Here is a 52,628-nt window from a genome sequence, read left to right as displayed (position 1 = left end):
TCAACCTCATGTTCATCTTTTGGCTGATAAGTTGCGCTCTTTTTTAGCTCAGGCTCATCAATCATAAAAATCCCTCAGGTTGAAGTATGAAGTGATTAATAACGATGTTTAATCACTTCGTACTTTACCTCAAGGCGATCGCATGATGGCGAATATGGTCTTCGATAAAACTGGCAATGAAATAATAACTGTGGTCATAGCCTTCTTGGTAACGCAAGTTTAGGGGCTGCTTCACTTGCGTACAAGCCTGCTCAAACAGTTCTGACAATAATTGTTCAGCTAAAAATTTATCATCAGTCCCTTGATCAATGAAAATGGGGCTGTGATATCCTACTTGCTTAACTAATTCACTAGCGTCATAGCTACGCCAAGTTTCTCGATTGGCTCCTAAATAACGACTGAATGCTTTTTCACCCCAAGGACAGCGTGTAGGTGCAGTAATTGGTGCAAAGGCTGAGACAGATTTAAATAGTTTAGGGTTGCGCATCGCGCACACTAAGGCCCCATGTCCCCCCATTGAATGACCAAAAATACCTTGTTTTTCAGCTTGGACAGAAAAGTTGGCGGTAATTACAGCAGGTAATTCTTGGACGATATAACTATACATTTGGTAGTGCGATCGCCACGGTTGTGTCGTAGCATCTACATAAAAGCCCGCACCTGTACCAAAATCCCAATCATCATCTTCACCAGGAATACCAGTATTGCGAGGGCTAGTATCTGGTGCAACTAGCATCAAACCGTACTCAGCCGCATAGCGTTGCGCCCCCGCTTTGACCATAAAATTCTCTTCAGTACAGGTCAACCCAGAGAGAAAATAAAGAATCGGTACAGGTTCTTGAGTAGCTTGTGGTGGTTGATAGACAGCAAAACGCATTTCTCCGTTACAGGTTGAAGAGAAATGGGAGTAAAAGCCGAGTTTGCCACCAAAGCATTTATATTCTGATATGAGTTTGAGATTAGTCATTTAGACAATACAAATGTAGCAGGCGTACGATTTAGCGTAGCGCACCAAGCTACCAGAGATAGATATCAGTCTGGGTTACAAAATTTTACTTTATCTACTAGCTAACAACTATGTTGATGAAACTCCGATATGGGAATACTAGATCCGAAAGTCTTAAGGATTCAGTAATATGGTTAGTACCCAAGTTAGTATCCCCGGATATTCCATCAACGAAGAACTTTACAACGGTTCTCGCACCTTGGTTTATCGTGGATATCGAGAAACTGACCAACAGCCTGTAGCGATCAAGCTGCTGAAGAATCCTTATCCTAGTTTCAGCGAATTGGTGCAGTTTCGCAACCAGTACACGATCGCCAACAATCTCAACTCTCCTCTAATCATCCAAACTCACAGCCTGGAACCCTACCAAAATGGCTATGCGTTAGTGATGGAAGACTTTGGTGGTGTTTCCCTCAACAAATGGCTGGCTAAAACAGGAAATGGAAGGATGGGAGAAACTCCACAAGCTTTGATGAAATTTTTGCAGATAGCGATCGCTCTGTGCAATACCTTAAATATTCTCTATCGTCATCACATTATTCATAAAGATATTAAACCCGCCAATATTTTAATTAATCCCCAAACCCACGAAATTAGATTAATTGACTTTAGTATTGCATCTTTACTGCCACGAGAAACTCAAACACTAATGAGTCCCAATGTCCTAGAAGGGACACTTGCTTATTTGTCTCCAGAACAAACCGGGAGAATGAATCGGGGGATTGATTACCGTAGTGATTTTTATTCTTTAGGTGTCACTTTTTACGAATTATTAACAGGAGAATTACCCTTCCAATCAAACGATCCAATGGAGTTGCTGCATTGTCATATTGCTAAAAAACCACCATTATTAGAAGGCAGAAGCGATAAAATTCCGCGAGTAATTTCAGAGATAGTGATGAAACTGATGGCGAAAAATGCGGAAGACCGCTATCAGAGTGCATTAGGCTTGAAATATGATTTAGAAAATTGCTTAGAACAAATACAAACAAAGGGAAAAATTGAAAACTTTCCCATTGCACGCAGGGATGTGTGCGATCGCTTTCTCATCCCTGATAAACTTTATGGACGAGAAACAGAAGTAGAGAAGCTTCTAAGTGCGTTTGAACGGGTTAGCACAGGCAAGAATGAAATGGTGCTAGTAGCAGGGTTTTCTGGAGTTGGCAAAACTGCTGTTGTCAACGAAGTTCATAAGCCGATTGTGCAAAAGCGGGGATACTTCATTAAAGGCAAATTTGACCAATTTCAGCGCAATATTCCCTTCTCTGCTTTTGTGCAAGCTTTGCGCGATTTAATGGTGCAATTGCTCTCTGAAAACGATCGGCAACTGCAACAATGGAAAACTCAAATATTATCAGCATTAGGTGAGAATGCACAGGTAATTGTAGAAGTAATTCCTGAACTTGAACAGATTATAGGTTCACAACCTTCTGTACCTGAATTAGGAAATAATGCTGCCCACAATCGCTTTAATTTATTATTTCAAAGATTTATTGCTACCTTTACAACACACGAACATCCCCTTGTCATTTTTCTCGATGATCTGCAATGGGCAGATAGCGCTTCGTTAAAATTGCTGGAATTGTTGATGAGTGCAACAGAGAGGGGTTATCTGTTAGTGATTGGAGCCTATCGAGATAACGAAGTTTTTCCTGCTCATCCTTTAATGTTTACTTTAAATGAGATTGGCAAAACTGGGACAATTTTTAACACTATTACCTTAGCTTCTCTGAAGATATCACAGATTAATCAACTGATAGCCGATACCCTCAGTTGTTCGCCAGAATTGGCTTTATCTTTAACTAAGTTAGTCTATCAAAAAACTCAAGGAAATCCTTTTTTCAACAATCAATTCCTGAAAGCTTTGTACGAGGAAGGGCTAATTACATTCAATGTTGAGATGGGGTATTGGCAATGTGATCTTGCTAAAATTAATGCCTTAGCGCTGACGGATGATGTAGTTGAGTTTATGGCAATGCAGTTGCAGAAATTGCCAATAGTCACTCAAAATCTTTTGCAATTAGCAGCTTGTATCGGGAATTCTTTTGACTTAAATACTCTTGCTACTGTCCATCAAAAATCCCCAGATGAAACGGCAGCTAACTTGTGGAAGGCTTTGGAATTAGGTTTAATTTTACCTACTAGTGAAGTTTATAAATTCTTTCAAGAAACTAAAAATAAGCCTCAATCAAACCTCAGCAAAAATCCGAAATTTCCAGATCCTACTTTTAGGTTTTTACATGATCGCGTGCAGCAAGCTGCCTATTCTCTGATTCCCGAAGCTCAGAAACAGTTTACTCATCTCAAAATTGGTCAATTACTCTTGCAGAATACGCCTAAATCTCAGCAAGAAGAACGGATTTTTGAGATTGTCAGTCAGTTGAATTGTGGAATAGCGATAATCACCCAAGCAAGCGATCGTCAACAATTAGCTCAGTTAAATCTCAATGCTGGTCGCAAAGCGAAAGAAGCAACTGCATATGGTGCAGCCATTTATTATTTGAATCATGGTATACAGTTACTAACAACTAATAGTTGGGAAATTGCCTACGATTTAACTCGCAGTTTATACGAAGAAGCCGCAGAAGCTAGCTTTCTCAACAAAGAATTTGAGCAAATGGAATCTCTAATCCAAGTTGTACTCGAACAAACAACCAGCTTATTGGATAGAGTTAAGGTTTATGAAGTCAAACTCCAAGCTTATCAAGTACAAGGTCAACCATTCCAAGCGATCGCAACTGGACGCGATATTCTTCAGCAACTAGGGGTAACAATACCAGAGATACCAACACCTTCAGATATTCAGCAATCTATAGAAAACACGCTTTTGTTATTGGCAAACAGAAATATTGAGAGCTTAGCACAACTACCTTTGATGAAGGATACCAAAGCCTTGGTTGCTTTGCGGATTATGGCTAGTATCGCTCCCTCGATTCACCAAGCTGCTCCCTATCTATTGCCAATTCTTGCCTGCGAAGAAGTAAATTTATCTCTCAAATATGGCAATGCACCACTTTCAGCACCAGGATACGCAGATTTTGGCATTGTACTTCATACGTTGAACAAACTAGAAGAAGGTTACGAATTTGGGCAGTTAGCTTTAAAAATTGTAGATATCTTGCAAGCAAAATCTGTGCAAAGCATGACTGCATTTAAGGTTGCTGCATTCAATCAATGCAATAAGCAACATATTAGTAGCAGCATTAATTTATTCCAAGAAGCTTATACCAGTGGCTTAGAAACAGGTGATTTCTTTCATGTGCTAGCATCAATGATTTTCAAATTCTTTTACACTTATCTTAGTGGTGCAAAACCTTTAGAAACTTTGTTAGAAGATATAAAATCATACGAATCTAATTTTGCCAAAAATCAGCGCTTATTAAATTGGTCTAATCTCATCTGCCAAAACATTAGCAATTTGACCAGATCTAGAGAGAATCCAGAGTCACTTATTGGTGAATACTCTCATGAAGAACAACTCTTGCCAGTTCTCCTCAACCAAAACGACGAGTTGACACTTCATATATTTTTCTTAAATAAGTTAATGCTTGCTTATCTATTTGATCATATGCCTGAGGCAATTAAGAATGCAGATCAAATAGAGCAATATCTCAAAGGTGGTGTGGGAATGCTGTCCGTGCCAGTTTTCTACTACTACGATTCTTTGTGCCGACTTGCTGTGTATCAAATGGCTGAACCGTTAAGCCAAGCTCAACTATTGTTGCAGGTTAACGAAAACCAAGAGAAATTGAAGTATCGCGCCAAATGCGCACCGATGAATTTCCAACACAAATACGATTTGGTAGAAGCAGAAAAACATCGAGTGTTGGGACAGAAAACAGAAGCGATGGAATATTACGATCGCGCTATTAACCTAGCTAAAGAACATGAGTACATCCAAGAAGTAGCACTAGCTAACGAACTCGCAGCCAAATTCTATCTAGAATGGGGCAAACCAAAGGTGGCTCAAGCATATATGCAAGAAGCTTACTATTGTTATGCCCGTTGGGGTGCAAAAGCCAAAACTAATGACCTAGAAAAACGCTATCCAGAACTGCTAGCTCCCATCTTACAAGCACAACAACATCGCTTTCACCTCAGCGACACCTATATTTCCACTGTCGATTCATCCTCATTTCTGCATCAAACCATCCAAACAAGTAACTCTAGTAGTGGCAGTATTTCTAAAAGCCTCGATTTCAGCACTATCCTCAAAGCCTTACAAGCCCTCTCCAGTGAAATTCATTTAGAGCAATTGCTCAATACCTTGATGGAAGTGTTGATGGCAAATGCAGGAGCTAAAAAGGTGGCCCTGTTGGTACTCAAAGATGAAAATTGGGTAGTTGAGACAATTTCCACCATCAATGAAGGTACAAGTCAGCTATCTGTATCATCTGACACCAGCCAAATCGTTCCGATGACGCTGATTAACTACGTCAAACGTAGTGGTAAAACCCTGGTGTTGGATGATGCGACTTCCCAAACCAATTTTATCGCTGATCCCTATATGATGCAGCAACAACCCAAAAGTGTGATGTGTACACCGATTTGGCATCAGGGTAAACTGATTGGGCTGTTGTATCTGGAAAATAAATTGACGATTGGTGCATTTACCCGCGATCGCACTGAAGTCATTCAACTATTATGCGCCCAAGCTGCCATCTCTCTGGAAAATGCTCGTCTCTACCAACAATCTCAGGATTATGCCCAACAATTAGAGCAGATGCTACAGGAACTCAAAGTTGCACAATTACAAATGGTGCAAAATGAGAAAATGGCTACCTTGGGTAACTTAGTAGCGGGGGTAGCACACGAAATCAACAACCCTGTGGGATTTCTCAAAGGCAGCCTCAATAATACTGAAGAGTATATCCAAGACTTACTTGCCCATGTGCAATTATTTCAACAGCATCATCCCCACCTTGCCGCCCCAGTCATCGAGCATGGCGAAGAAATTGACCTAGAATTTATCAGTGAAGATTTACCCAAGTTAGTAACTTCGATGAAGGTGGCTTCCGAACGCATTAAAGAAATTAGTAACAGCTTGCGCACCTTCTCACGGGCGGACACGACAGAAAAAGTCGCTTGTAACCTGCATGAAGGAATTGAAAGTACGCTGTTGATTTTAAAGTATCGCCTCAAAGCATCGGAAAAACGCCCTGCCATTGAAGTAATCAAAGATTATGGTAAATTACCGCTAGTTAAGTGCTTTTTAGGACAGTTAAATCAAGTATTTATGAACATCCTCGCTAATGCAATTGATGTATTGGATACATCAACTGAGGGACGTTCTTTTGGCGAATTGCAAGCCAATTCTCAGCGAATTACAATTTCAACAGCAGTCTCCACTGATGGGCGTACAGTTGCAATTCGCATCCAAGATAACGGGCCGGGGATGTCAGAGGCAATTCAAGCTAAGGTCTTTGACCATCTGTTTACCACTAAAGAAGTTGGTCAAGGCACAGGATTAGGGCTGGCGATCGCGCGTCAAATCGTTGAAGAAACCCACAATGGTAAGTTGAGTTGTAATTCTGTTGTTGGTGAAGGTACAGACTTTCTCATTGAGATTCCGGTGTAAGCAGAATCCAGAATTTAGGATTCAGAATTCAGAAAAACTTTAAGGGGCGATCGCATTAATTACTGCTGAATTTGTTCTCGCAGCGTTGTACGGAAAGCACGTTTACTTTGGGTTTCTCCCTGAGTTTTACATTGTAGTAAAAAGTCGTATACCATTGATTTAGTTAATATCGGAAATGTTGCGCTAGTCGCTGATTCTTGATAATCACCTTGCTGCAACAGATAAATAATTAATTTTGTACCGTTGTAGCGCCAAAATTCTGGAACTTTCATTTCCTGATACATTTGTTTTTTATTAATATCTGTATGAGTTATATCTACTTCTAATATCAAATCTGGAGGTGGATCTACTGCTAAGTTTACTGTTTTACCTCTCACAGTAGGCTCATTTTGAATGTAGTAACATTTATCAGGTTCTGCACCAATTTTTGACTTTGGTATTTTTAGCGTCGTAGAAGCCATGCTTTTGATATTGAGATTGAACTCCTCGGTTAAAATTTGAATCAACATCCCAATATTTTCACTACCAGTTTCATGTTCTTCTAAGGGAGTCATAATCTCCAACATACCGTTGTAATATGTGAGTAGGGCTGCTCGGTTATCACCCAAAGCATCAAGAATTTGCTCATAAGCACCCCAACTAATGTTATTAAGAGTAACGCGCTTTTCTGCAAGTGGTTTTTCTGTAGGAGTGCTGTTTATCGCTTCACTAGTAGTAACCATTTAACTCTCCTAAGTTTGTTGAATTCGTAATTCATAATTATGAAAATCGAACATAATCTATTATTTTGTAGGGTGTGTTGTCGCGCAGCGCAACGCACCGCAAACAATCCAAGGTGCGTTAGCCTAAGGCATAACACACCCTAAGGATCTCGTTACTCGTTACTCGGTACTCAGCACTGTTTTTGTGAGCTATGCCCACCTTAATCAAAATCTAACAACTAAAACGTCACAATGCTGCGAATTGATTCACCTTTGTGCATCAATTCAAAGGCATCATTAATCTGTTCAATCGGCATGACATGGGTAATCAAATCATCAATATTTATTTTCCCATCCATATACCAATCAACAATTTTTGGCACATCTGTACGTCCCCTTGCACCACCGAATGCCGAACCTTTCCAGACACGTCCAGTTACTAATTGAAATGGGCGAGTACTAATTTCTTGTCCCGCACCTGCAACACCAATAATCACACTCACGCCCCAACCTTTGTGGCAGCATTCCAAGGCTTGGCGCATCACTTTGACATTGCCAATACATTCAAAGCTGTAATCAGCACCGCCTTTAGTTAAATCAACTAAGTAGGGTACTAAATCACCTTCTACTTCCTTGGGGTTAACAAAGTGCGTCATGCCAAACTTTTCTGCTAAGGCGCGTTTGCTGGGATTAATATCTACCCCGACAATCATATCGGCTCCTACTAGCCGCGCTCCTTGAATGACATTTAAGCCAATACCACCTAAGCCAAAAACTATTACCTTTGCGCCTGGTTCCACCTTGGCTGTATAAACAACTGCGCCAATACCTGTTGTGACGCCGCAGCCAATGTAACAAACTTTATCAAATGGGGCATCTTCCCGAATCTTGGCGACGGCGATTTCGGGCAACACTGTATAGTTGGCAAAGGTGGATGTGCCCATATAATGATGAATCATCTGCCCATCAATGCTAAAGCGACTTGTGCCATCTGGCATCACACCGCGTCCTTGGGTAGGGCGAATTGCTTGGCAGAGATTAGTTTTGAGGCTGAGACAATATTCACACTGGCGACATTCTGGAGTGTACAGGGGAATGACGCGATCGCCTGGCTTTACACTGGTAACACCAGCACCTACCTCCACCACCACACCAGCGCCTTCATGTCCTAAGATGGCGGGAAACAAACCTTCAGGATCGTCACCAGAAAGAGTGAAAGCATCGGTATGGCAAACACCACTGGCTTTTATTTCAACTAACACTTCCCCAGCTTGTGGTCCTGATAATTGAACGGTTTCTATAGTTAACGGCTTACCTGCGCCGTAAGCTACTGCGGCTTTAACTTCCACGCGTCAGCCCTCCTGTCTAGAGTTTTCTCAAATAGCTATTTGAGTTTATATCGGGGAGTGGGCGAAGAAATTTTTTGTAACTTTTCTGCAATCTTTTTCATACCTGTGACAGAGAAATAGACAATCAATTTCCTCCTAACGAGCACGTATTGATTGGTAGAAGTTGCGCGATCAACTTTGGAATCAATTCATCTTAGCTTTTGCACAGAAGAAACTTTATAAAAATATTTTGACTTTGTTAAAATGTCATTCTCTAGTTAGATTAATAAAAGGTGGAAATAACTGTTTGAGCAACGACGTCAACTTTGTGCTAACAGCATCCCCCCGATAAGAATTTGTCAATACTGTAATAAATTTATTTTCGTCACAGCCTATGAATCCTGCCCTTACTAAAATTGGCGCTCAAATGTCCAACCTGACCGGCGTTCGCGCAATTATGAAAGATATTGTCGAAACGTTACAATCTGGCGCGGGGCAGGAATTGATTAATTTGAGTGCAGGTAATCCGTTGATTTTGCCCGCAGTAGAACGATTGTGGCGCGATTGTACAGCAGATTTACTCGCAAGCTCCGAATATGGTGAGGTGGTTTGCCGTTACGGTTCTAGTCAAGGTTATGCACCATTTATTGAAGCGATCGCTAATGATTTTAATCGCCGCTATGGGTTAAATTTAACTTCTCGCAATATTTTGGTTACTCCTGGTAGTCAAACTCTCTATTTTTACGCTGCTAATGCTTTTGGTGGTTACACTCGCACTGGTGAACTTAAGCAAATTGTCTTACCTTTAAGTCCTGACTACACCGGTTATGGTGGGATCTGCTTAGTTCCAGAAGCATTAATCGCTTATAAACCAGCTCTAGATATTGATGCACCTGCGCACAGGTTTAAATACCGTCCCGACTTCAGCCAACTGTCAATTACAGAAAGTACAGGTTGTGTAATCGTTTCTCGTCCTTGTAACCCCACAGGTAATGTGCTTACCGATGAAGAGGTAAGAAAAATTGCTGCTTTGGCTGCACCTTACGATGTGCCAGTATTAATTGACTCAGCTTACGCCCCTCCTTTCCCCGCGCTGAATTTTACGGATATGTCGTTGATATTTGGCGAAAATATCGTTCATTGCACTAGCTTATCCAAAGCTGGGCTACCAGGGGAAAGGATTGGGATTGCCATTGGGAATGAAAAAATTATTCAAGTTCTAGAGTGCTTTCAAACCAACGCTAGCCTGCATTCTTCGCGTTATGGACAAGCGATCGCAGCTCGTGCTATTAACTCTGGAGCGTTGGCTGAAATTGCCGAACAAGTCATCCGCCCATTCTACCAAAACAAGTTCAGCGTATTAGAAAATACATTAGATGCCGCCATGCCCAAGGATTTACCTTGGTTCCTGCATCGCGGTGAAGGAGCTATCTTTGCTTGGTTGTGGTTAGAAGATCTACCCATTACAGATTGGGAATTTTACCAAGAACTCAAGCAAGTAGGTGTAATTGTTGTACCTGGTAGTACCTTCTTCCCTGGTTTAAAAGAAGATTGGCCGCACAAGCAGCAATGCTTACGTATCAGCCTTACCGGAAGCGACGAGGAACTGGTAACTGGTATGCGACGTTTGGCTAAGGTAGTTGAACAAGTTTATGAGCGTGCGGCTGTGAGTGCTTAGTATCTTAGAAGAAGTGGTAGACCGTCATAAAACTTCCCTCCTCGCTTGCGGGGAGGGGTTAGGGGTGGGGTAAAAGCTTACTGCATCCAAACAAAGAACGCTGTAATTAAATAGTGGGAATGAACCGCGAAGACACGAAGAACGCGAAGAAAGGAAGGAAAAAAGTTACCAATCCAAAATCTCAAGTTCAAAATCCAAAATTGGATGATTGGCTAGATATTGGTAAGATTGTTGCAGCTCAAGGGCTGTCTGGGGAGTTGCGGGTTTATCCAAATACCGATTTCCCCGAACGATTTGAGGTAGCAGGAAAACGCTGGTTGTTGCGTCCGGGTGAGACAGAACCGCAACCTATAGAATTACTGGAAGGGCGCTACATTGAAAACAAAAATTTGTATGTAATTAAATTAGCTGGTATAGAAAATCGCAACCAAGCAGAGGATTTGCGTGATTCTAAGTTATTGGTGCCAATAAGCGATCGCCCTCATTTGGCAGAAGATGAATATTATGTCCCCGATTTAATTGGCTTGGAAGTCTTTTTGCAAGCATCGGGTGAACTTGTGGGTACAGTGGTAGATATAATTCCCACTGGTCATGATTTATTAGAAGTAGAATTGCATCCTGATTTTGCACCTGAGAAAAAACACAAGAAAGTTTTAATTCCGTTTGTGGAAGCGATCGCACCTGTAGTAGACATACAAGCACGTCGAATTGAAATTACACCACCACCTGGGTTATTAGAAATTAATGAGTAAAAGGCAAAGTGTTCGCTCCTGCAATAAACTTTTGCGACTCGTAAACTAAGTTTCTGACTCATATTTTAATTTTGCGACTCGCAAACTAAGTTTCTGACTCGTATTTTAACTTCACAACTGATAAACCTGTGTATATAAACTTATTTAAGCAAAGATAGGCAAATTTATCCAGTTTGCTAATACTTATGCCTCTAAACTTCTGTAGCTTCACTGTGGCTAGTACATTTGGTTGTTGGCTATTTTAGCCCCATCTATTTACCTTTGCATCAAATAACATCAATATTGCGATCGCTGCTTTCAATTGATTTATACTAAATTCAACTTTAGATTACACCCTTTCCTGTAATCAACCTCTGTCAAAAGAAATAGCTTCACAGCTATAGCATTACGTCTTTTCAGTAACTACTAAAACAATGATGATTAAATCATCAATCTCATAAATATTAGTTTTATTCTTAAAAATAATCTTAAAAATTAACTAGTCTAATATTGTATCTGCTAGCCTTTCAGTGAGGTCATCATCTGTATTGCTTCAGATGAATTTTAGATTTGAGTAAATAACTGAATGTATTGAATGGCTCAGACTGTCAAATTTTCCAGGTGAATACTGGAAAGTTTTGTCGTGGGTATGATGACGCTCATACCATAGACAACTAAACTTGCATACTGAATGAATTAGTCAAAATCTATTGTTGTAATGGAGTTTTGATATGACTGTAGCAACTCCGACTCAATCAAAGCCTTTATCAGATGAAGAATTGCAGAAAATAAACGCCTACTGGCGTGCAGCTAACTATCTTTCTGTAGGACAAATATATCTCCTCGACAATCCACTGCTAAAAGAACCGCTGAAGCTAGAACATGTTAAACCCAGGCTTTTAGGTCACTGGGGAACAACACCAGGACTGAACTTTATCTACGTGCATTTAAATCGGGTCATCAAAAAGTATGACCTCAACACAATCTACATTGCAGGCCCTGGTCATGGCGGCCCTGGATTGGTTGCCAATACCTACTTGGAAGGCACTTACAGCAAGTATTACCCCAACATCTCCCAAGATGCTGTGGGTATGAAGCAACTCTTCAAACAATTTTCCTTTCCTGGTGGGATTCCTAGCCATGCGGCCCCAGAAACTCCTGGTTCTATTCATGAAGGTGGTGAACTAGGTTATGCACTCGTCCACGCCTATGGTGCTGCTTTCGACAATCCTGACTTAATTGTTGCCGCTGTTGTGGGTGATGGTGAAGCTGAAACTGGAGCTTTAGCAACTAGCTGGCATTCCAACAAGTTTATCAATCCTGTGCATGATGGAGCTGTACTGCCAATTCTGCACCTCAACGGGTATAAAATTGCCAATCCAACTGTACTAGCACGGTTGAGTCATGAAGAGTTAGAGAGCTTGTTTATCGGCTATGGTTACAAACCTTACTTTGTGGAAGGCACTGATCCCGCAGATGTCCATCAACAGATGGCAGCAACTTTGGATACAGTAGTTACAGAAATTCAAAGTATCCAAAGGGAAGCGAGGATACATGGTTTTACCGAACGCCCGCAGTGGCCGATGATCGTTCTCAGAACCCCGAAAGGTTGGACAGGCCCCAAAGATGTCGATGGGAAAAAGACTGAGGGTTTTTGGCGATCGCATCAAGTTCCCTTTGGGGAAATCGCTAAAAAGCCTGAACACCTAAAATTATTGGAAGATTGGTTAAGAAGTTACAAAGCAGAAGAACTGTTCGATGCTAACGGCAAGCTGATTCCAGAATTAGCAGAATTGGCTCCTAAAGGGCATCGGCGCATGGGTGATAATCCTCATACAAATGGCGGTATCCTACTGCGTGACCTGAAGATGCCTGAATTCCAACACTATGCAGTAGATGTTCCCCAACCAGGTAAAGTTGAAGCCGAAGCTACCAAGGTAACAGCGAAATTCCTACGGGATATCATGCGGCTTAACTTAGACAGCCGCAACTTCCGTATTTTCGGACCCGACGAAACCCAATCGAATCGTCTGGATGCTGTATTTGAAGTCACAGACCGGACTTGGACTTCTCAAATCCTCCCAGAAGACGAACACCTATCCCCCAATGGACGGGTGATGGAAATTCTCAGCGAAACTAGCTGCCAAGGTTGGTTAGAAGGTTACCTACTCACAGGCCGTCATGGGTTCTTTTCCTGCTATGAGGCATTCATCCACATAGTAGACTCAATGTTTAACCAACACGCCAAATGGCTAAAAAGCACTAATGACATTCCCTGGCGTCGACCAATTGCATCCCTCAACTACCTGCTTACCTCCCACGTTTGGCGACAAGACCACAACGGTTTCTCTCACCAAGATCCTGGTTTTATTGACCTTGTAGCTAACAAAAAATCAGAAATTGTTCGCGTGTATTTACCTCCTGATGCCAATACTTTACTGTCAGTAACTGACCATTGCCTCAGAAGTCGGCATTATGTCAACGTCATCGTTGCTGGGAAGCAGCCAGCGTTGCAGTACCTAGACATGGACGCTGCAATCAAGCACTGTACTAAAGGTCTCGGCATTTGGGAATGGGCAAGCAATGATAAAGGTAGTGAACCAGATGTAGTGATGGCTTGCGCTGGGGATATACCCACCTTAGAAACCTTGGCGGCTGTGGACATTCTACGCCAGCACTTCCCAGAGTTAAAAGTGCGGGTAGTCAACATAGTCGATTTGATGACGCTACAACCAAAAAGCGAGCATCCTCACGGTTTAAGCAACAAAGACTTTGACACCATTTTCACCAGCGACAAACCCATCATCTTTGCTTTTCATGGCTATCCTTGGTTAATCCATCGCTTAACCTATCGCCACACTAACCATCACAACCTGCATGTGCGCGGATTCAAGGAAGAAGGAACTACCACCACTCCTTTTGATATGGTCGTCCTCAACGATCTTGATCGCTTCCACCTCGTTATGGACGTGATCGATCGCGTACCCAAACTAGGATCTAAAGCGGCTTATGTCAAGCAAATGTTGCAAGATAAGTTGATCGAACACAAGCAATACATTGAGCAGCGCGGCGAAGATATGCCAGAAATTCGCGACTGGAAGTGGCCTTACTAAAAAAAGATACGCTAGGGGATACGGTGAGGTGTAGCAAAACATTTTCGCTGTATCCCCTTAATTTTGGCGATCGCCTTCCGTAAGTTGTAACTTTTCCACTTGTTCCAGCGTTAAACCCGTTACTTTTGCCACAACTTCAGGTGACATTCCCTCTGCTAACAAGTTGATGGCAATTTGTTGTGCTTTTTCTTGAATACCTTCTTCTCGACCTTCAGCGCGACCTTCGACGCGACCTTCCTCTAAAGCTTCATTTATAATCGATTGATAAATCACTGACTCGCGCATCATCTCCCTCCTGAGTAAACGTTGTATCGCTCTTTCTTCCAATACTAGCCCAGCTAAAATTGCTGTTGATGCTGTGAGATTATTTTGCATTCTGCGGTCAGCAATTTTGTCAATTTGAGCCGCTACTTCTTGCAAAGTGCCCGTTTTGTTATCCGTGTCACTCAAAACTGCAAATGGCAGTAATCCTGGAGTTCTCAAAAATATCTCCGTCGGTTCTTCCCACAAACGAATTACTGTAAAGTCATGCCGCAAATTTTCTAGTCTAAAACTAGTTTGATAGACGAGTTCGGATGTGGTTTCAGTTAAATAAATCACTACTTGACGCATTCGTTTCTGAGGAAAACGTCGATACACACGCAGGCGATAATCTGCCATGCGAAAAGGAATATTCGCATCTGGTTGAGTTTGGAATTCCAGGTGTAATACCACTTCATCTGATTGCAATAAGATTAATGCATCAGCACGGATAGGTTCCAAAGACAATTCTTTCGGACTTAACTCGGTGAAGGTAATCGGTTCTCCTAGCAGCCAAGCAGCGAAATCTGTAGAAAATGTTTCAGCGATGAACTTGCAGATATTGTCGAACATGAAGCAATTTTATCAGCCGATGAGCGATCGCTTTTTTGGCAACAATCAATCATACCAATTTGGATTTTTGGTTGAAAATCGCTCTGCTAAATGTAACTGAATGTAACAAAAATTGTAGCGTTGGTTATGACAGGCGTGATCTTACTAAATATCATATAGCTCACCAAAACCCGAATATAGTGCAATACAGTTCAGTTAAGAAAATTCATTGACAACAAATTTCACAAATAATTACTAAAAAAAAACGAACAATTATTTTGGAGGGGGCTTGGGGGATTCTCCCCCAATCGGGGGTTTGGGGGATTCTCCCCCAAATCTTGGTTTTTGTTCGACAGATGAGAACTCTGATCACCTTAACTGAACCGTATTGCGTTATATCTAAAAACTGCTATTAAAAAAATGCTCAATCACAATATTCGCTTAAGCCAAACTGTGATTGATTTTGCAATCAAGGAAGCGGGGGAATAATCAGCAAATATCATGAATTTAAACTACTTGCTTTACCTTTGATTTTGCTAGTTCGCCAGGAGCGAATGCACCATTTTCTGTGATGATGGCTGTAATCAAATCTGCTGGGGTGACATCAAAAGCCGGATTATAAAATTCAACACCTTCAGGCGTAAGAATAGTATCACCTACTTGATAAATTTCTGTAGGATTACGTTCTTCAATGGGAATTTGGCTGCCATCGGATAATTCAAAATCAACGGTAGAGAGGGGAGCAGCGACAAAGAAAGGAATATTATGGGCTTTAGCTGCGATCGCTACGCTATAGGTGCCAATTTTATTAGCTGTATCGCCATTAGCAGCAATTCGATCGGCACCAACAACAACCGCATGAATTAATCCTTGCTTCATGCAATGAGCAGCCATATTATCTGTGATGACTGTAACAGGAATGCCTTCTTGAACACATTCCCAAGCAGTGAGTTTTGCACCTTGTAAGCGGGGACGGGTTTCGTCGGCAAACACACGCACTAAACGCCCTTCTCGCCAAGCAGAACGCACCACACCCAAGGCTGTGCCGTAACCAGCAGTAGCTAACGCCCCAGCGTTGCAATGAGTCAGAATTGTCAGCTTGGCAGGGTTTTTAGGCAATACTGCCAAGCCATTGTCACCGATCGCCTGACAAGTTTGCAAATCTTCAGCATTGATTGCTTGAGCAGTTTGTAGCAGAGTTTGTTTGAGTTCTGCTACTGTTCCCAAGGTTTCATAGGCAGTTTTCATCATGCGGCTAATGGCCCAAAATAAATTTACCGCTGTCGGACGTGTGGAACGCAACAATTGGGCAACTTGCTCTAAGTGTTGTAAAAATTCATTACGGTTACTAGTTTCAATCTCTCTCGCCCCAAGATAGATTCCATAAGCTGCTGCTACACCAATTGCTGGCGCACCTCGGACAATCATCGTTTTAATTGCCCTTGCCATATCTTCACTGCGGTGAATCTCCACAAAAGCATACTCGTTGGGTAAGCGAGTTTGATCGATAAGTGATACCGAGTCGTTGTGCCAAATAACGGGATAAACCTGGTTTAAGGAATATGTCATAGAAGCTGAGAAATATTGCAAGTAGGCATCAACTACTTATACTATTTCACTTTATGAACAGTGTGGCTGATGGTCGCGATCGCCAAAACAGCAGGGGGGTGTTACACTCTGAAGCGATATGAGGATATCTCAATTAGACTGCTGAATACTAAATAAAATTACAAATCATCACCTCAGTCCACTGTGAGCAGTTTAATGAACTAGGAATACTGAGATGTATTAAAAACCTGATTGATTATCTCAAAGCCCACAGTATTTTCATCCTAGAAATTGGTTTCTGAGGGCTAAATCAAGAAAATATCAATTTGACGGCAAAGATACATCAGGTTTCTTCGTCTCTATTAGGTAGCTCAGAGATACTCTTACAATAATTTATGCGCTTATTTAAAATGTCTTGGAAACGCATCAGCAAGAGGTATTATTATCCTTTGCTATCTCTGGCGCTGGTGTGCTTCTTACTATTCACTTCTATAGCTGTGGGTGAAGTACAGAAAAATGTTAGCACTACTGAGCCAACTAATCTCAACTCTACTCAGATAGATAGTACAACTTATCTTGCACAGAGTAATAATGAAGCGCTAAGTGCACCTGATGTAACTTCGATCAGGAGCATCAGCCCGAAGGAATTGTATGTCAGCATTCCTCAGTCACTTGTACCAGAAAATATTAGAGGTTACGCCCAAGAAAGACTCAATTTAGTAGTCACAGGAGACAACTTTCCTCAACCAGATAATTCGCTCAAAAATAAAATCGCAGTCACAATTGGTAATCCTCCTGATGCTGCTACTAGTACTAATATCAGAGTTGCGGAGGATAGAAAGGCAATTTTTGCCACCTTTAGTAGCGATCAGCTGAAGAGATTGAGCCGGGGTACACATCCTGTAAGTGTGGAAGTGGGAGGAAATGCAACTAGTATTGACCCCCAAACCACTGAGGAGCAACTTCAAGTCAAGGTAATGCGCCCTGTAAGCGGTTTGACAACGTTGATTGTGTTTGCGATCGCCGCATTTGTGACACTTATCCTGATAGGACTCATCTACGCCTTAGCGAGAGAGTCGAAAAAAGCCAACTTGGCATCGAATTCACTCACAAAGAGCAATCAAAAAAACCTCAATTCATTAGAGTGGCTGCTTCTCGATCGGCAGACAAACACCTTTAGTCTGGCACGTACGCAGTTTGTCTGGTGGCTGACCATCATTGTTTTTGGCTATTTATTTCTGTTCATCGGCCGCGGAGTCATCCAAGGCATTTGGGAGTTCATAGGCTTATCAGGATTCGCCTATACTTTTTTGATTAGTTTGGTAACACTGGTAACAGCACAGGCAACTTCTACAATTCGTGGTAGTAAAGGATCTGGAGATGTTAATCCTGCTTGGTCAGATCTAGTGGTTCATGGTGGCGTAGTAGCCTTGGAACGCGTACAGCAGGTAGTTTGGAACCTAATTATTGGTATTGCTTTTATCGTCATTCTCTTAGTCACCTATACAACTGCATCTTCTTTACCATCCATCCCCTCGGAAATTTTGGTACTCATGGGTATTAGTGCTGGTGGCTACATTGGTGGTAAAGCTGTCCGCAAAGCTGGCCCCAATATTAGCCAAGTAGTGTTGTTGGGTGAACCGGAAGACTACAATTCAGATCCGCAACTTAGCCTTGCGGGAGAGCATTTTTCGCAAGCAGGGGGGGTAATAGTTCAAATGGTCTACTTAGACGAAAACAAGAATGAAAAACCGGATACGCGGATAGAAGTCAAACAAGACAATGTTTGTACACTGGAGCCTGACCCAGATAATCCTGGTGAGTTTTGCAAAAAATTGCAAATTAGTTTCAATGGACTAAATGCACTTCCAGAAGACCAATGGTTAGTATGGCTACACGATTTTGCTGATAATTTCACAGCAACAAGAGTAAAAATCACTCTCATTAATGCCGATGGACAGCGGGCTGTTTGGGACGGTACTAACCCCGTACCTGAAAGAAGAAAGGCTCCCGCATTACAATCACCATATTAGAAAGAAATGTAATAGACCTGTTAAATAAGTCAATGTTTTTGAAATCAAATCACAGATAAACACAAATAAACAGAGGTGTTTATCTGTGATTTGTTTGAATCTGAATCGAGATTTTGGGCACAAGTTTAGTCCAAAAACCCTCACAGTACACGCAGTAAGCTAGGAATGCTATCTATAGCTTCCAAGTTCCGAATTTCTGTCAAAGCTTGCCGAAAGTTACCTTCTTTAACGTCATGGGTAACAACCACAATCTCTGCGAGTTCTTCTTGAAAACCAGTTTGGACAACTGACTCTAAGCTAACGCCGTAATTGCCAAAGCAAGTACCTAATTTGCCGATTACTCCTGGTTGATCTTTAGTTAGGAACCGGGTATAAAACCGAGTTACTAATTCTGCTATGGGGGCAATTTGACAATAGTCTTGATGTCCACAAGCTAATAGAGGATTGGGTTTAGTAGGGCTGGCTTTTTCTGTTTTTAGGGTTGCCGCTAGATTTAAGATATCTGATGATACGGCACTGGCTGTGGCACCAGCACCAGCACCAGGACCAAAAAACATTACCTGTCCTATCGGTTCTCCTTCCACGAGAATGGCGTTATATACACCGTTGATGCTAGCCAAGGGGTGTGCGTGGGGCACTAAGGTTGGATGGACTCTCACAGATAGCTTTGAGGTATCGCTAGCATGAAGTTTAGCGATCGCTAGCAATTTAATCACAAATCCCAATTTTTCAGCATAGGCAATATCTGTTTTGCTGACTTGCCGAATGCCCTCACAATAGACATCTTGCAGGTGAATGCGTCCGCCAAAAGCTAATGAGGCTAGGATGGCAATTTTATCTCCTGCGTCTAAGCCATCCACATCAGCAGTGGGGTCGGCTTCAGCGTAGCCCAATCTTTGAGCATCAGCCAAAACATCCTGAAAATTGCTGCCTTCTTTCTGCATCCTTGTCAGGATGTAGTTGGTAGTACCGTTGACTATGCCTGTGACAGTGTGAATGCGGTTCACACTTAAAGATTGCTTTAAGGGTTGAATCACAGGGATACCACCACCTACTGCGGCTTCTAGCAAGACATATACTCCAGCTTGATTGGCAGTTGTAAAGATTTCATCTCCAAAGCGGGCGATCGCAGCTTTATTAGCGGTGACAACGTGTTTACCGTTTTGTAGTGCTTTGAGAATCAGCGATCGCGCTGGTTCCAATCCACCCATAACTTCAACAACTATATCTACCTCTGGATCGCTTACTACAGATTCTAAGTCTGTAGTTATCACTCCTGCTGGCAGTTTTACCTCACGGGGTTTATCAAGCGATCGCACTCCCACTCGATATATTTCTATTTCCTGCAATAACGGGTGACGCCCAGTGGTCTGTTGTAACAACTGTACAGTACCCGTCCCTACAGTGCCTAATCCCAGTATTCCTAGCTTCACACCCACAACTTTTGCACCAAATTCAGTTTTGAGTCCTGAGCCTTGAGTGCTGAGTACTGAGTAATAGTGTTTTACTCAGTATTTAGAACTCGTTTCTCAGCTATTCATATAAAACAATTGTAGGGTGGGCAATGCCCACCCTACACACTCAAAACTTAAAACTCAGCACTTAGAACTTAGTAGGTTTCTACGTGCCAGCGGCCAGCTTTCTTGAGATCCTTCTGGTAAGTACTCCAAGTTACGCCTTCCTTAGCAGCAGCAGCAGTTAAGGCAGCATCGATCCCATCTTCCATACCCCGCAAACCGCAGATGTAGGTGTGGGTTTTTTCATCTTTAATCAACTGCCACAGTTCATCTGCATGTTCTGCAACTCGGTCTTGGATGTACATTCTGCCACCTTGGGGATTCTTTTGTTCCCGGCTGATAGCGTAGGTGAGGCGGAAGTTATCAGGATATTTCTCCTGCATTTCTTCCAATTCTTCTTTGTACAGGATGTTGGGAGTTGTGGGCACACCAAAGATTAACCAAGAAAATCCCTTGAACTGATACTCTGGATTAGCTGCTCTTTCTGCATCCTTAAACTGACGCCACAGGTAAGCGCGCATTGGCGCAATCCCAGTTCCGGTTGCCATCATGATGACGTTAGCATCGGGGTCGCTGGGTAGTAACATTTCCTTACCCACGGGACCTGTAATTTTTACATCTGCCCCTGGTTCCAAGAAACACAGGTGGGTTGAGCAAACACCGTAGACTGTCTCGCCGCTTTCTGGGTGCTTGTACTCTAACTGACGCACACACAGCGATACTGTTTTGTCATCGACATCATCGCCATGACGAGTTGAGGCGATGGAATAAAGTCTGAGTTTTTCCGGCTTACCGTTCTTGTCTAATCCAGGTGGGACAATACCAATACTTTGACCTTCTATATATTTCAAATTACTACCAGAAAGGTCAAACTTGATGTGCTGAACAATACCAATCCCACCTTCTTTTACTAAAGGCTCATTAGATATACATTTGCCAATAAAAGGTGCATTGGGACGATAAGTGTTTACAGGGACATCAGCATGGGCGTCTTTTTTGGCTTTTGCTTGAGTCATGGTGTTGCCTTTTTGATCCTTCTTCTTAAGCTGTTCTTCAGCTGGTGATTTAGCAAAGCCTTTGGCTTCACTTTTCGCATTCACAGGTGTGGCTTGACCATTCCCCTCACTGTTAGCAGTCTTCCCAGAGGTAGCTGTATCGTTCACTTCACTGTTAGCAATCTCCAATGAGGCTGTTCCATTGAATTGCTGTAGAGCACTTGCAGGTTGAATACTAACAATTTTGCCGCCTAGGCGAGTGATACGTCGCATTTCTTGATTCATGCGGTTGTAAGGCACTCTGATGAACACACTGCCACTGTTACGAATTTGGTAGTTCGTTTGATCAGTTGCTTCGTTCTGACGCAGACCCACCACTTCGTAAACGAAGACGCGGCTACCTGATTCTGTGTTGGCAGCACCCTCAACAGCACCTTGCTTGTACATTCGTTCTATCACTCCGATGTTTACTTAACCGTTTTTCAAAAAAAACTTTTCCTATCAAAAGCCAGCTTTAGTTTACCGGATTTTCGCTTCATAAAACTGGCGCTCTAGGAAAGTGGCATTATTAACTAATGCCTTGCTAAGTACACTCACCAAAGACATGCAGGCAGCGCAAAAACACACCTGTTCACCTTCTAAGTTAGAGGATAAGTCTTCTGGAGAATGTTAATAATGAGTCAATTTAATCTTTTTTTCGTGAATTAACTTACCCCCATTAGGGATATAGCCATTTACTACCCAAAGAACAGTTCGTCACAGCAGACCTAGAAGTAAAGCTGTTTTGATTGGTAGAAGCTACCACTCAATTGTTGCTACTAAAAGTTTTTACTGAGCTTGCCTGCTTTAGGCAGATACACTAGGTAACATCAATCGCGGAAGCTTTCTTCCGATTGGTGTTTTTTCCCTGATTACACCCTTGTCCCTCATCCGACAGAAAACTTTTTTGCGACATGCATCCAAAATATTTTGAGCTGCAACTATCGCCCAACTATAAATAGTCCCATGACTAGGGTAAGTTAATCTGTAAATATCGAATGATACAGGGACAGAGTATATAAGCAATTATAATAAGTTTTACTTGATGTGATACATCTGTCAACCTCTAACAACACTCTTTCAGACATTCTCTAGTTGTAATTGAGTATCTCAGAAACCTACCACTAAGATTTTTTTCTCTAACTTGCGAACTCATTCTTTAGATAGATCTTGGCTCATGAATTTGTGAACTATTACTTAATCGCAAATTAAAATTCCAAAATCGCAAAAAATTTGCGGCAGCCCAAAACTATACATTATAAACTTGAATAATAAAGTCACAAACACCTAGCAGTCGTTACCAGACAGTTTGCTGGGTGTGAAGAGATGTCTTTTCAAATTACTAACTAAATCATCAAAATGATTGATGAACCACTAGATTCTTCCTGACAGTAAACTTGTATAGAATAACCCCTTCTGTTAAAATCAAATATACCACTAGGATTAAATACTTACCAGCAACAAACTCAGGCTAGGCAGGCGAGTAACAACTATTACTTTGTTGTATACCCGTCTGAATTTCTTTATGGCGCTGTGGGTAATAAGAACGCCGGAAAAACCAATCGGTAAACTCTTGGCTTCAAAATCTGCTGTGTGAAAAACTTTTGATTGACACATCTTTTAGTATCTAGAGGAGATTTATGACGAGTAAGCCGGAACGCGTGGTACTAATTGGAGTAGCTGGAGACTCTGGGTGCGGTAAATCTACATTTTTGCGTCGTTTGATCGATTTGTTTGGTGAAGATTTAATGACGGTCATCTGTTTGGATGACTATCATTCCCTAGATCGCAAACAGCGCAAAGAAACCGGGATCACAGCACTTGATCCTAGGGCAAACAATTTTGACCTCATGTATGAGCAAATTAAAGCGCTCAAAAATGGTCAAGCAGTTGATAAACCGATTTACAACCACGAAACCGGCATGATCGATCCGCCAGAACGGATAGAGCCGAATCATATCATAGTGGTTGAAGGACTGCATCCTTTATATGATGAGCGGGTGCGATCGCTAATTGACTTCAGCGTTTATTTCGATATCAGCGACGAAGTCAAAATTGCCTGGAAAATTCAGCGCGACATGGCTGAAAGGGGACATCGCTATGAAGATGTCTTAGCTCAAATCAATTCCCGTAAGCCTGATTTTGAAAAGTTTATCGAACCACAAAGAGAATTTGCTGATGTGGTTCTGCAAGTATTACCCACTAACTTAATTAAAAACGACACAGAGCGCAAAGTCCTGCGGGTACGGATGCTCCAACGGGAAGGTAAAGAAGGCTTTGAGCCAACCTACCTCTTTGATGAAGGGTCAACAATTAACTGGACACCTTGCGGACGTAAGCTGACTTGTTCTTACCCTGGTATGCAACTGTACTATGGTTCAGATGTTTACTACGGTCGTTACGTCTCGGTGTTAGAGGTAGATGGTCAATTTGACAACCTAGAAGAAATCATTTACATCGAAACCCATCTGAGTAATACATCCACTAAATACCAAGGTGAGATGACTCATTTGTTACTCCAGCACCGCGAGTATCCAGGTTCCAACAATGGAACTGGCTTGTTCCAAGTACTAACAGGGTTGAAAATGCGCGACGCTTACGAGCGTTTAACAGCAAAGGAAGCCAAATTAGCAGTTCAGGTTTAAAACAGCAGTATTTGTGTCAAAGCTTTGGGGGGTGCTTGAGGGTATCCCCCTTTTTTTTGTGTTACAAAAAACATTTTTATTTAAAAAATATTTTTTCTTTTACAAAATATTTAATACCAGTAGTACTTTTTGAGAAGTTGAGAACACACTAACCTATTTAATGTGTAAATATTGTTATGATTTCAGAAATTAGAGTAACTGAACTAAATAATCACATTTAGTCCGGTGAAACACTCTTAGAAGGAGGAATGCCTTTGTCTCGTCGATATCTATTTACCTCCGAGTCAGTTACCGAAGGTCATCCAGATAAAATATGCGATCAGATTTCTGATACAATTCTGGATGCCTTACTGACACAAGACCCGACTAGCCGAGTTGCGGCTGAGGTAGTTGTTAATACTGGCTTGGTACTAATAACAGGTGAAATTACCACTAACGCCAATGTCAACTATGTCAATCTCGCCCGCAAGAAAATTGCCGAAATTGGCTATACCAATGCTGATAACGGCTTTTCATCTAACAGTACCAGTGTATTAGTTGCTTTAGATGAACAATCACCTGATATTGCCCAAGGTGTTAACACTGCTCAAGAAACCCGCGAGGAAGATAGTGATGAACTATTCGACACCATCGGCGCGGGCGACCAAGGGATTATGTTCGGTTTTGCTAGCAACGAAACACCAGAATTGATACCCTTGCCAATTAGTCTTGCTCACCGCATTGCTCGTCGGCTAGCAGCAGTTCGCAAAACAGGCGATTTGCCGTATCTGCGCCCCGATGGTAAAACACAAGTTACCGTTATCTATGAAAATGGGCGTCCGGTAGGCATTGATACAATTCTGATTTCTACCCAACATACAGCTAGTATCGGGGGAATCACAGATGAAGCCGCAGTTCAAGCCAAAATCAAAGAAGACCTTTGGACAGCAGTAGTTCAACCTGTATTTGGCGACATTGACATTAAGCCAGATGAACAGACGCGTTTTTTAGTCAATCCTACTGGTAAATTTGTCATTGGTGGTCCTCAAGGCGACTCTGGTCTAACAGGACGGAAAATCATTGTTGACACCTACGGTGGTTATTCACGTCATGGTGGCGGTGCCTTTTCTGGCAAAGACCCCACAAAAGTAGACCGTTCTGCGGCTTATGCAGCGCGCTATGTGGCTAAAAATATTGTCGCCGCTGGGTTAGCAGATAAATGTGAAGTGCAGCTAAGTTATGCAATTGGTGTAGCACGTCCTGTGAGCATTTTGCTGGATACCTTTGGAACTGGCAAAGTTGATGATGAAATCTTGCTGGAATTAGTCAAAAAGCATTTTGAACTGCGACCAGCAGGAATTATCCATGCCTTTAATTTACGTAACTTACCAAATGAACGAGGCGGACGTTTTTATCAGGACGTCGCGGCTTACGGTCATTTTGGGCGGAATGATCTAGATTTGCCGTGGGAACGTATCGATAAGGCCGACTTGTTAAAGCAAGCAGTAAACGAGTCACTTTCAGCAGCGATCGCTCAAGCACTCAAGTAAACTGCTGTATATATTCTGAATCTCACTGGATATAGGGGTATGGGTAATTCTTATGCAGTTACCCATACCCCATTTTCTACAATTTTGGCTTTAAGTTTTTAGATTAAAATTCCTCAATATTCAGGCTTCTCCAGCATCCCAATTAACATTAAGTACCTAAACAAAATTAATTACACATTCTCTATGCTGTTCCCTGTTCCCTGTTCCCTTGCCTTTACTTAGATAAAGCTCATATAGCTCATACAGATTAAAAAAATGATTGCTACATATTTATTTTGGGTAGAACTTAGGTACTCGTAGACGCTAAGATTTAGTGCGGAATCAATTAGTGGCAGGACTGAATCCCTCACTAATTGATTCTGTATTCTTCTCGATCAATTGATTGAGCTTTGATTTGTTGCTCTTGGTGAAATTTCCATGTCGCAAGGCACTCAGAATTCACAACCTCCCCAAAAACCCAACCAGAGAGATCAGCCAATTTGGAAGTCTACTATTATCCAATTTCTGAGAGGGACAATTAGGATTTTAGAGACTGCGGTGGTGAAACTGGAAACAGCACCTTCACCGGGAACTGAAGAAACTCCTGGTTTTTGGGGAGGATTGCTAGCTAAAATCCGTGCTTTTTTACCAGCAAATTTGTCTGCAAAGTTGTCAGATACAGCTTTGACAGGGATTATTGCTAGCATTGCTGTAATTGTAGTTTGGACAACTACGAGCGTTTTTACGAATAAACCTGTTGAGGTAGCAACGCTTCCTCCAGTTGAGGAAGTTCCTGCACCAACACCCACGCCAACGATAACTACTCCACCAGAGTTAGCAACGCCAGAACCTCAACCACAAGAAGAAATTACGCCGTCGCCATCAGCAGAAGTTCCACCACCGGAACCGGAACCAGAACCAACGCCAACACCGGAACCCACACCAATACCAACGCCAATTGTGCAATTGACACCAGAACAAATTTTAATTGCAGGAATCGAAAATCAAGTAGCGGAAATAAGCGATCGCATTGCCTCTGGTCTTATAAAATCAATTCAAGCCAATTTTCGTACTAGTAACCTTACTGTCAAAATTAGTGATGATTGGTATACTCTCACCCAATCCCAACAAGATAAGTTGGCAGCGGATATTTTACAACGCTCTCAAGAACTGGATTTTAGTCATCTAGAAGTTGTGGATTCTCAAGATAGGCTAGTAGCGCGGAATCCAGTTGTGGGGAATGAGATGATTATTTTTCAACGACGGGTGAAGCTGGCGAGCACAAATCAAGAATAAAAAACCCGATTTCTCAAAACCGGGTTTCTGATGGAAATATGTAGAAACTGAAGTGCTAACTAAATGGCGAGAAATTCTAAGCTACAGGACTGGTTGCTTTAGTTTCTAGAGTAGCCAATCTGTTTGCTAGCAGTTTTTCCAGGTCTTCCAGCGCCTTGGTGAAACCTTGAATACCTTCTGCTAGTTTGTCAGATGCCATACGGTCAGCGCTGTGCATCTTGTCAAAGGTTGCTTTATCAATAGAAATTTTCTCAATTTCCAAGCTGGCTGCATTAGCGGGGTCGAGTTTGCGTGGTAGTTCGCCAATAGTGGCTTGCAATTCAGCTAACAATGAAGGAGAAATGGTGAGCAAATCACTACCTGCCAATTCAGTGATTTCGCCAATGTTACGGAAGCTAGCTCCCATAACTTCGGTTTTATAGCCGAATTTCTTGTAATAGTTGTAAATCTTAGTAACAGACAATACTCCTGGATCTTCCGCAGCAGGGTAGCTGTCCCGTCCGGTATCTTTCTTGTACCAGTCAAGAATGCGACCGACGAAGGGAGAGATTAGGGTAATGCCAGCTTCTGCACAGGCGATCGCTTGGTGGAGTCCAAACAATAGAGTCAAGTTACAATGAATACCTTCTTTCTCTAGGATTTCCGCAGCGCGAATACCTTCCCAGGTGGAGGCGATTTTAATCAAAACGCGATCGCGAGAAACTCCCGCAGCTTTGTATTGGGCAATTAATTCTCTAGCCTTAGCAACAGTGGCATCAGTATCGTAAGACAAGCGGGCATCTACTTCTGTAGAAACACGACCGGGGATGATTTGTAAAATCTTCAGCCCGAAAGCTACCGCCAAACGGTCAAAAGCGATGGTAACAATTTGGGCTTGGCTTGCACCTGTGCCTGCATCTTTTTGAGCTTGGAGTAAAGTCTGATCGACAATTTCCTGATATTCAGGCATCTGCGCCGCGGCGGTAATCAACGAGGGATTGGTGGTGGCGTCTTGGGGTGTGAACTTTTCAATCGCTTGGATATCTCCTGTATCCGCGACTACAACAGTCATTGTGCGCAATTGTTCAAGTAGATTTTTAGACATAAAACTCCGTGATGGTTGTTTGTTTAGGATTTACTGCGCTTCCCTGCGGGACGCTATGCGAACGCGTGTCCTTTGTCGTTTGTCCTCTCTTACAAAGTTCAGATCGCCAGAAGCCGACGCTCCGACGCCACGTGCTACAACGGGGAGGCAGTCCGTTGGGCGGCTTTGCCGACTTGAAGGAACTGCCGTGGGAACCCCCGCAACGCAGTGGCTCGACTTTGCGCTTTGTCATTTGTCAATAGATTTCTTTGCTACTGACCATTCACCACTGACAAAATCAACATTCTCCTTGTAGGCGGGAAATTTTACTTATTCCCCTGTTGTTTACACTCTTTGCTGCTGCTTCAATTCTGATTCTGGCAACTTTTCTTAATTTTGCCCAAGTTTGCTTAGTGTCTTGAGCCTCGGCCTTATTCTAGGTGCCTTATGCCAAAATCGGCTGTCCAATAGAATGCACTTTAATTAAACTCGTTGTACCTGATTTACCAATTGGAACGCCGGAGGTAATCACTACTTTATCGCCGTCCTTTGCTAAACCCATGTCTACAACTGTGTTTACCACATTCATAAACATCTCTTCCGCATTGTGGACGGGTGGAATTAGCAAGGGTACTACACCCCAAGAAAGTGCTAACTGGCGGTAAACGGTTTCATCAGGGGTAAGGGCAATAATCGGCGTTGATGGTCGGTATTTAGAAACCATTTGCGCTGTACTTCCCGAAGAAGTGTTACAGAGAATTGCCCTTGCGCCTGTTTCATAGGCAATCCGACATACTGCTTCTGCCACAGATTCGGTGACGCTTAAACTACCTGCCTCATGACACCAGGAATGGCTACTACCTTCTTGCAAAGACTGTTCTGTACGCACGGCGATGTTATGCATAATCTGAACAGCAGCGACGGGATATTGACCCACAGCAGTTTCACCAGAAAGCATGACAGCATCCGTACCATCCCAGATGGAGTTAGCAACATCTGTTGCCTCCGCCCGGGTAGGATCGGGGGCGCTAATCATCGATTCCAGCATTTGAGTGGCAGTAATTACTGGCTTACCTGCCCGATTGCAACGGCGAATAATATCTTTTTGAATCAGGGGAACTTCGTGAATCGGCATTTCCACGCCTAAATCGCCACGGGCAATCATAATCCCGTCGGCAGCTGCAAGAATGCTGTCAAACTGCTTGATTGCCTCTGGGCGTTCAATTTTGGCGATTACCCGAATCTTTGCTCCCGCCGCTTCAATCATTCTTTGGGCAGGTTCTAAGTCTTGGGGTGATTGCACAAAGGAAACTGCCACCCAATCCACACCTAACTGAATGCCAAACCGCAAATCCAGCAAATCTTTTTCGGTAATGGAACTGACAGGTAGACGCGTTTCTGGCAGGTTTACCCCCTTGTGCGTGGAAATTAATCCGCCAATTTTCACATGGGCACGAATGCGATCGGCATCGCGATCGCTTACAACTAGCTTAACGCGACCGTCATTAATCGAAATCGGTTCACCTGGTCGCACCATTGCAAACAAAGTCGGTAACGGCAAAGGTAGTTCATCAATACTCTCACCCTTATCCTGTAAAACAAAGGTGACTTCGCTACCAGCTTCCACCATTAGCCCTTCTGGTGGTAAAGTTCCCAAGCGAATCTTAGGACCACACAGATCTTGCATAATTGCGATCGGCTTTCGCTGCTCGCTACTAATCTGCTTTAGATAACGAGCAGTTTGGGCGTGGAATTCATAGGCTCCGTGAGAAAAATTCAGCCGTGCCATATTCATCCCAGCTTCTACCAACGCTTCCAGCCTTTCAGGAGCAGATGTAGCAGGTCCAACAGTACAAATAATTTTGGTTCGACGCATAGGGATTGGGGATTTAGGAATAGCCTGGTAGGTGTTCTCCAAAACCTGCAACATGAACGCCTAACGCGTCCAAATTCACAAGTGCTTCATATCACTTTGCTGCTCAGTAAAATCACTTTTTTATCCAGTTTTCCTATCGAGGTATACGCCGTTTGACCAATCCCAAAAGTCAAGAGTCAGTGGTCAAAAGTCAATAGTATTTAAGCTCATAACTAATGACCAATGACCAATGACTAATGACTAATCAAGCCAAAGCAACTGCTGGGGCGAGTTTTTCTTTTTGTGCCATTGACAACATCAAATCAACTACACGATTCGAGTAGCCCCACTCGTTGTCATACCAAGCAACCACTTTGAAGAAGTTTGAATTCAGTTCAATCCCAGCACCTGCGTCAAAGATACTAGAGTGAGTATCACCCTGAAAATCTGTAGAAACTACTTCTTCGTTAGTGTAGCCAAGTATGCCTTTTAGGTCGCCTTCAGCGGCTGCTTTCATCGCCGCGCATATTTCTTTGTAACTAGTAGCTTTGGCTGTCTTAAAAGTTAAGTCAACCACAGAAACATCGGGAGTAGGAACTCGCAACGCCATACCAGTTAACTTGCCCTTCAATTCTGGTAAAACCAGTGCTACAGCTTTCGCTGCGCCTGTAGAAGAAGGAATGATATTCTGGGCTGCACCCCGACCACCTCGCCAGTCCTTCTTGCTGGGACCGTCTACTGTTGGTTGGGTGGCAGTCATGGCATGAACTGTGGTCATCAACCCTTCGGTCAAGCCGAAGTTGTCATTGATCACCTTAGCTACAGGAGCCAGGCAGTTTGTCGTACAGCTGGCATTGGAAACAATAGTGTGCTTGCTGGGATCAAATAGGTGATGATTGACACCCATCAGTAAAGTAGGAACTAGTTCTGGATCTTTGGTAGGAGCAGAAATTACTACACGCTTTGCACCAGCCTTAAGGTGATTTGTCGAGCCTTCTTGACCTGTGAAAAGTCCTGTAGATTCCACTACATAATCTACACCCAATTGACCCCAAGGCAACTCTGCTGGGTTGCGAATCGATACGCAAGGGATAAAATGTCCATCAATAACGAAGCCATCTTCCCTAGCTTCAACTTTACCTTTAAACTTACCGTGGGTTGAGTCATATTTGAACAGATAAGCAAGATTATCTGGTGGTACTAGGTCGTTAATCCCTACAAACTCGATATTGGGATTATTAATGCCAGCGCGAAGCACAAGCCGCCCGATACGACCAAATCCATTAATGCCAACTTTCAACTTCGTCACAATTAACCTCCTGTTCTTATAACCCGAACTCAGGGCTATTACCCTATCTTCAACGCTGCATTCAGCTAGTAGGATAGTTTTGGTCTGACTTAGCTGATCGTTACAGTCAACAGACGCTTAAAGCCTATTTTCTTGGCATATTTTAAGGTTTTGGGAATGGGCATTGAGCATGGGGCATTGAGCATTGTCCACTATATTCCAATACGGTTCAGTTAAGGTGATAAGAGTTCTCATCTGTCGGACAAAAACCAAGATTTGGGGGAGAATCCCCCAAACCCCCGATTGGGGGACGGTTGCGTCCCCCAAGCCCCCTCCAAAATAATTGTTCGGTTTTTTGTTTAGTAATTATTTATGAGCTTTGTTGTCAATGAATTTTCTTAACTGAACTGCATTGAGATATAACGGATATCCTTCCCGTTTAGCACGTAGCAAAATCCCTATTGAGCCTGTGACCAAAAGACCGCTTAATCTAGCAATTCCTCGCCCAACTGCCTCATCAATACAAACTGTAGGTATGTTTTTATTTAATGCTAGTTGAATTACTGATGCTTCACCTAAATCTAGGGAGTTGAGTAACAAGGGAGAAATTAATAAAGCAGAAGTTTGTATTTGTAACCAAGATGCAGCTTAAAACTCAGTTACAGCAAATCCTGTTTTTACCCCTAAGATGATTTCTTGGGAGACTTCAAAGGGAACAAGAACTTCCTGATAAAGAAACGGTAAAATCCTTAAGTCTCCTAAAGCTGCAACAAGAGCGATTAAGGGAGAAGTATTAATAACAATTTGACTAGTTTTAGGCATTTGTTAGATCTGATCATAATTCCTCCTCAATCAAGTCAATCAAAGGAACACTATAATCATTTAACTTTAGGATAAAAGTAACGCGATCTACTCCGATTAATGCAGCAGCCATGCCAGAAGAGAGGCGTTTGATTTCATAAAGCTTAACTGCCATTGCCCATTTTGCTTCTTGTTCAAATTGTTCCCTGGTTTTGCCAATAGCATCTGGAAAAGTTGCAGGGTAGGTAATTGTGAGTTGTAAAGACATATGTTTCTGATACTCTTGACAACAAAGAATATAGTCAGTTCTCAGGCCAGATTCTGTCACCATTATTTGAATTAAACACAAATAACTGACTTAAATCTAGTTGTAGAGAAAGGCGATCGCCTGGACGCAAACGCACACCACCACCAATTTGCACATTCAGCAACGCTGATGAATCGGGTAAACTGACGCGAATCAAAGTTTCCCTTCCCAAAGGTTCCACCACCTTCACCTCAACGGATAACAATCCTAACTCTTCTTCTTGGGGACGGACACTTTCTGCAACGGGGGGAACCCCCGCATAGAAGTTTCCTCCTCTTGGTGGTTCGTTAATATAAATATGCTCTGGACGAATCCCCAAATCCACAGTTTGTCTTTGACGCAGTTGTAAATTCTCCTGTAAATTTGCCGGAATTTCTAATAACTGTCCGCTGACATCAAAACCTTCATTCTGATAAATTGCAGGCAGAATATTCATAGGTGGATTGCCTAAAAAAGACGCCACCATTTGATTAGCAGGAAGCTCATAAATAGTTTGAGGATCGCCAATTTGTTGAATCCTACCGCGATTCAGCACCACAATTCGATCAGCCAAAGTCATCGCTTCTACTTGATCGTGGGTAACGTAGATAGTTGTAATGCCTAATTCTTGATGTAGCTGTTTCAACTCTGCCCTAGTATCATCGCGTAGTTGAGCATCCAAATTAGACAAAGGTTCATCTAGTAAAAAAACTTGTGGCTGACGAGCGATCGCTCTTCCTAATGCTACCCTTTGTTGCTGTCCCCCAGAAAGTTGTTTGGGTTTGCGATCTAGCAGCTTGTCTAGGGAAAGCGATCGCGCTACATTCAACACTCTATCTTGAATTACCTTCGAGTCAACTTTCCGCATCTGCAACCCAAAAGCGATGTTCTGTGCCACCGTCATATGCGGATAGAGAGCATAGTTTTGGAACACCATCGCCACATCCCGCTGTCTAGCTGGGATATTATTTACCAAGCGATCGCCAATAAAGAGTTTGCCAGATGTGGCTGTCTCCAAACCTGCGATCGTTCGTAAAATTGTAGATTTACCACAACCCGATGGCCCCACCAAAACCCAAAACTCACCATCGGGAATTTCAAAAGAAATATCCTCGATAGCAGTAACGTTATTGAATCTTCGCTTAATGTCTTCTAGCCTAACGTTTGCCATTATCTAATTTGAAATTTTAATTTTTGAATCTGTGGTAAAATCCCTATTTTCTCATTTCAGCAATGCTATAAACTCGTCTGTTGTAAGTTCAGCATCGCGTAGTATTTTACGTAGTAAGTAGAACGGTGTGGAAAAACAAAACTATGTTAAGAAAAATCAAATAGGCTTAAACCTTCTTTCCTTCTGCCTCCTGACTCATCCCAACGATAAATATTCACGCCGACCTACTTAATTTTCTGCCAATTGTTTTTCCAGCATAAACAGGAATAGTTACAAAACACCCATCTTCATGTTCCATTTGCACATGATTACCTTTTTGCGGCACTGCGTTAAATCCTATTTTTGTAAGGATATTAATCACTATTTTTCCTGTTACGCTTGGTAGTTTTGGCATTAAATTACTACCTTTTGAATACCAATAAATTCTGGTATTGGTTCATCAATTTTCGCTTCTAGGCATAGTTCAATAACTTCTTTAATATTTGCCATCAGATCATCAATTGTTTCTCCTTGACTGTAACAAGCTTTTAACTGAGGGACTTCTCCCACATAGTAGCCATCTTCATCGCATTCGATGATGACGTAAAATTCTCGTTGAGTGGCATTTGTCATAATTTTTAATTACCTATACTCACGATCATTGTTCTAGCTTATTCAACCAAGTAGGATGAGCAAATAAAGAAGCAATTACTCGCACTCCGCGCAGTTGATTAGACAAAGGTAAATGACCTCTAGGAGCACTCAAATCCCAGGTAAACTCATGGGGATATCGCGTCCAATTATTACCATTTTTCCAACCAATTTTTGACCAAAAATTATCCCAATTTTTTCCCAAACCTAACCAAATTTCTCGCTGTACTGAAAAGCCAAACTTGCCTTCAGAGTGGACTAACCAAAGATGGTTAATGGTTTGCAAGTCAACAGAGGGGAAGTTATCTACTTCAGTAAAATACAACCATTTGCGTTGTAATGCCGTAGGGCCTGCTAATTCACACATTTTTTGAATGGTTAGGCGATCGGCTGCTTGGAAGTCTTGGATAGCAAGTAGCTGTTGCAAAGGATTGTAATTAATCCCGCACTCTGATTTTAGAGGTACAATTCCCTCAGGAAAATTAGTTTGTAGAAATTCTTTGGCTTTAGGTGCATCAGAGTTGTAGAGTACTTGGTAAGCTTTGCCATCAAGCCAAGTTGCTGGGGTGTCAGAACGTTTCAGTAAAAATTCCATCAACACATCTAGTCCCTCATTACCCAAGTCAGCTAACTGTGGGATGATCTTTTGTTGGACTTGAAGAGACCCAGCGATTAACTGGAGGCGGAGGGAGTCGATGTCACTAGCAGGGCCTGATACAATCATTGGGTCTGTCATGCCATTACTCGTTTTAGCGGGAGTGTGAAACTGCGATCGCTATGGGGTGTTATCAAAGGTGAAACACTGATAGCGAAAAGTAGTTTACTATTTTTGATCGTACAAAATAGCGATCGTTTCACTCAATCCCATCCTCAAGTCCCAAATAAGGTACAAGGTGAATAAGGGGAAAATCTGCGCCTCAAAGGACTGGAAGGGACTGGGGATTAAGGAACAAGCTTTTTAAGCCTTATCCCTGCGTCTATCTTTATTCCCTGCTTCTTAATCCTTAATCTCAAAGCAAATACACAGTAAAATTTGCAAGCCTCCCATAGAAAAATTTTCTGAATTTGACTGGCCGCCAATCGATCAGGAGTGTGCGATTTATGTATGAAAAGATTACCCCCCCGACAACTGGAGCAAAAATCACCTTCAAAAATGGTGAACCAGTTGTGCCTGATAACCCTATTATCCCCTTTATTCGGGGCGATGGAACGGGTATAGATATCTGGCCTGCTGCCCAAAAAGTACTTGATGCTGCGGTAGCAAAGGCATATAACGGTAAGCGTCAAATTAGTTGGTTCAAGGTTTACGCTGGAGATGAAGCCTGCGATTTATACGGCTTATACCAGTATTTACCTCAGGATACGCTAACAGCAATTGCAGAATATGGTGTTGCTATTAAAGGACCGCTGACTACTCCTGTTGGGGGCGGTATTCGTTCCTTAAATGTGGCACTAAGACAAATTTTTGACTTGTATGCCTGCGTGCGTCCTTGCCGCTACTATGCAGGTACACCCTCACCTCACAAAAACCCCGAAAAACTTGATGTAATTGTTTATCGGGAAAACACAGAAGATATTTATTTGGGGATTGAGTGGCGACAAGGCAGCGAAATAGGCGATCGCCTCATTAAAATTCTCAACGAGGATCTCATTCCTGCCACCCCAGAACACGGCAAAAAGCAAATTCCCCTGGATTCTGGCATTGGCATCAAACCCATCAGTAAAAAGGGTTCTCAGCGCTTGGTACGGCGTGCGATCAAACACGCCTTGCTATTGCCCAAACACAAGCAACAGGTGACTTTGGTGCATAAAGGCAACATCATGAAGTACACCGAAGGCGCTTTCCGCGATTGGGGTTACGAACTCGCAACTAGCGAATTTCGCGCCGAGTGCGTTACCGAACGGGAATCTTGGATTTTGAGCAACAAGGAGAAAAATCCGAATCTTTCCTTGGAAGAAAACGCCCGTCAGGTTGATCCTGGATTTGATAGTCTCACCCCAGAGAAAAAAGCGCAAATTGTCAAGGAAGTTGAAACCGTTCTTAACTCAATTTGGGATAGCCACGGCAACGGCAAGTGGAAAGACAAGATCATGGTCAATGACCGGATTGCTGACAGTATTTTTCAACAAATCCAAACCAGACCCGATGAATATTCGATTCTGGCGACGATGAACTTGAATGGCGATTACCTATCTGATGCTGCTGCTGCCATTGTTGGCGGTTTAGGAATGGGACCAGGGGCGAATATTGGCGATGCCTGCGCCATCTTTGAAGCTACCCACGGTACTGCACCCAAACACGCCGGCTTAGATCGGATTAATCCCGGTTCAGTGATTTTGTCTGGTGTGATGATGCTTGAGTATCTGGGTTGGCAAGAAGCCGCAGACCTAATAAAAAAAGGTTTAGGAGATGCGATCGCCAACAGTCAAGTCACCTATGACTTAGCACGTTTACTAGAACCACAAGTAGAACCCTTAAAGTGTTCTGAATTTGCCGACGCAATTATTCAGCATTTTGGCTAATTAGGGGTTAGGGGCTAGGGCTAGGAATAAGCAGGGGAGCAGGGAGCAGAGGAGAAATAACTATTGCTTATTCCCTTCTTGCCCCATGCCCAATGCCCCATTCCCCATTTCTTAGTTTTTTGCAACCTGAATCGAAGAAAATAAAATTTATCAAGATATTCAATTGATTCGCTGCAAAAATTTTTATGAGTATTAATCGACGCCATTTCTTGTTTTTACTAGCAGCAGGTACGGGTAGCTTTGCATTAGAAGGTTGTGCTTCAGCAGAGCAATCTCCTAGTGGAACTCAAACAAGTCCTGAACCAAAAGCAGCTACCACTAAAGGGGCTATTCAATTACCAGCTTTGCCTTATGCCTATGAAGCGCTGGAACCGCACATTGATGCCAAAACGATGCAGTTTCATCATGATAAGCATCATGCAACTTATGTGAAAAATCTGAACGCAGCCTTAGAGAAACATCCACAACTTAAAAGCAAAACTGTTGAAGAACTGTTACGTAAACTTGATACTGTGCCCGCAGATGTTCGTAAAACAGTACGTAACAATGGCGGTGGGCACGTCAACCACTCGATGTTTTGGCAAATTATGAAACCCCAAGGTGGTGGCGAACCCACAGGCGCGATCGCATCCGCAATCAATCAAAATTTTGGTAATTTTGCTGCCTTCAAAAAACAATTTAACGAAGCTGGTGCAGCTCAGTTTGGTAGTGGTTGGGTTTGGCTTGTCCGCAACAACAATGGCAAGCTGGAAGTAACTACAACAGCTAACCAAGACAGTCCCATAAGTGCAGGTAAGTATCCTATTTTAGGTAATGATGTTTGGGAACACGCATATTATCTCAACTACCAAAACCGCCGCGCCGATTATTTAGAAGCTTGGTGGAATGTGGTTAACTGGGATGAGATTAACAAGCGATTTGCCGCCGCGAGTAAGTTTGCTTAGATAGAGATAATCGGGAGAAACGAGAATTAGCTCTTAAAGAAAGCCCCACCCTAAGGGTAAGCTGTGCCTATGGGCAGGGCTGGAGAAGTTAGGGCTTAGTATATGTTTGCGCAACCACAACTCCCATGTGTTGTGCGCTGTAGTGAATGCTGTCATCTTGAAGCGGGATTTGCTGCTCTGGAGTAGTAACTAATGCAACTTGTACGGATACAATTTGAGGCGCATTGCAATGTGTGAGTATTGCCAGTGTTGATTATTTGAGCGTTCGCGGAGTGGGACCACGAGTAATATCTAGTCTTGATACAGGGGGTAGTGTAATCGTCTGATGAGTCTGGGCTGCCTTGTAAATCAGTGCCATCAGCTTTTGGTCTTGCAAACCCTCTTCTCCTGGTGTGTGAGGGATGCGATCGTGAATCACACAATCTGCCATGTGATCCATTTCTAAGGCAAATTGATTTTTTTCTGGCATCCGCACTTGTGTTATGTTCTCTGCCATGCTGTTGCTGGAGGATTTACGCCCGATCGTCATTTGCAAACCGTTGTAGGTAAATGCTGGATCTAGTTGTCCCCAAGCATCAGAGCCAAAAACTCGAAAGCGGCTAGCTCGATGGTAGCCATAGCTAGTAGAACAGATGGCCAAGACTCCGCTGGGATACTGGAGTTGGAAAGTCACATTCTCTTCAACTTCCCGAAAGCGGGGATCGTTGGGAGTGCTAAAGAGATTGGCGCTGATGGCGATTGGTTCTTCTCCAGTTAAGTAGCGCGTAGCATTGAGGCAATAAATTCCAACGTCTGGTAATGAACCGCCTCCGGCTAATGATTTCTTGAGCCGCCATTGATTCAAGTCACCGCCTTGGTTCTGTCCGTTGTCTGCCTGAATCAGCTTGATCGTACCAAATTCCTTACTGCGAACCATTTGGATCGCGGCACGGTGGTGGGGTTCGTATTGACAGCGATAGGCAATCATCAGCTTACGATTTGCCTGTTTGCAAGCGTCAATCATCTGCTGGCATTCTTCGACTGTATTTGCCATCGGCTTTTCGCAGAGAATGTGTTTTCCAGCGCGCGCGCCCCGCACTGTGTATTCGGCGTGCATACTGTTGGGTAGCACAATGTAAATGACATCAACTTCAGGATTGTTGCGGAGAAGATCGTAATTTTGATAGTTGTAAATGTTTTGAGGTTTGATGCTGTACTGTTGAGCCACCTGTTCGGCTTTTGCCCGATCGCCACTCACTAGAGCCACAGGTTTCGCCAGTTTGCACTCACCAAACGCAGGCATGATTTCTTCCAATGATAATCTGCCAAGACCAACGATCGCAAATCCTAATCGCCGTTCGCGTGGCAAGGCAGTAGGAGGGCCGCCTGTCTCTTGTTCAGTCGGAGCTTGAATAGGTGGAAACTGAATCTGAGGTGGCAGTTCTCCACCACGTGGTATGGATTGAGGTAATGCTTCTGATTGCTGGGCAGTGGCAGTGTCTGATAAATTGGCGATCGCTGTTGCTGAAACCATTCCTAATCCTGCACTAGCCAAAAACTGACGGCGTGACACATCTCCTTGAAATAGATTTGACATAGAGTTCTAAATACTCAGATTTAAGGTCTGCCTTACATTGGAGAGATCTTCACCATGTATTTCCTCAATCTAAAGAGATATAGTACTCTGTTAATTTTGAATTGATGGGTAATACCTTTTCTCTAAAATCTGGCTACAAATGAATCTTCCTGTCTCCCCGTCTCCGCGTCCCCGCGTCATTCATCATCTGTTGTCTACTTTTAGAGAATTGTTATAATGCTTGGCTGTAGGCAACGATCGCCACTTTATTTAAAGAGTATGGTCAAAGTGGCTTTTGTGTGGGTACACCAACAGCACGAGGAAAATTAGCTGGCGTGGTTGCTATTTTACGCAAGTACAAGCAATGACGAACGCTTTTACTTAAAGGAGTGGTAAATTGTGCGATCGCTTCAATGACACCGCCCAACTGGCTAACTGCATTTTCTAAAGCTGTAGTTTCTTCCTCAGTCCAATTACCACGGTAAATCACCGCTAAACCACCTTGTTTGAGCAATGGTAGAGCATATTCTGCACAGGCGGAGGCTGTCCCAACAGCACGAATTAGGGTAACATCATAACTTTGCCGATGGTGGTGTTGCTGACCAATTTCTTCAACTCTGCCAACGAGAGTTTTGGTATTGTCTAAAGCAAGTTCGGTCAGAATTTTTTCGAGAAAAGTAATTTTTTTGCGCGTTGAATCTAAAAGCGTAATTGTGCAATTAGGTACAGCGATCGCCACTGGAATACCAGGAAAACCCGCACCTGTGCCAATATCAATCACAGATGCACCCTCTTGAAGCGAAGAAATAAATTGCTGCTGTGGTGCAATTCCCCGTAGAGAATCCCACAGATGTTTTTCCCAAAACTCTTGCGGTTCAGTAATGCGAGTTAAATTTAACTGGCGGTTCCCTTCAAGAATTAATTCGTAAAGCTGCTGGAATTGTAATTGCTGCTGGGCTGTAGGTTGCCAATTGAGAGTTTCCTGCCAGATTTCTGCCATTTCAGGCAATGAATTAGTCATTTGTCAAGAGTCAAGAGTCATTTGTTATTGGGATTGTGGGAATGCTGGAAAGCTTTTTTATCATCTCTCCCCACACTCCCTGACCTCGCCCATCACGCCGCTGGTTGGGGTTCTTGAACTTTAGCTTTCAGGATTGCGGGGTCAACTGATTTTAGTTCACCGTGGTTGAGTGTCCAACAACTGTCTGCGATCGCTAACATATCCCCGGCATCATGTGTTACTACTAACAATGTCCAATCTTGTTTGAGCTTTGCTAATAAATTTACCAACTGCCGACGCATTGACCAATCCAAGCCGGCTGTAGGTTCATCTAACAACAGTAGATTTGGCTGGCGAATTAACTGCACCGCCAAAGCTAAACGCCTCTGTTGTCCACCACTCAACGCATGGGGTTGTGCTGACAGCGATAAATGCTCTAATCCTACTTCACTGAGTGCCTGCCTAACTCGCTCTGAGCCAAGTTCTGGATGCCCTAAGCGCAATTCTTCTAAAATCGTACCGCCACAAAAATGCCGCTCTGGAAACTGAAATACCAACCCAGCTAATTGTTGTAGTTGTTCAGCTAGCAGTTCTTGTTCGCGCCAGAACACTCCACCAGAAGTAGGTTCGGCTAGTCCAGATAAAATTTCTAGTAAGGTACTTTTACCAGAACCACTCGGACCAATAATCAAACCTAGCTTTTGGGGTGCTAATTCCAAGTTGATTGCTTTGAGAATCGCTGTTGGGCAGGCTGTCGGATGATAAATCAGATTTCTGAGATAGAGCATTTGTTAAGATTACCAAAAAGTTGGCGAATAACTGATCAACTACGCTTAACTACACGAAGAGCAATTAGAAAATTCCGAAAACATTCATAGCCTCTAACCTGCCTTCAAACCCTAATCTAACAGCAAGAATCACCTATAGTAGTCCGATTTGATTCCTAAGCTTATTTGTAAAGACAGGAAACAGGAAACAAGGAAGTTAGAGGAGTAGGTCATTTTTTGTAAAATCAAATAATAGTCTTAATAGATTCTCGAAGTTACCAGTTTGTCTTTGCAAAGTTTGGCATTAAAAACAAAAGCCAATCTAACCTTGCGAGAAGACACTGCGCATCCAGATACTTTGTTCCATTGTGGCAGACTTACCCTCGAGCAATAGCTACAACTAACATGGGAACCTGTAACAATTACGAAAGTCGATCTCTGTAGACAATTCTGGCTAAAACAGACACAAGTTCGGATTAATCATTTTTTTGCATTCTAAGTAACATAAACAACTATTTCAACCGCAATTATTCTGAGGGTCACAATGAATAAATGGTTTTCGGCTTCTCAGGCAAGTGTGTTTGCTAGAATCACAAGCCTTGCTCAAGTAACTTTTACCGCAGCGATCGCATTCAATCTATCGATAAATTCTGCGTTTGCTGGCGATCCATTTCGGACTAGCAACCCTCATAACATTGGTGACAAAACAGAAGCGGTTTTTAAGGCAGTTTTTCAAAATGGTAACTACCGAGAGGCTGAAAGCTACCTCCAACAAGCTTTATCTAGTGAGCCAAATGAACCTTTAGTGTATGCTATGAGGGCATCCTTAGCATATGCGAATAAAGATTTAACCACACTAGACACATACAGTAAAAAAACCCTAGAAACCGGACAAAAGTTGATTGCTAGCGATCCATTACGTGGTAATTTATACACCGCAGTCGGTAATTTTTTAGAGGGAGCATTAATAATCACTCGTGAAGGTACAGGCGGTGCAGCACAAGCTTTAGGTAAGCTGCGGCAAGTCTATCAATATTTAGATAAAGCAGAAGCAATTTCTGCTAACGATCCAGAACTGAACCTGATTAAAGGTTATATGGATTTACTTCTAGCTGTGAACCTGCCTTTTACTAACCCAGATGAGGCAATTCAACGTTTAGAAAAAAGTGCTGCGCCTCAATACCTAGTAGATCGGGGTATTGCGATTGCCTACCGTGATTTAAAAAATTACTCCCAAGCCCTGGATTATGCCAACCGTGCTTTAAAAGCTACATCAGATAACCCAGAGGTGTATTATCTCAAAGCCCAAATTCTCCATGAACAAGGAAAAAGACAAAATAGCCGACAGCAGATCCAAGATGCGATCGCCAATTTTGACAAAGCCTTGAGCAAAAAATCTCAACTTCCAGCCGATTTAGTCAAACAAATTGAACACGAACGTAGTAGCGCTAACAATAGCCTCAAAAATCTAGGTTAGTTATTGGCTATTGGGCATAGAGCATCGGGCATTGGGCATTAGTAATTGCTATTCTCCCCTTGCCCCCTTCTCCCCAGCCCCAACCCTTATGCTGCTATGCTAATTTTCAGAAAACACTAACGCAGATAATTAACCACCATGCACATTCAGTTTCGTGAATTTAACCCTTTTGATGTATGGATTTGGCTAAAGTTCAGCACAATTCCTTCTGCGCGTGAAAAGCAGTATGTGGAAGAAATTTTTAATTCTTGGTTTTATCTAGGCAAATTAGGTGCATATAACGCTGAAAATCTCCAGGTACAGGAAACAGGGCTGGATATTAGCTACATGAGTTATGACCCCCAAGGTTATGATAAAAGCTTGCTAGCGCTAATGCATAACATGGGTGAATTTGAGTATGAAGGTGAATGGGGACGCTGCTGGTTTGATTTGGGAACCAGTGATGCGATCGCCTTGGATATTTTAATTAACGCTCTCACACAGCTAAGTGCAGAATACGTCACTATTGAACAATTGTATCTCGGCGGCGAAAATGAAGATTGGCCCGTAGAAGATAGCGACAGTCGCTCATACTCTATCTACGATAATTAGTTAGTTAAATTACAAAAATGAACAAACCAGGGGAGATAAGGGTGTTAGTCTTAGGACTAATTCGGGATGGCGAACGCATATTTGTTTCCGAAGGCTACGACCCTGTAAAGCAATCAACATTTTATCGTGCTCTTGGAGGTGGTGTTGACTTTGGCGAACCTAGCAGTTTAGCTTTAGAACGAGAATTCCAAGAAGAAATTCAAGCAGACTTAACTAATATTCGTTATCTAGGTTGTATAGAGAACCTGTTTATATTTAATGGTAGGCAAGGGCACGAAATTATTCAACTTTACCAATGTGATTTTGCTGACCCCAAGTTTTATCAGTTGGACAGCTTAACATTTTCTGAGTCTGAAACTCATAAACATCGGGCACTGTGGATCAATATTGAGCGCTTTCAATCAGGAGAATTAAGATTAGTGCCAGAAGAATTTTTCAATTATTTGTAAAATTAAAATCGCCCATCAAATTTAGGTAAGTTCTTAGGTTATAACTAATTGCAGGGTAGATTGTTGAGGTGTCTCCAGGAAGCGAACATCATGCAGTTGTATAGATAGTCTACCCATAATAGAAAGAGCGATCGCAAGTCCAAAAGCAGAATTTTAGCTAAGACAACAAGTTAAATGTTGTCAGAATGTGTTTCATGAGCAATTTGAAATTCTGCTTAAAAAGTTTGCTGAGTCGAAAACAGGCCTAACACACCTCTATCGTTAAAGAAGCCGCCATAAGGGCGTCTATGCATAACCAGCCTACCTCCCTTAAAACTTCTATGGTCAGCAACTGGCTCAAATTTTTATAGAATTCGCTCATTCAGAAATCTATTTAAGCTTAATATTCAAGCACCTGATGCTCTGCAATTTAAATGCAGACTATTGCAAAGTCGTAGAAATAAAGACCTAGGAAAAAATAGCTAAAAAATTCTCTACTCAGCTTTATCTTCTTCTGCCTTATTTCAGTATCTTAATTTCTTCTATCTCTAACTTTTACCTCAGCTTAAAGTAGTATAGCTTCTAGCCTATCTTAAGACTTTATTTTAGGTATTATATGAGCTTATATGAGCTTGAACTAGCAAAATTTGATTTGCTAGTTATTTAGATAAATTTTAGATAAAGTTTTGTAACATAGATAACAATTTCCTAGATATCAATACCTTAAAATCGATTGTTTTTATAGCATAGTCCTAAGGAAATCTGGCTGTAGTAAGAGCAAAACAGCGCTTATACACACAAAAGTCCATCTCAGGATACTGTGCATTTTCATAACTGAAGATTTAAATTTAATATATAAGATTGGTATGTGGAATATAAGCAATCAATAACTTTAAACGATACCATCTTTATAATTTCTTTGTTATTTTGTATTTAACTGGACAGTTCTCCAGGGTATGGTGCGTTTAAATAACCATTAGTTGCACCATTTGCCCGCAACTATCTTGCGAATTAGCTTTTTGTACTTGCTTTTTATTGCCAAGCACAATATAAATTGCATAGCTAGAAAGCCTAGCTACAATTCAAATGGCTAATTATAGTTCATCTACAACAAAAAACCTGACTTATGAATATGATTAAGACAACTAATCGACGTATTATTCTCTCCGCTTTTGTTAGCCCTGTCAGCGAAAAAGACCAATCAAATAGTCATCCCCAATTTCCTCAACCTAAATTTGATTTACTGCAACCACTACGCCAATGGCTCGATGAACTCGAAATCCAGAATCGTAAATTAGCTAAATTTATTGCTAAACTAATTCCGGCGCAGTGTCCTTTTGAGCGAGATGTGATGTTGTTTGGTCGAAAAATTGCCCATATTCCTCCTATGTGCAAGCTCAATCCCCTTTACGATCAATTTGTCGGCTTGCGTTTTCGCGCTCTGTGCTATTTAGTAGATAAATGTGGAGAAGATATTCAGTCTTATTGCTAAAAGTAGATAAATAGCAGCATGGAAATTAAAATTGAGCATCAACCTAGTCAAGAACGCCTTAAACAGTTGGGTGTGACGAAATGGGAAATTTGGCAAAAGGAAGTTTCCACATTCTCTTGGAATTATGATACTCAAGAAACTTGCTACTTTTTAGCAGGTGATGTGATTGTTACACCTGATGGTGGGCAACCAGTGCAAATGGGTAAAGATGATTTAGTAATCTTTCCGGCTGGAATGTCTTGTAACTGGTAAATCATCAGTGATGTAAAAAAGCATTATTACTTTGATTAAGCAATAACTCAGAGTGATTCGAGTTGTCTCCTCACATTATTTTGTAAATAAACTTCTGATAAATCAATCCTGATTAAAATTGTAGGGGGGTTCGCAACGATTGTTATAGGATAAAGTGGCAGAATCTGTAAATTGCTTGTATCCGTATCTATCAAAACTCGTTGCAACTCCATCTCCAAGGCAATATTCGTAAAAATATATTGTTTCATTACCGCTAAATTTGGTTGAAAGTTCTTGCCAAATAGGCGGCTGATAGCCAAATATATAGTTATAAAATTTTGTAGCCTCAGCTTTATCATAATTGTAGCTACCTGGGTATTGAAAAAAATCGCCGTTGAAGTTTAAAGTAATAAATTTTGCTTGATTTTTGATAAAACTAATCGAAAAATTACTTTTAGGGAACTGGGGAAATAGCCTTCGGAAACTTTTGGGAGCATAAGTATAGGTAACTTGCGCACCATTAGTTTTTTTGGTACTGTAACGCCCAAAATAGCGCTCGATTGTTTGGGGTGTTTGATTCAAAACATAACGTCCTGCTAAAGCAGGAAGGGTAAGAAGACTGTTGAGTAGAAGAAATGCAACAGTTAACCCAGTTAAAGTTTGGTACAAATGACAAAATTTCATAGTCATTACTGCATCTCCCAGCAAGGGAGTTCATAATCGTGTTAGTAGAAGGCTCATGATTCATGATGCCACCTAGTAGATAAATGTTTCTTTCTACAGCAATTTTAATGAGGATGTTGGCTAAAAATGTTACTACATTTGAGTACCTGGACTGAGGTTGAAGCTTATCTACAGCAGTCTGGAGGTATTATTCTTCCTATTGGTTCCACAGAACAACATGGGCCAACCGGATTAATTGGTACTGATGCTATTTGTGCAGAAGCGATCGCTCGTGGTGTCGGTGAAGCAACCCAAGCAATGGTAGGACCGACAATTAATGTTGGCATGGCACTGCACCACACCGCCTTTCCCGGTACTATAAGTCTGCGTCCCAGTACTTTAATTCAGCTGGTACGAGATTATGTAACTTGTTTGAGCAAAGCAGGTTTTACCAAGTTCTACTTGATCAACGGACATGGCGGCAATATTGCCACCCTCAAAGCAGCTTTCTCAGAAACTTATGCTCACTTAGAAGATTTGCAGATTGCTAATGCACACCGAGTACAATGTCAAGTTGCTAATTGGTTTATGTGTAGTTCAGTATACAAACTTGCTAAAGAATTATACGGCGACGAAGAAGGCTCTCATGCTACACCTAGTGAGGTGGCTGTAACTCAGTATGTTTATCCAGAGGCGATTAAGCAAGCACCTCTCTCAAGCGAAGTGGGAAAAGGACACAATATTTATAGTGCAACAGACTTTCGCGCGCGTTACCCCGATGGACGCATGGGATCAAATCCCGCTTTGGCTACTCCAGAACACGGTAAGCAGTTTTACGATGCGGCTGTGAAGGAACTCAGCAAGGGATACTTGGAATTTTTGAATGCAGAATAGACGTTTCGCAAAGGGACTTTTAATTAAAAAAATCTCATGGGGAGCCACTGCGCCGTTGCAGTTCCCCAGCTTGAAGGAGGCAGTGCGTTGCGGTGAGACCAGCACTGCAGGAGGGTTTCCAACGGACAGTTCCTTCAACGGGGGTTCCCCCCGCAACGGACTGTCCTCCTCCGCAGGTGACTGGCGAACCCGAAGGGGGATTCCCACGGCAGTCTGCTCAAGTCGGGAAACCCGCCCACGCGGCTGCTTCCCCGTTGTAGCAACTGCCGTCAAATGGCGTGGAAACTCCCTGCGTACTCGTCACTGCTTCACCTGTTCCCTCCCTACACAAGTAAACCACATCTATATTGAGAACCATAGTTATAAAAGTAGTGGGAGCATCTTGCTCTCTACTGGTAGTAGCGGGTTTCTAGCCCGCACTACTCCAGGTTTCAAAATGGACAAGGTTTAATTTCTCCGAATCAAATCAGATTGCTATAGAGATTGGAGAATCAAAAGGATTGGTGATAAGATTGGAAAACAGTAAGCCTAATGATAAAGAGCGTGGTTTTGATCTCTTTTATATAGGAAACTAGATTAAAATACTTTAGACGGCTTGAGGGTAGTTTATGGAAGGCTGGAGAAGAGTTAATTAGTCGCTTACCCGATAACTCAATATAAATACCATCAAGTGCAGGTCAAAGTAAAGTGATGAAAAAGATATACTTATAGGAGTGCATTTTCTTTAGGGAAGCGCTTTTTATAGAAAAAGCGATTTTTATTGACTGTTAGACCTCGTACTAATAATTCATATTAGAATAACTCAAATATAATAAAGGTCATGCCAATTATCTGGTGAGCATTAATTTGCTCTTGTCATAAAAAAAAGATAATTTAGGTGTTAATCTCTAGTTAAATTGTTTGCCCAAGTGAGAGTAAATTGGTGACTTTTACGGGAGGGTAAGGAGATTTGAGGGATGCAAACTCAAAAGCCAATCCCTGTTGACAGTAGTTCAGAAAGCAAAACAGTGCCAGCGGAAGAGCCATCGACAGACGAACTCCCGACTATTGAATTTCCCTCGCGAGGGAAACTCAAAGCTAGTTCCTGGCGCATACATCAAAAAATTGGCTATGGATATTTTGTAGCCATTGGAATTGGTTTTTTTGGCTCACTTACTGGTTTGGTAATTGCGAACTATTATCGGGGAAGAGAAATTAAACAATTAAATCAAGCTCATGAGCAAGGACAACTACTGACTAATTATAAAGATGCAGTAATTGGAGCACAATTATATAGCTCTAATTTAGTTTCAGTATTAGAAGATCCTAAACGGCTGCAAACTAAAAAAACCGAATTTCTCAGAAGTGTTGATAAAGCTAAACAATTAGAATCAGAAATTACCAATTTTATCGATAAAAAACCTAAAAGATTAGCAGCAAACAGTGGCACTTTAGTAGCTTTATTGCAAGATTACACGACTAACTTAGAGTCTTATGTCAAGCAGATAGAGTCTGTATTGCAGGAAGTTGATGCTCGCCAAGTGCAGACACAGGAAGTTGCTTCAGCACGTGAGCAGTTACTAAAAATTATGCGTGGCGAAACAGCTATGCGGCTAGAGCAGCTTTCGCAAACACTAAGTAACATTTTACAAAACGCTGAATTTCAAGAGCAGGAAAGGACACAAGGTGTAGAGCAGGCAAAAGGAGTTGAGAGATTAATTGTAATCATGAGTATGCTGGTGTCAGTGGCGATCGCAGCCATTGTAGCTTGGCGTACCAGTCGCGCGATCGCAGAACCAGTCATCACGGTTACCCAAGTAGCTGAACAAGTGGCGAGAAAATCTAATTTTGATTTGCGCGCACCAGTAACCACAGAAGATGAAATTGGCTTATTAGCTAAATCTCTAAATCGTTTAATTGAACGAGTATCTGAGCGGACTAAAGAACTACAACAAGCTAAAGAATTAGCCGAAGCTGCTAGCAAAGCAAAAAGCATATTTCTGGCCAATGTAAGTCACGAATTACGTACACCATTAAATGCTGTTATTGGCTTGAGTCAACTACTACAAGATGATGCTACCGATTTAGGTTTATCGGGAGATTTTATTACCGACTTAGAAACAATCAATGCTGCTGGCAGACATTTACTAGAACTAATTAATGACATCCTCGACTTATCAAAAATTGAAGCGGGGAAAATGACTCTCTATCCAGAGACATTTGAGATTGCGTCACTAATTAATAATATCGTTTTAACAGTTAGATCGGCTGTAGAGAAAAACGGCAATATCTTAGAAGTAGATTGTGATGAACAACTGGGTACAATGTATGCCGATCAAACGAGAATGCGGCAAGTATTGTTAAACCTACTCAGTAATGCTGCCAAATTTACGACAAACGGCAAAGTAACGCTAACAGTGAAGAGCGAAAAAGCAGGCTTATTACAAACAACTCCTTTTGAGATTATTACTTTCACGGTAAATGATACAGGAATTGGAATGTCACAAACTCAGCAAAAGCAGTTATTTCAACCTTTTATCCAAGGGGATACATCGACTACTAAAAAGTATGGTGGTACTGGGTTAGGGTTAGCAATTAGTCGCCACTTTTGCCAGATGATGGGTGGTGAAATTATTGTCAAAAGTCAGATTGGAGTTGGTTCTACTTTTACCGTTCGCTTACCCTTGACTGTACAAGAATAAGTTGGTTCGAGATGCGATCGCACTATACAGATGATGGCACAGAAGAAATTTTTTATTAGTTATTAGCTTGGCATAATACTTAACTTGTGCTAGCTCCTATTTATTACCAAAAAATAGAAGCGATCGCCTCAATCATCATCAGATTCCGAAAACAGAGATTGCAGGTTGCCATATCCGCTCACTACAGGCACAATCTCTATCCCATCCGCGATCAAACGGTAAAGAAGAATATAACTCTCAAGGGGAATCCCTCGTAAAGATGGCTCTATATCGGCATAACTACGTCCCATATTGGGATATTTAACTAAATTTTCGCACTTTTCTTCAAAGCCTTTAACAAAGCGATCGCCAGCATCTAAATTGCGACTAGCAAAATATTCAGAAATTTCATCTAAATCTTGAATAGCTTCTGGAGAAATTATATAGATGTTCATGCTTGATAATCGCGAGCTTGGCGGAGTTTTTCCCGCAATTTAGCAATAGCAATTTTTCCATTAATTCCTTCTCCCCGATCAAGCTGTGCTATGCCAACTGCTACTTTTTTACGGGTTTCTTCGACCCATTTCTCATAATACTTATCTCGCTCTTCTAGGAGTCGTAAAGCTTCAACAATTACCTCATATGCAGTTGCATATTGACCAGTTTCTAGCTTGGCTTGAATAATTTGCTCTTCTTCAGGTTTTAGGTTGATATTCATAGTTTTAAAACTTATTACGATTGATGAATACTTTCTCTGTTATTATATCTATCTACTTCCCTATGAAACCATAGATATAAACTGTATTCTGACAGTTGTTGCCCAAAATAATGGTCAACCCTACTATTAACATTCCCCAAAGCTTTAAAGTAAGTCACGAGCAGTTTCAGGAATTGGTAGTATAAATTGTGATTTGAAGGCTGAAGAGAACTGCTACAGGAGAGTTAATCATCAAGCCTCCTACTGGCAGCGATACAGGTAACTATAACTTAGATAAGGTGTCACGCAGAGGCGCAAAGGCGCGGAGAGTAAGAGTTTTATCAGGAAATTCGGCAAGGTCGAATTGAAATATTTTAATTAACCTAGAATAATATGCGTTGATTACGATACTCTCAAAAGAAGCGGTTCTTTGCCCAGTCACCTTGGCTATCCATGACCACAACTATTGACTTCCTCAGCCATTTAAATCCCAGCCAACGTCAAGCCGTAGAACACTACTGCGGCCCGCTGCTAGTTGTGGCTGGCGCAGGTTCCGGTAAAACGCGAGCGCTGACTTATCGGATTGCTAACCTGATTCTTAAACACCGCGTAGCTCCCGAAAATATTTTGGCGGTGACTTTTACTAACAAAGCCGCTAGGGAGATGAAAGAGCGGATTCAAAAGATATTTGCTGAACAGTTGGCCATCAAAGAACATGGTCAGCGGTTTGATTTATTGCCAGAATACGAACAAACTAAACTGCGATCGCAAGTCTATCGGACTACAATCAAAGATTTATGGTGTGGTACTTTCCACAGTCTGTTTTCCCGCATCCTACGCTTTGATATTGAGAAGTACCAAGACGAAAAAGGCCGCCGTTGGAGTAAAAATTTCTCCATCTTTGACGAATCTGATGCTCAAAGCTTGGTCAAAGATATTGTCACCAAACAGCTAAACCTAGACGATAAGAAGTTTGACCATCGTTCTGTGCGCTATGCGATCAGTAACGCTAAAAACCAAGGCTTTTCACCCCAAGAATTTGAGAGTGAGCAGCCTAATTATCGCGGCAGGGTAATTGCTCAAGTCTATAGTTCCTATCAAGATAGGCTGGCACAAAATAACGCTCTCGATTTTGATGATTTAATTCTCATTCCTACTAAACTGTTTCAGCAAAATGAACAGGTATTAGGTTACTGGCATCGCAAATTCTGCCATATTCTTGTTGATGAATATCAGGATACTAACCGTACTCAGTATGACCTAATCCGCCTGTTAGTGACAAATGGCGAAGATAGAAAGAGCGAATGGGAATGGCAAAATCGCTCAGTGTTTGTTGTGGGTGATGCAGACCAGTCAATTTACTCGTTTAGAATGGCTGACTTCACCATTTTGCTGGAGTTTCAGAATGATTTTGGCGACGGTTTGCCAGATGACGACACCCGGACAATGGTGAAGTTAGAAGAAAACTATCGCTCTTGTGAAAACATTCTCCAAGCTGCCAACGAACTAATTGAAAATAATACTCAACGGATTGATAAAGTCCTCAAGCCGACGCGGGGTGCAGGTGAACAAATTTATTGTCACAAAGCGGATAATGAACTAGACGAAGCCGAGTTTGTAATTCGTCAAATCCGCACTTTAGAACAACAAAACCCAGAATTAAATTGGGGTAGTTTTGCCATACTTTATCGTACCAACGCCCAATCTCGTCCCTTTGAAGAACTCTTAGTGAAATATCAAATTCCTTATACCGTTGTGGGAGGAATGAGGTTTTACGATCGCAAAGAAATTAAAGATGTCGTAGCTTATTTAAGAGCGATCGCTAACCCCGCCGATACTGTAAGTTTATTGCGAGTGATTAATACTCCCAGGCGTGGTATTGGCAAAACAACAATTGATGCTTTGATTAACGCTTCCCAGCAATTAGGCACAACTCTTTGGGAAATATTGTCAGATGAGACATCAGTTAATACCTTGGCTGGACGTGGTGCTAAATCTGTGAAAAGCTTTGCGGAAATGATTAGCCGTTGGCAAGGAGAAGTAGGAACGCTTCCGGCTGCGGAAATTGTCCAAGGTATACTAGAAGACTCTGGTTATGTTCAAGACTTGCTAAATCAGGGTACGGATGAATCGCAAGACAGAATCCAAAACGTCCAAGAACTTTACAACGCTGTACTGCAATTCCAAGAAGAGAACGAAGATGCTACCCTGCAAGGATTCTTACAAAGTACCGCCCTCAGTTCCGATTTGGATAATTTAAAAGAAGGGCAAACAGCAGTTTCCTTGATGACTTTGCACGCTTCCAAAGGCTTGGAATTTCCCGTAGTCTTTTTGGTAGGTTTAGAACAGGGGCTATTTCCCGGTTACCGTTCACTGAGTGACCCTGCATCTTTAGAAGAAGAACGCCGCCTGTGTTACGTGGGAATTACCCGCGCCCAAGAACGGTTATATTTATCACACGCCCGCGAACGCCGCCTTTATGGTTCTCGCGAACCCGCTATGCGATCGCAATTTCTGGAGGAAGTACCAGAAGAATTATTAACCACTCAAAGTAAGATTCGTCAAACATATACTAAACCTGCTGCCGCTAGCAATGGCAAGCAGAATTGGCAAGTGGGCGATCGCGTTTTACATAAAGCCTTTGGGATTGGTGAAATTACCCATGTTTTTGGGGAAGGAAATAAGGTTTCTGTGGCAATTAAATTCGCTAATTTGGGGCAAAAAATTATCGACCCCAGAATAGCGCAACTGCAAAAAGTAGATTAATAATTTGTAATTAAATTAAGTATGCTTAGGGTGAGCATTGCCCACCAAAAATCGATATGATGAGCAATAGCTTAATACGAATTACAAATTTTTATAAATACGATAATTTAGGTTGTATTAGCTAAATTTCAACTCCTTCAAAGTGCTCAACAGTGGGAAAAGGCTCATAAAAATGGTGCAGCAATTTTTTCCACTCTTGATACTCCGTAGAACCTCTAAATCCAACCTTAGAGGGTGACAAGGCAACTCTAAGCTATGCAGGACAAAAATTTGAGAAG

43 protein-coding genes and 1 pseudogene are annotated in these 52,628 nt (G+C 42.1%); 19 read left to right on the top strand and 25 right to left on the bottom strand.

Annotated features, from left to right (window positions below; all coding sequences use genetic code 11):
- Positions 1-124: 124 nt before the first annotated feature.
- Positions 125-967, bottom strand: a complete 843-nt coding sequence (fghA, locus tag BV375_RS29445; protein ID WP_086767106.1) for an S-formylglutathione hydrolase — start codon at positions 965-967, stop codon at positions 125-127.
- 169 nt (positions 968-1,136) lie between these two features.
- Between fghA and BV375_RS29440 the strand changes: the two genes are divergently transcribed.
- Positions 1,137-6,584 carry an ATP-binding sensor histidine kinase gene (locus BV375_RS29440; protein WP_086767104.1) on the top strand — a complete coding sequence of 1,816 codons (5,448 nt, stop codon included), beginning with the start codon at positions 1,137-1,139 and terminating at the stop codon, positions 6,582-6,584.
- A 59-nt stretch (positions 6,585-6,643) separates the two neighbouring features.
- On the opposite strand, the gene BV375_RS29435 is transcribed toward BV375_RS29440, so the two are convergent.
- Positions 6,644-7,306: a Uma2 family endonuclease gene (locus BV375_RS29435; protein WP_086767102.1), complete on the bottom strand. Its 663-nt coding sequence runs from the start codon at positions 7,304-7,306 to the stop codon at positions 6,644-6,646.
- 218 nt (positions 7,307-7,524) lie between these two features.
- Positions 7,525-8,634: an S-(hydroxymethyl)glutathione dehydrogenase/class III alcohol dehydrogenase gene (locus BV375_RS29430; protein WP_086767100.1), complete on the bottom strand. Its 1,110-nt coding sequence runs from the start codon at positions 8,632-8,634 to the stop codon at positions 7,525-7,527.
- 373 nt (positions 8,635-9,007) lie between these two features.
- Here BV375_RS29430 and BV375_RS29425 point away from each other — a divergent pair, with 373 nt between their 5' ends.
- The 3 genes from BV375_RS29425 (at position 9,008) to BV375_RS29415 (ending at position 14,135) form a co-directional block, all read left to right on the top strand.
- Positions 9,008-10,291: a valine--pyruvate transaminase gene (locus tag BV375_RS29425; RefSeq protein WP_086767098.1), complete on the top strand. Its 1,284-nt coding sequence runs from the start codon at positions 9,008-9,010 to the stop codon at positions 10,289-10,291.
- Positions 10,292-10,410: 119 nt separating this feature from the next.
- Positions 10,411-11,043 (top strand): ribosome maturation factor RimM, encoded by a 633-nt coding sequence (gene rimM / locus BV375_RS29420; protein WP_086767096.1) that lies wholly within the window; start codon positions 10,411-10,413, stop codon positions 11,041-11,043.
- A gap of 710 nt (positions 11,044-11,753) precedes the next feature.
- Positions 11,754-14,135, top strand: a complete 2,382-nt coding sequence (locus BV375_RS29415) for a phosphoketolase family protein (RefSeq protein WP_086767094.1) — start codon at positions 11,754-11,756, stop codon at positions 14,133-14,135.
- 57 nt (positions 14,136-14,192) lie between these two features.
- On the opposite strand, the gene BV375_RS29410 is transcribed toward BV375_RS29415, so the two are convergent.
- Positions 14,193-15,008 (bottom strand): Rpn family recombination-promoting nuclease/putative transposase, encoded by an 816-nt coding sequence (locus BV375_RS29410; RefSeq protein WP_086767092.1) that lies wholly within the window; start codon positions 15,006-15,008, stop codon positions 14,193-14,195.
- A gap of 486 nt (positions 15,009-15,494) precedes the next feature.
- On the bottom strand, positions 15,495-16,556 hold the full coding sequence (gene mtnA / locus BV375_RS29400; protein WP_086767090.1) for an S-methyl-5-thioribose-1-phosphate isomerase: 1,062 nt from the start codon (positions 16,554-16,556) through the stop codon (positions 15,495-15,497).
- Positions 16,557-16,945: 389 nt separating this feature from the next.
- Here mtnA and BV375_RS29395 point away from each other — a divergent pair, with 389 nt between their 5' ends.
- Positions 16,946-18,568, top strand: a complete 1,623-nt coding sequence (locus BV375_RS29395; protein WP_143842246.1) for a hypothetical protein — start codon at positions 16,946-16,948, stop codon at positions 18,566-18,568.
- A 140-nt stretch (positions 18,569-18,708) separates the two neighbouring features.
- On the opposite strand, the gene BV375_RS29390 is transcribed toward BV375_RS29395, so the two are convergent.
- Together BV375_RS29390 and petH are read right to left on the bottom strand one after the other, a co-directional pair.
- Positions 18,709-20,007, bottom strand: coding sequence for a homoserine dehydrogenase (locus BV375_RS29390; protein WP_086767085.1), 1,299 nt, complete (start codon positions 20,005-20,007; stop codon positions 18,709-18,711).
- Positions 20,008-20,177: 170 nt separating this feature from the next.
- Positions 20,178-21,527, bottom strand: coding sequence for a ferredoxin--NADP reductase (gene petH, locus BV375_RS29385; protein WP_086767083.1), 1,350 nt, complete (start codon positions 21,525-21,527; stop codon positions 20,178-20,180).
- A gap of 1,232 nt (positions 21,528-22,759) precedes the next feature.
- Between petH and BV375_RS29380 the strand changes: the two genes are divergently transcribed.
- From BV375_RS29380 to BV375_RS29370, 3 genes are all read left to right on the top strand, one after another.
- Positions 22,760-23,764, top strand: coding sequence for a phosphoribulokinase (locus BV375_RS29380; protein ID WP_086767081.1), 1,005 nt, complete (start codon positions 22,760-22,762; stop codon positions 23,762-23,764).
- Between the two features lie 254 nt (positions 23,765-24,018).
- The gene (metK, locus tag BV375_RS29375; protein ID WP_086767112.1) at positions 24,019-25,293 is read left to right on the top strand and encodes a methionine adenosyltransferase; all 1,275 of its coding nucleotides are present in this window, start codon (positions 24,019-24,021) and stop codon (positions 25,291-25,293) included.
- A gap of 417 nt (positions 25,294-25,710) precedes the next feature.
- On the top strand, positions 25,711-26,568 hold the full coding sequence (locus BV375_RS29370) for a hypothetical protein (RefSeq protein ID WP_086767079.1): 858 nt from the start codon (positions 25,711-25,713) through the stop codon (positions 26,566-26,568).
- A 76-nt stretch (positions 26,569-26,644) separates the two neighbouring features.
- Here BV375_RS29370 and BV375_RS29365 read toward each other — a convergent pair whose 3' ends face one another.
- Positions 26,645-27,652, bottom strand: a complete 1,008-nt coding sequence (locus tag BV375_RS29365; protein ID WP_086767077.1) for a transaldolase — start codon at positions 27,650-27,652, stop codon at positions 26,645-26,647.
- Positions 27,653-27,717: 65 nt separating this feature from the next.
- Here BV375_RS29365 and BV375_RS37290 point away from each other — a divergent pair, with 65 nt between their 5' ends.
- A complete protein-coding gene (locus tag BV375_RS37290; RefSeq protein ID WP_166507557.1) occupies positions 27,718-27,894 on the top strand; it encodes a hypothetical protein in 177 nt (58 codons plus the stop codon).
- A gap of 182 nt (positions 27,895-28,076) precedes the next feature.
- Here BV375_RS37290 and pyk read toward each other — a convergent pair whose 3' ends face one another.
- The 9 genes from pyk to BV375_RS29325 form a co-directional block, all read right to left on the bottom strand.
- The gene (gene pyk / locus BV375_RS29360) at positions 28,077-29,507 is read right to left on the bottom strand and encodes a pyruvate kinase (protein ID WP_086767110.1); all 1,431 of its coding nucleotides are present in this window, start codon (positions 29,505-29,507) and stop codon (positions 28,077-28,079) included.
- 244 nt (positions 29,508-29,751) lie between these two features.
- Positions 29,752-30,795 (bottom strand): type I glyceraldehyde-3-phosphate dehydrogenase, encoded by a 1,044-nt coding sequence (gap, locus tag BV375_RS29355; RefSeq protein WP_086767075.1) that lies wholly within the window; start codon positions 30,793-30,795, stop codon positions 29,752-29,754.
- Between the two features lie 345 nt (positions 30,796-31,140).
- Positions 31,141-31,374 (bottom strand): hypothetical protein, encoded by a 234-nt coding sequence (locus BV375_RS38430; protein ID WP_243714094.1) that lies wholly within the window; start codon positions 31,372-31,374, stop codon positions 31,141-31,143.
- Between the two features lie 48 nt (positions 31,375-31,422).
- Positions 31,423-31,596 carry a hypothetical protein gene (locus BV375_RS38425; protein ID WP_243714093.1) on the bottom strand — a complete coding sequence of 58 codons (174 nt, stop codon included), beginning with the start codon at positions 31,594-31,596 and terminating at the stop codon, positions 31,423-31,425.
- 13 nt (positions 31,597-31,609) lie between these two features.
- Complete coding sequence (locus BV375_RS29345; protein WP_086767073.1) at positions 31,610-31,843, bottom strand: UPF0175 family protein; 234 nt, start codon at positions 31,841-31,843, stop codon at positions 31,610-31,612.
- A gap of 34 nt (positions 31,844-31,877) precedes the next feature.
- Positions 31,878-33,032 (bottom strand): ABC transporter ATP-binding protein, encoded by a 1,155-nt coding sequence (locus tag BV375_RS29340; protein ID WP_086767071.1) that lies wholly within the window; start codon positions 33,030-33,032, stop codon positions 31,878-31,880.
- Between the two features lie 214 nt (positions 33,033-33,246).
- Positions 33,247-33,426, bottom strand: a complete 180-nt coding sequence (locus BV375_RS29335) for a type II toxin-antitoxin system HicA family toxin (protein ID WP_086767069.1) — start codon at positions 33,424-33,426, stop codon at positions 33,247-33,249.
- Positions 33,426-33,644 (bottom strand): type II toxin-antitoxin system HicB family antitoxin, encoded by a 219-nt coding sequence (locus BV375_RS29330; RefSeq protein ID WP_086767067.1) that lies wholly within the window; start codon positions 33,642-33,644, stop codon positions 33,426-33,428. Before BV375_RS29330 ends, BV375_RS29335 begins: the two co-directional genes overlap by 1 nt.
- 25 nt (positions 33,645-33,669) lie before the next feature.
- Entirely contained in the window at positions 33,670-34,398 is a 729-nt protein-coding gene (locus BV375_RS29325) for a GUN4 domain-containing protein (RefSeq protein WP_086767065.1), read from the bottom strand.
- A gap of 365 nt (positions 34,399-34,763) precedes the next feature.
- Here BV375_RS29325 and BV375_RS29320 point away from each other — a divergent pair, with 365 nt between their 5' ends.
- A complete protein-coding gene (locus BV375_RS29320; protein ID WP_086767063.1) occupies positions 34,764-36,185 on the top strand; it encodes an NADP-dependent isocitrate dehydrogenase in 1,422 nt (473 codons plus the stop codon).
- Positions 36,186-36,370: 185 nt separating this feature from the next.
- Entirely contained in the window at positions 36,371-37,129 is a 759-nt protein-coding gene (locus BV375_RS29315; protein WP_086767061.1) for a superoxide dismutase, read from the top strand.
- 253 nt (positions 37,130-37,382) lie between these two features.
- On the opposite strand, the gene BV375_RS29310 is transcribed toward BV375_RS29315, so the two are convergent.
- From BV375_RS29310 to BV375_RS29300, 3 genes are all read right to left on the bottom strand, one after another.
- Positions 37,383-38,705 (bottom strand): Gfo/Idh/MocA family oxidoreductase, encoded by a 1,323-nt coding sequence (locus tag BV375_RS29310; RefSeq protein WP_086767059.1) that lies wholly within the window; start codon positions 38,703-38,705, stop codon positions 37,383-37,385.
- A 262-nt stretch (positions 38,706-38,967) separates the two neighbouring features.
- Positions 38,968-39,705 (bottom strand): 16S rRNA (guanine(527)-N(7))-methyltransferase RsmG, encoded by a 738-nt coding sequence (rsmG, locus tag BV375_RS29305; RefSeq protein ID WP_086767058.1) that lies wholly within the window; start codon positions 39,703-39,705, stop codon positions 38,968-38,970.
- 92 nt (positions 39,706-39,797) lie between these two features.
- Complete coding sequence (locus BV375_RS29300) at positions 39,798-40,472, bottom strand: energy-coupling factor ABC transporter ATP-binding protein (protein WP_086767056.1); 675 nt, start codon at positions 40,470-40,472, stop codon at positions 39,798-39,800.
- Between the two features lie 523 nt (positions 40,473-40,995).
- Between BV375_RS29300 and BV375_RS29295 the strand changes: the two genes are divergently transcribed.
- From BV375_RS29295 to BV375_RS29275, 5 genes are all read left to right on the top strand, one after another.
- Positions 40,996-41,928 carry a Sll0314/Alr1548 family TPR repeat-containing protein gene (locus BV375_RS29295; RefSeq protein ID WP_086767054.1) on the top strand — a complete coding sequence of 311 codons (933 nt, stop codon included), beginning with the start codon at positions 40,996-40,998 and terminating at the stop codon, positions 41,926-41,928.
- 138 nt (positions 41,929-42,066) lie between these two features.
- Positions 42,067-42,519 carry a DUF3531 family protein gene (locus BV375_RS29290; RefSeq protein ID WP_086767052.1) on the top strand — a complete coding sequence of 151 codons (453 nt, stop codon included), beginning with the start codon at positions 42,067-42,069 and terminating at the stop codon, positions 42,517-42,519.
- Between the two features lie 17 nt (positions 42,520-42,536).
- On the top strand, positions 42,537-42,968 hold the full coding sequence (locus BV375_RS29285) for an NUDIX domain-containing protein (protein WP_086767051.1): 432 nt from the start codon (positions 42,537-42,539) through the stop codon (positions 42,966-42,968).
- A 1,111-nt stretch (positions 42,969-44,079) separates the two neighbouring features.
- Positions 44,080-44,439 carry a Mo-dependent nitrogenase C-terminal domain-containing protein gene (locus BV375_RS29280; RefSeq protein ID WP_086767108.1) on the top strand — a complete coding sequence of 120 codons (360 nt, stop codon included), beginning with the start codon at positions 44,080-44,082 and terminating at the stop codon, positions 44,437-44,439.
- An 18-nt stretch (positions 44,440-44,457) separates the two neighbouring features.
- Positions 44,458-44,691: a cupin domain-containing protein gene (locus BV375_RS29275; RefSeq protein WP_086767049.1), complete on the top strand. Its 234-nt coding sequence runs from the start codon at positions 44,458-44,460 to the stop codon at positions 44,689-44,691.
- Positions 44,692-44,793: 102 nt separating this feature from the next.
- Here BV375_RS29275 and BV375_RS29270 read toward each other — a convergent pair whose 3' ends face one another.
- Entirely contained in the window at positions 44,794-45,360 is a 567-nt protein-coding gene (locus BV375_RS29270; RefSeq protein WP_243714092.1) for a hypothetical protein, read from the bottom strand.
- A gap of 120 nt (positions 45,361-45,480) precedes the next feature.
- Here BV375_RS29270 and BV375_RS29265 point away from each other — a divergent pair, with 120 nt between their 5' ends.
- Positions 45,481-46,227 (top strand): creatininase family protein, encoded by a 747-nt coding sequence (locus tag BV375_RS29265; RefSeq protein ID WP_086767045.1) that lies wholly within the window; start codon positions 45,481-45,483, stop codon positions 46,225-46,227.
- A 217-nt stretch (positions 46,228-46,444) separates the two neighbouring features.
- Here BV375_RS29265 and BV375_RS37280 read toward each other — a convergent pair whose 3' ends face one another.
- Complete coding sequence (locus BV375_RS37280) at positions 46,445-46,585, bottom strand: hypothetical protein (protein WP_166507555.1); 141 nt, start codon at positions 46,583-46,585, stop codon at positions 46,445-46,447.
- A gap of 598 nt (positions 46,586-47,183) precedes the next feature.
- Here BV375_RS37280 and BV375_RS29260 point away from each other — a divergent pair.
- Entirely contained in the window at positions 47,184-48,908 is a 1,725-nt protein-coding gene (locus BV375_RS29260) for an ATP-binding protein (RefSeq protein WP_086767043.1), read from the top strand.
- Between the two features lie 128 nt (positions 48,909-49,036).
- Here the strand turns inward: BV375_RS29260 and BV375_RS29255 are convergent, their stop codons facing one another.
- Together BV375_RS29255 and BV375_RS29250 are read right to left on the bottom strand one after the other, a co-directional pair.
- A complete protein-coding gene (locus BV375_RS29255) occupies positions 49,037-49,342 on the bottom strand; it encodes a type II toxin-antitoxin system RelE/ParE family toxin (RefSeq protein WP_086767041.1) in 306 nt (101 codons plus the stop codon).
- Positions 49,339-49,605: a type II toxin-antitoxin system ParD family antitoxin gene (locus BV375_RS29250; protein WP_086767039.1), complete on the bottom strand. Its 267-nt coding sequence runs from the start codon at positions 49,603-49,605 to the stop codon at positions 49,339-49,341. The genes BV375_RS29255 and BV375_RS29250 overlap by 4 nt, the downstream gene beginning before the upstream one ends.
- Positions 49,606-50,037: 432 nt before the next feature.
- Here BV375_RS29250 and pcrA point away from each other — a divergent pair, with 432 nt between their 5' ends.
- Positions 50,038-52,350: a DNA helicase PcrA gene (pcrA, locus tag BV375_RS29245; RefSeq protein WP_086767037.1), complete on the top strand. Its 2,313-nt coding sequence runs from the start codon at positions 50,038-50,040 to the stop codon at positions 52,348-52,350.
- A gap of 121 nt (positions 52,351-52,471) precedes the next feature.
- Here pcrA and BV375_RS38420 read toward each other — a convergent pair.
- A pseudogene (locus BV375_RS38420) lies at positions 52,472-52,576 on the bottom strand (antibiotic biosynthesis monooxygenase); the annotation flags it as partial.
- Positions 52,577-52,628 lie beyond the last annotated feature (52 nt).

The organism is Nostoc sp. 106C, from assembly GCF_002154725.1.
In the GTDB taxonomy this organism is placed as follows: domain Bacteria; phylum Cyanobacteriota; class Cyanobacteriia; order Cyanobacteriales; family Nostocaceae; genus Aulosira.
Note: the sequence above shows the minus strand (reverse complement) of the source record. Positions and strands in the feature narration are given on the sequence as shown.

Bases quoted from the DNA above. Each gene is read 5' to 3' on its own strand.
- BV375_RS29300 (WP_086767056.1), bottom strand. From the start codon at position 40,472: ATGCTCTATCTCAGAAATCTGATTTATCATCCGACAGCCTGCCCAACA.
- BV375_RS29255 (WP_086767041.1), bottom strand. From the start codon at position 49,342: ATGAACATCTATATAATTTCTCCAGAAGCTATTCAAGATTTAGATGAA.
- BV375_RS29325 (WP_086767065.1), bottom strand. From the start codon at position 34,398: ATGACAGACCCAATGATTGTATCAGGCCCTGCTAGTGACATCGACTCC.
- BV375_RS29395 (WP_143842246.1), top strand. From the start codon at position 16,946: ATGTCTTGGAAACGCATCAGCAAGAGGTATTATTATCCTTTGCTATCT.
- BV375_RS29440 (WP_086767104.1), top strand. From the start codon at position 1,137: ATGGTTAGTACCCAAGTTAGTATCCCCGGATATTCCATCAACGAAGAA.
- BV375_RS38425 (WP_243714093.1), bottom strand. From the start codon at position 31,596: ATGCCTAAAACTAGTCAAATTGTTATTAATACTTCTCCCTTAATCGCT.
- BV375_RS37280 (WP_166507555.1), bottom strand. From the start codon at position 46,585: ATGGTTCTCAATATAGATGTGGTTTACTTGTGTAGGGAGGGAACAGGT.
- BV375_RS29335 (WP_086767069.1), bottom strand. From the start codon at position 33,426: ATGCCAAAACTACCAAGCGTAACAGGAAAAATAGTGATTAATATCCTT.
- BV375_RS29380 (WP_086767081.1), top strand. From the start codon at position 22,760: ATGACGAGTAAGCCGGAACGCGTGGTACTAATTGGAGTAGCTGGAGAC.
- BV375_RS29260 (WP_086767043.1), top strand. From the start codon at position 47,184: ATGCAAACTCAAAAGCCAATCCCTGTTGACAGTAGTTCAGAAAGCAAA.
- BV375_RS29315 (WP_086767061.1), top strand. From the start codon at position 36,371: ATGAGTATTAATCGACGCCATTTCTTGTTTTTACTAGCAGCAGGTACG.
- BV375_RS29250 (WP_086767039.1), bottom strand. From the start codon at position 49,605: ATGAATATCAACCTAAAACCTGAAGAAGAGCAAATTATTCAAGCCAAG.
- BV375_RS29370 (WP_086767079.1), top strand. From the start codon at position 25,711: ATGTCGCAAGGCACTCAGAATTCACAACCTCCCCAAAAACCCAACCAG.
- BV375_RS29280 (WP_086767108.1), top strand. From the start codon at position 44,080: ATGATTAAGACAACTAATCGACGTATTATTCTCTCCGCTTTTGTTAGC.
- BV375_RS29310 (WP_086767059.1), bottom strand. From the start codon at position 38,705: ATGTCAAATCTATTTCAAGGAGATGTGTCACGCCGTCAGTTTTTGGCT.
- BV375_RS29270 (WP_243714092.1), bottom strand. From the start codon at position 45,360: ATGACTATGAAATTTTGTCATTTGTACCAAACTTTAACTGGGTTAACT.
- BV375_RS29320 (WP_086767063.1), top strand. From the start codon at position 34,764: ATGTATGAAAAGATTACCCCCCCGACAACTGGAGCAAAAATCACCTTC.
- pcrA (WP_086767037.1), top strand. From the start codon at position 50,038: ATGACCACAACTATTGACTTCCTCAGCCATTTAAATCCCAGCCAACGT.
- BV375_RS29295 (WP_086767054.1), top strand. From the start codon at position 40,996: ATGAATAAATGGTTTTCGGCTTCTCAGGCAAGTGTGTTTGCTAGAATC.
- BV375_RS29330 (WP_086767067.1), bottom strand. From the start codon at position 33,644: ATGACAAATGCCACTCAACGAGAATTTTACGTCATCATCGAATGCGAT.
- BV375_RS29415 (WP_086767094.1), top strand. From the start codon at position 11,754: ATGACTGTAGCAACTCCGACTCAATCAAAGCCTTTATCAGATGAAGAA.
- rsmG (WP_086767058.1), bottom strand. From the start codon at position 39,705: ATGACTAATTCATTGCCTGAAATGGCAGAAATCTGGCAGGAAACTCTC.
- pyk (WP_086767110.1), bottom strand. From the start codon at position 29,507: ATGCGTCGAACCAAAATTATTTGTACTGTTGGACCTGCTACATCTGCT.
- BV375_RS29340 (WP_086767071.1), bottom strand. From the start codon at position 33,032: ATGGCAAACGTTAGGCTAGAAGACATTAAGCGAAGATTCAATAACGTT.
- BV375_RS29425 (WP_086767098.1), top strand. From the start codon at position 9,008: ATGAATCCTGCCCTTACTAAAATTGGCGCTCAAATGTCCAACCTGACC.
- BV375_RS29365 (WP_086767077.1), bottom strand. From the start codon at position 27,652: ATGTCTAAAAATCTACTTGAACAATTGCGCACAATGACTGTTGTAGTC.
- mtnA (WP_086767090.1), bottom strand. From the start codon at position 16,556: ATGACATATTCCTTAAACCAGGTTTATCCCGTTATTTGGCACAACGAC.
- BV375_RS29435 (WP_086767102.1), bottom strand. From the start codon at position 7,306: ATGGTTACTACTAGTGAAGCGATAAACAGCACTCCTACAGAAAAACCA.
- BV375_RS29290 (WP_086767052.1), top strand. From the start codon at position 42,067: ATGCACATTCAGTTTCGTGAATTTAACCCTTTTGATGTATGGATTTGG.
- BV375_RS29410 (WP_086767092.1), bottom strand. From the start codon at position 15,008: ATGTTCGACAATATCTGCAAGTTCATCGCTGAAACATTTTCTACAGAT.
- petH (WP_086767083.1), bottom strand. From the start codon at position 21,527: ATGTACAAGCAAGGTGCTGTTGAGGGTGCTGCCAACACAGAATCAGGT.
- rimM (WP_086767096.1), top strand. From the start codon at position 10,411: ATGAACCGCGAAGACACGAAGAACGCGAAGAAAGGAAGGAAAAAAGTT.
- BV375_RS29265 (WP_086767045.1), top strand. From the start codon at position 45,481: ATGTTACTACATTTGAGTACCTGGACTGAGGTTGAAGCTTATCTACAG.
- fghA (WP_086767106.1), bottom strand. From the start codon at position 967: ATGACTAATCTCAAACTCATATCAGAATATAAATGCTTTGGTGGCAAA.
- BV375_RS29345 (WP_086767073.1), bottom strand. From the start codon at position 31,843: ATGTCTTTACAACTCACAATTACCTACCCTGCAACTTTTCCAGATGCT.
- BV375_RS29285 (WP_086767051.1), top strand. From the start codon at position 42,537: ATGAACAAACCAGGGGAGATAAGGGTGTTAGTCTTAGGACTAATTCGG.
- BV375_RS29275 (WP_086767049.1), top strand. From the start codon at position 44,458: ATGGAAATTAAAATTGAGCATCAACCTAGTCAAGAACGCCTTAAACAG.